The following is a 47,439-nucleotide window of genomic DNA, read 5'->3' as shown; positions in this document are numbered from 1 at the left end:
GCCGAAGCTGCATTCCGGCCGGGGGCAGAGCGCTGTCGTGACGCCGACCGGGCCGGGCTCAGAAGCCTCGGGTCCGCTTCGCCGCGCTGCGGGCGGAGACGGCACCCGGGGCCCGCATGAAGAGGCGGGCCAGCTCGCCTCCCAGGTTCACCCCGATCGCGATCGCCAGGGCCAGGGCCGCCGCCTTCGCCAGCGAGGCGAAGCCCTGGTCCAGGTTGTTCTGGGCGATCGCCAGCACCCCGAAGTACGTCGCCGAACCGGGCAGCAGCGGCCCGATCGCCGCCGTCACGTACGGCAGCGAGGACGTGTGGTGGTAGCGGGCCATCAGCTGCCCGAAGAGACCCACCAGCCCGGCCGCGACGGCCGTCGCCATCACCGTCGACCCCTCCGCGGTCACCGCGATCGACGCGTAGACCACCCATGCCACCCCGCCGTTCAGCGTCGCGAAGAGCACCGTCGCTCGCGACTGCTGAAGGAGGATGGCGAAGGTCGCGCACAGCACCATCGACGACAGGATCTGCGTCACCGGCTGCTCGACCGGGCTCAGCGCCCCCTCGGGATTGAGCTGGGCGTCGAACTGCACCGCCACGTACAGCACCGACAGCACGCCCACCACGATCGCCACGAAGAAGTAGGCGACCTCCAGGAGCCGTGCCGAGGCCGTGATGTAGAAGCCGGTCAGGCCGTCCTGCACCGCCGCCACCAGCGCCCGCCCCGGGATCAGCGCGAACAGGCCACCCGTGATCACCGCCGAGGGCCGCAGATCCGCGTGGAGCAGCGTCAGCAGCACCCCCATCGCGGCCGGCGGCATCGCCGCCACCAGGAACTGGTAGAACTCCGGCAGCCCGCGCCCCGCGCACAGCCACGCCAGCCGGTCGCCCAGCACCGCGCCCAGCGCCGCCACGAAGAAGACCCACGGCCCGCCGCCCAGCAGCGTCGAGGCCGCGCCCGCGAGCACGCCCGCCGCCGCCGTCAGCACCCAGCCCGGGTACGGATGCCGGTTGCGCCGTATCTCCGCGAGACGCCGGTACGCCTCCTCGGGCGACACCTCGTGCGCCGGCGCGTTGATGTCCGCCAGAAGCTGGTAGACCGCCGCCAGCCGGGTGTAGTCGGTGCCCCGGCGGCGTACCGTCCGGTTCGCCGTCACCGGGTCGTCCACCAGCGACGGCTGGTACGTGATCGACAGCAGCGTGAAGGTCACCGTCGGCTCGCAGCGGTCCAGGCCGTACGACCGGCAGATCGCGAACATCGCCGCCTCGACGTCCTCCGCGCCCTCCCCGCCCGCGAGCAGCAGCTCGCCGATGCGGAGGGTCAGGTCGAGCACGCGCGGCACCGAGGGCCCCGTCTCGTCCTTCGCCGCGGGCTTCTCCGGCACCGGCCGGTCACCCACCGGCAGCCGCAGCATCGTCCGCATCCGGTCCTGCCAGGGAGCGTTGTGCGGCAGCCGCGCCAGGGGGACCCCGTACGCCGGCGTGAAGGCCGGCGGCGAGTCCTTCGACGAGTACGTCGAGGGCGTCGCGAACGCCGAGCCCTCGGGCTCGGCGTTCGACGGCTCGGCGGCCAGCCCCTCCGGCACCACGAACGCCGAGCCCTCCGGCTCCGGCGGTGGCTCCGGCAGCAGCCCCTCCGGCAGCGCGAACTCCGAGGTCGCCTCGTCCGACAGGGGCTTCCGGTCCTCCGGAGCCTCCTCGGGGCCCGCCGGCTCCGCCACCACGCTCTCTCCGCTCACACCCAGGGAATCTTGGATTCCAGTATGGGCGTCAAACGGACGTGCGAAACGTGGATGCGCGAAAGGCGGTACACCCCGAAGGGTGCACCGCCTTCCACGAGGTCCACGGGACCGGGCGTCAGTGAGCGCCCTGCTCCTTGGCGCGCGCGATCGACTTCTCGATCTCGGCCTCGGCCTCCTCGCGGCCGACCCAGTCGGCGCCCTCGACCGACTTGCCCGGCTCCAGGTCCTTGTAGACCTCGAAGAAGTGCTGGATCTCCAGGCGGTCGAACTCCGGCACGTGGTGGATGTCGCGCAGGTGCTCCATGCGCGGGTCCGTCGCCGGGACGCAGAGCAGCTTGTCGTCGCCGCCCGCCTCGTCCGTCATGCGGAACATGCCGATGGCACGGCACTTGATCACACAGCCCGGGAAGGTGGGCTCGTCGAGGATGACCAGCGCGTCCAGCGGGTCGCCGTCCTCGCCGAGGGTGTTCTCCACGTAGCCGTAGTCGGTCGGGTAGGCCGTCGACGTGAAGAGGCGACGGTCCAGACGGATGCGACCGGTCTCGTGGTCGACCTCGTACTTGTTCCGCGATCCCTTGGGGATCTCGATGAGAACGTCGAACTCCACGGGTGGCTCCTCCTGAATCAACACAAGTGAATGCTCGCGACGACGCGCGGTGATTAAGTGTCTCTCACGCAGGTACGTGATCGCGAAAGGGGCTGGTCAGCAATGCCGGAGCCGAGGGTGTGGCAGCTCACGGCGGGCTCCGCCGTGCTCGGTCTGGCTCTCGCCGCCGCGGCGGCGACCGCGGCCGGCCCATGGGACGGAGGCCAGCGTACGGCCGAGCGGGCCCGCGCCGCCGCCCCCGCGAGGGGTGGCGAGCATCACCCCGCCCCGGCCGCCGCCCCCGCCGCCCCGCGGGTCACCGAACCGGCTCCCGCGCCCAGCGCCCCCGGCGTCCTCACCGCCGTGTCCGGACCGGCCGCCCCCGGAGCCCGCCCCGCCGACCTCGCCCGCACCCTCGTCCCCCTCCTGGGCGACCCCGGCCTCGGCACCGCGCGCACCGCCTCCGTCGTCGACACCGCCACCGGACGGCAGCTGTACGGAGAAGGCGCCGGCACCCCCATGACGCCCGCCTCCACCGTCAAGATCGCCACCGCGGCCGCGGCCCTCTCCGCCCTCGGCCCCGATCACCGGATCACCACCACCGTCACCGCCGCCCCCGACGGCAGGACCGTCACCCTCACCGGCGGCGGCGACCCCACCCTCGACGAGGCCCGCCTCAAGGCCCTGGCCGGCGACACCGCCCGCGCCCTGGAGAAGCGCGGCCGCACCGCCGTACGCCTCGCCTACGACACCGGCCTGTACAAGGGGCCCGCCCTCCACCCCATCGGCCCCAACGAGAACCTCGCCCCCGTCACCGCCCTCATGACCCGCGCGGGCCGCCTCGACGGCAGCGCCCACGGACCCGCGCCCCGCTCCGGCGACCCCGCCCGCGACACCGCCACCGCCTTCGCCGCCCTCCTCGCCGACGCCGGCGTCAAGGTCACCGGCGCCCCCGCCCCCGGCCGCACCCCCCAGGGCGCCCCCCTCGCCCGTACGGACTCCGCCCCCCTCGCCGAACTCGTCGAGCGCACCCTCACCCACAGCGACAACGACCTCGCCGAGGCCCTCGCCCGCCAGACCGCCCTCGCCCACGGGCAGCCCGCCTCCTTCCGCGGCGCCGAGAAGGCCGTACGCGACGAACTCGCCCGCCTCGCCCTCCCCCTCAACGGCGCCCGCTTCGCCGACGGCAGCGGCCTCGACCGGAGCGACCGCGTCTCCGCCCTCCTCCTCACCACCCTCCTCACCCGCGCCGCCGACGCCGCCCACCCCGAACTGCGCCCCCTCCTCACCGGCCTCCCCGTCGGCGGCTTCACCGGCACCCTCGCCGGCCGCTACGGGCAGGCCCCCGCGGGCGCCGGCCTCGTCCGCGCCAAGACCGGCACCCTCACCGGCGTCAACACCCTCGCCGGCACCGTCGTCACCTCCGACGGACGCCTCCTCGCCTTCGCCTTCCTCGCCGGCAAGACCCCCTCCCCGGACCTGGCCCAGCCCGCCCTCGACCGCCTCTCCGCCGCCCTCACCGGCCAGAACTAGCCCCCGCCCCACCCGCAGGACCGGACCCGAAAGGGCCCCGAACCCGTACCGTTGACGCATGACGAGCATCGGTGGTGCAGGCACGTCCGGAATGGTCGACTGGAACCTCGCGGTCGCGACCGCGACCAGGCTGGTCCGCCCCGGCCCCGACGTCGGCCGCGACGAGGCCCGCGCCGTCGTCGCCGAACTCCGCCGCCACGCCAAGGCCGCCGAGGAACACGTCCGCGCCTACACCCGGATGCTCCCCGACGGCACGGACCCCCGGACCATCGCCGACACGCCCGTCCTCGTCGTCGACCGCACCGGCTGGATCAAGGCCAACGTCGCCGGCTTCCGCGAACTCCTCTCCCCGCTCCTCGGCAAGATGCAGGAGCGCCGCACCGCCGCCCCCGGCAGCGCCGTCCTCGGCGCCGTCGGCGGCAAGGTCACCGGCGTCGAGCTCGGCATGCTGCTCTCCTTCCTGGCCTCCCGCATCCTCGGCCAGTACGAGACCTTCGCCCCCGCCACCCGCGACCTCCCCGGCGCCCCCGAAGGCGGCGGACGCCTCCTCCTCGTCGCCCCCAACATCGTCCACGTCGAACGGGAACTCGGCGTCTCCCCGCACGACTTCCGCCTCTGGGTCTGCCTCCACGAGGAGACCCACCGCACCCAGTTCACCGCCGTCCCCTGGCTCCGCGACCACCTCCGGGGCGAGATCCAGTCATTCCTCGCCGCCACCGAGGTCGACCCCGGCACCTTCGTCGAACGCCTCCGCGAAGCCGCCCAGACCCTCGCCGGCGGCCGCCCCGAGGCCGAGGAGGGCGACCCCTCCCCCTCCCTCGTCGAACTCGTCCAGACCCCCGAGCAGCGCGAGATCCTCGGCCGCCTCACCGCCGTGATGTCCCTCCTCGAAGGCCACGCCGACTACGTCATGGACGGCGTCGGCCCCCAGGTCGTCCCCTCCGTCGCCGAGATCCGCGAGAAGTTCCAGGCCCGCCGCGCCCGCGGCGCCTCCCGCCTCGACCTCGCCCTCCGCAAGCTCCTGGGCCTCGACGCCAAGCTCCGCCAGTACCGCGACGGCGAGCGCTTCGTCCGCGCCGTCGTCGACCAGGTCGGCATGGACGGCTTCAACCGCGTCTGGACCTCCCCCAACACGCTCCCCACCAAGAGCGAGATCGCCGCCCCCGCCGACTGGATCGCGAGGGTGCACCGCAAGGCGGACTCCTGAGGCGGATGCGGCGGACGGCACCGGAACGCGACGGAACAACACGCCAATCACCCATCCGAGGGACCCTGGCCGTGGGGTGAGGCGTGCAATGCTCGGGTAAGGGCCACGTTTCTGTCACCATCGACGCACTCTGAGTGACCGAACACCCCATTCCGACCGTTAAGACTCCGACCGAGGCACCCCACCCCATTCACGAAGGGCACCGAACCATGGGTCCCCATCCTGCGGTCGCGGCGATACGCCTGGCGGTCCGCCGCGTACTCCACGACGTCCTCACCGAGCACCCCACCGACCCCGCCACCCCCCGCGACAGCCACCCCCTCGTGCTCGTCGCCTGCTCCGGCGGAGCCGACTCCATGGCGCTCGCCTCCGCCCTCGCCTTCGAGGCGCGCAAACTCCCCGTCCGCGCCGGCGGCATCACCGTCGACCACGGCCTCCAGGACGGCTCCTCCGGCCGCGCCGACGAAGTCGCCGACCGCATGACCGCCCTCGGCCTCGGCCCCGTCGAAGCCGTCGCCGTCACCGTCGGACGCGAAGGAGGACCCGAAGCCGCCGCCCGCGACGCCCGCTACGCGGCCCTCGACGCCGCCGCCGAGCGCCACGGAGCCGCCACGGTCCTCCTCGGACACACCCGCGACGACCAGGCCGAGACCGTCCTCCTCGGCCTCGCCCGGGGCTCCGGCATCCGCTCCCTCTCCGGCATGGCCGCCGTCTCCGGCGCCCGCGGACGCTACCGCCGCCCCTTCCTCCAGCTCGACCGCCAGACCGTCCGCAAGGCCTGCATCGCCCAGGAACTCGCCGTCTGGGACGACCCCCACAACAGCGATCCCGCCTACACCCGCTCCCGCCTCCGCCACGAAGGCCTCCCGGCCCTGGAGAAGGCCCTCGGCAAGGGCGTCGTCGAAGCCCTCGCCCGAACGGCCCAGCTCTCCCGCGACGACGCCGACGCCCTCGACACCTGGGCCGCCGACGCCGAGACCGCCGTACGCGACGAGGCGGGCGCCCTCGAATGCGCCAAGCTCTTCGGGCTGCCCCCCGCCGTACGCCGCCGCGTCCTGCGCCGCGCCGTCATCGCCGAGGGCGCCCCCGCCGGCTCCCTCTTCGCCCGCCACATCGAAGAACTCGACCGGCTCATCACCGGCTGGCGCGGTCAGGGCGCCATCAACCTGCCCGGCCGCGTCGAAGCCCGCCGTCAGGGTGGCAGACTGGTCATCCGGCAAGGCTGACGCACGCTGCAACGAAAGTGACCCGGGTGAACGAGAAGGACATGGGCACCGACCTCCAGTCGGTGCTCATCACCAAGCAAGAGATCGACGCCAAGCTGGCCGAGCTGGCCGCGAAGATCGACGCGGAATACGCGGGCAAGGACCTGCTCATCGTCGGAGTCCTCAAGGGCGCCGTGATGGTGATGGCGGACCTGGCACGCGCCCTGTCCACCCCCGTCACCATGGACTGGATGGCCGTCTCCTCCTACGGCGCCGGCACCCAGTCCTCGGGCGTCGTCCGCATCCTCAAGGACCTCGACACCGACATCAAGGGCAAGCACGTCCTGATCGTCGAGGACATCATCGACTCCGGCCTGACGCTGTCCTGGCTCCTGTCGAACCTCGGCTCGCGCGAGCCGGCCTCCCTGGAGGTCTGCACCCTGCTGCGCAAGCCGGAGGCCGCCAAGGTCGCCATCGACGTCAAGTGGATCGGCTTCGACATCCCCAACGAGTTCGTCGTCGGCTACGGCCTCGACTACGCCGAGAAGTACCGGAACCTCCCGTTCGTCGGCACGCTCGCCCCGCACGTCTACGGCGGCTGAGCGCGACCTCCTCGTACGGGGAACCCGCACCGCCTTCCCCCCGTTGAACCACGGGAAGGCGGTCGCGGGCGACGATGCTGAGGTACCGTCCGAAGAACAGCTTTTCCCACACCGTGTTTCTCGCACAGCTTTTCTCACACAGAGGCATTTACCTACGGGCAGGAGGGACGGGGCGAATCTCGCTCCGTATGGATGGACGTGAAGCGATACTTCCGTGGGCCGGTCATGTGGATCGTGCTGGCCGTCCTCGCCGTGGTCGTGCTGATGCAGGTCGTCGGCTCGTCCGAGGGCTACAAGACGGTGGACACCGGCAAGGTCGTCCAGGCGATCGACAAGAACCAGGTCAAGCAGGCAAAGATCACCACCGGCGACGAGCAGATCGTCAAGATCGAACTCGCCGGTGACGTCAAGATCGACGGCAGCAACAAGGTCCAGGCCAGCTACATCGGCACCCAGGGCGCCGACCTCGCCGACAAGCTGCAGGAGAAGTTCGAGGCCGGGCAGATCGAGAAGGGCTACACCGTCTCCCCGACGAAGCAGTCGCCCTTCGTCTCGATCCTGCTCTCGCTCCTCCCCTTCGTCCTCATCGTTGTCGTCTTCCTGTTCCTGATGAACCAGATGCAGGGCGGCGGCTCCCGCGTCATGCAGTTCGGCAAGTCCAAGGCGAAGCTCATCACCAAGGACACGCCGAAGACCACCTTCGCCGACGTCGCCGGCTCGGACGAGGCCGTCGAGGAGCTCCACGAGATCAAGGAGTTCCTCCAGGAGCCCGCGAAGTTCCAGGCCGTCGGCGCCAAGATCCCCAAGGGCGTCCTGCTCTACGGCCCGCCCGGAACCGGCAAGACGCTCCTCGCGCGCGCCGTCGCCGGCGAGGCCGGGGTGCCCTTCTACTCGATCTCCGGCTCCGACTTCGTCGAGATGTTCGTCGGCGTCGGCGCCAGCCGCGTCCGCGACCTCTTCGAGCAGGCCAAGGCGAACGCCCCGGCCATCGTCTTCGTCGACGAGATCGACGCGGTCGGCCGCCACCGCGGCGCCGGCCTCGGCGGCGGACACGACGAGCGCGAGCAGACGCTCAACCAGCTCCTCGTCGAGATGGACGGCTTCGACGTGAAGGGCGGCGTCATCCTGATCGCCGCCACCAACCGGCCCGACATCCTCGACCCCGCCCTCCTGCGCCCGGGCCGCTTCGACCGGCAGATCGCCGTCGACCGCCCCGACATGCTGGGCCGTCTGGAGATCCTCAAGGTCCACCAGAAGGGCAAGCCGGTCGCGCCGGACGTCGACCTCGGCGCCGTCGCCCGCCGCACCCCCGGTTTCACCGGTGCCGATCTCTCCAACGTCCTCAACGAGGCGGCGCTCCTCACCGCCCGTTCGGACCAGAAGCTGATCGACAACAAGGCGCTCGACGAGGCGATCGACCGCGTGGTCGCGGGCCCGCAGAAGCGGACCCGGATCATGTCGGACAAGGAGAAGAAGATCACCGCGTACCACGAGGGCGGCCACGCCCTGGTCGCGGCGGCCTCCCCGAACGCCGACCCCGTCCACAAGATCACCATCCTGTCCCGCGGCCGCGCCCTGGGCTACACGATGGTCCTCCCGGACGAGGACAAGTACTCCACCACGCGCAACGAGATGCTCGACCAGCTCGCGTACATGCTGGGCGGCCGCGCCGCGGAGGAGCTCGTCTTCCACGACCCGACCACCGGCGCCGCGAACGACATCGAGAAGGCCACGGCCACCGCCCGCGCGATGGTCACGCAGTACGGCATGACCGAGCGGCTCGGCGCCATCAAGTTCGGCGGCGACAACACCGAGCCCTTCCTCGGCCGCGAGATGTCCCACCAGCGCGACTACTCGGAAGAGGTCGCCGCGCTGGTCGACGAAGAGGTCAAGAAGCTCATCGAGACCGCGCACAACGAGGCGTGGGAGATCCTGGTCGAGAACCGCGACGTCCTCGACAACCTGGTCCTGGCCCTCCTGGAGAAGGAGACCCTGGGCAAGGAGGAGATCGCCGAGATCTTCGCCCCCATCGTCAAGCGGCCGGCCCGTCCGGCCTGGACCGGCTCGTCCCGCCGCACCCCGTCCACGCGTCCGCCGGTCCTCTCCCCCAAGGAGCTGGCCCTGACGAACAGCGCGAACGGCACGGCCTCGGTGGACACCACCAAGGGCATCGACATCGCCCCCGAGGACACCCCGGAGCCCTGAGCCCCGGACCCCCGGAATGGAAGCCGCGCCCCCACAGGTTCTAGCCTGTGGGGGCGCGGCTTTTTTCGCGCCCAGTCAGACCAGACGGAACGAGGCACAGATGACCGACCCGGTGACGCTGGACGGCGAAGGCACGATCGGCGAGTTCGACGAGAAGCGCGCCGAGAACGCCGTACGAGAGCTCCTCATCGCGGTCGGCGAGGACCCGGACCGCGAGGGTCTGCGGGAGACTCCGGCGCGCGTGGCACGGGCGTACAAGGAGATATTCGCCGGGCTGCGGCAGCAGCCCGAGGACGTGCTGACGACCACGTTCGACCTGGGCCACGACGAAATGGTGCTGGTCAAGGACATCGAGGTCTACTCGACCTGTGAGCACCACCTCGTCCCGTTCCACGGGGTGGCCCACGTGGGGTACATCCCGTCGACGACGGGCAAGATCACGGGTCTTTCGAAGCTGGCCCGGCTGGTCGACGTCTACGCCCGCCGCCCCCAGGTGCAGGAACGTCTCACCACGCAGGTAGCGGACTCGCTGATGGAGATCCTGGAGCCGCGCGGCGTCATCGTGGTCGTCGAGTGCGAGCACATGTGCATGTCGATGCGCGGCATCCGCAAGCCGGGAGCCAAGACCATCACCTCGGCGGTCCGGGGCCAGCTGCGCGACCCCGCGACCCGCGCCGAGGCGATGAGCCTCATCATGGCGCGCTGACGCGCTCCGACGGTGGTTTCAGGCCCGGGCTCCGCCCGGGCCTTCGTCGTCTTCCGGGAGTTTGCAGACGCGCTCCAGGAAGAGGGCGGCGGCGATGACGCCGAGGCCGGCGACGACCGCGGCGGCGGCGTAGAGGGCCTGGTCGCGGCGGGCGGGGACGTCGAGGGAGCCGAGGAGGAAGACGCCCACGCCGCCGTAGAGGCCGGCGACGAGGGCGGCGACCAGGGCGCTGGCCTGGCCGAAGACGACCGCGCGGGCGGCCATCAGGGGTTCGACGCCCTTGGCGCCGGGGCGGCGCTCGCGCTGGGCCTTGAGGCGGACCCGGATCGAGAGGGCGGTGGCGGTGAGGACCACCGCGATCACGGCCAGGACGATGGGCGCGGCGAGCGGCACGCTGGGGAGCGTGCCGACCGAGTCCCAGAGGCGGGCGCCGCCCCAGGAGAGGATGCCGGCGACCAGGAAGAGTCCGGCGAGCACCTTGAGCCGCAGTTGTTTCACCGGGTGTCCTTCACGTGGTCGCGGGTGGTCTGCCACGTAGCGTAACGACTACTCGGGGAGACGGAGTTCCAGATCGGTGCGGGGCGTCAGGCCGGCGCGGTCGACGGCGGCCAGGAGGGCGCCCACGGGGCCGTGGCCGGGGAGCTGGGCCTCCGGGTCCACATCGTGCCAGGGGGCCAGCACGAAGGCGCGCTGGTGGGCGCGGGGGTGGGGGAGGGTGAGCACGGGGTCGTCGGAGACCACGTCGGCGTACGTGATGATGTCGACGTCCAGCGTGCGGGCGCCCCAGCGCTCGTCCCGGACGCGGAGGAAGGCCTCCTCGACGGCCTGGGCGCGCTCCAGGAGGGAGGAGGGCGGGAGGGTCGTCTTCACGAGGGCGACGGCGTTGAGGTACGAGGGCTGGCTGCCCGGCTCGACGCCCCAGGGCTCGGTCTCGTAGACGGGGGAGACGGCCTTGACGCGGAGGCCGGGGGTGTCGCCGAGGGCGTCGACGGCTCCCTGGAGGTTCTCCAGGCGGTTGCCGAGGTTGGCGCCGAGGGCGAGGACCGCCCAGCGGGGGTTGGAGAGGGTGGTGTCGGCGGCGTCGACGGCGGCGACGACGGCGGCCGGTACGGGCTGGACGGTGGGGTCGCTCTGGGTCGGCTTCATCGTCGGCTCCGGGTGATCGTGATGGTGACGTCGTCGAAGGGGACGGTGATGGGGGCGTCCGGCTTGTGGACGACCACCTCGACCTCCTGTACGCCCGCGTGGCTGAGGCACTGCTGGGCGATGCGCTCGGCGAGCGTCTCGATCAGGTCCACGGGCTCGCCCTGGACGACGTCGACGACCTCCTCGGCGACGACGCCGTAGTGGACGGTCTTGGTGAGGTCGTCGTCGGCGGCCGCCGGGCGGGTGTCCAGGCCGAGGACCAGGTCCACGATGAAGGTCTGGCCCTCCTCGCGCTCCTTGGGGAAGACGCCGTGGTGACCTCGGGCCTTGAGGCCGCGCAGCGCGACACGATCCACGCGAATCACTCCTGCTGTCGTAGTTGCGGGGGAACGCAGCCGGGTGCGGACGGCCGGGTGTCCTGCATCGAATCTACCTGCGGGCACCGACAGCGCTTGCTGTCGGGGCCGTCAGGCGGAGTTTTCGGGGTGGTCGTCGGGGGCCCCGGGGGGTGTGTCGTCCTCGGGTCCGGCGATGACGGGGGAGGCGTGGTGCGACCAGATCCGCCAGCCTTCGGGGGTCCGGCGGAAGGCGTTGGTGGCCACGACGAGCTGTCCGACGAGGGGGCCGAGTTCGGCGCCGTCCTCGGCGGGGCCGCCGCTGAGGATGTTCTCGGTGCAGGTGACGAGGGCGGTGTCGCCCGCGAGGGAGATCCGTACGTCGGTGAGGAAGAACTGGATGTAGTCGGTGTGCGCCATGATCAGCGCGTACGAGCGGAGCACCTCGCCGCGGCCGGTGAGGACGGGCCAGCCGGGGTGGACGCAGGAGATGTCGGTGGCGCCGTCGTCGAGCCAGAGGTTTTCGAGGCGGTCGAAGTCGCCTTCCTCCATCGCGGTGTAGAAGGCGGTGTTGGCGGCCTCGACGGCGGTGCGGTCGGGGGCGCGTCCGGCTTCGTGGCCGCCGGTCACCGGGCTCCTTCGACGGCGCGGGCGACGCGTACGGCGTCGGCGGTGGCGCGGACCTCGTGGACGCGGACGGCCCAGGCGCCCTCGTGGGCGGCGAGGGCGGAGACGGCGGCGGTGGCGGCGTCGCGTTCGCGGGCGGGCGGTGGGGTGGCGCCGGGTTCGCGGGTGAGGACGTGGCCGAGGAAGCGCTTGCGCGAGGCGGCGACGAGGAGGGGGCGGCCCAGCGCGCGCAGCTCGGGGAGGTGGGCGACGAGGGCGAGGTCGTGGGGGGCGAGTTTGGCGAAGCCGAGGCCGGGGTCGATGACGATCCGCTCGGGGGCGACGCCGCCGTCGATGACGGCCTCCATCCGGGTGCGGAGTTCGGTGACGACCTCGGTGACGACGTCCTCGTAGACGGCGAGGCTGTTCATGTGGTCGCTGAAGCCGCGCCAGTGCATGACGACGAAGGGGACCTCGGCGGCGGCGACGGCGGGGATCATGCCGGGGTCGGCGAGGCCGCCGCTGACGTCGTTGACGAGGGTGGCGCCGGCCTGGACGGCGGCCGTGGCGACGGAGGCGCGCATGGTGTCGACGGAGACGGTGACGCCTTCGGCGGCGAGGCCGCGGACGACGGGGACGACCCGGCGGAGCTCCTCCTCCTCGTCGACGCGGGTGGCGCCGGGGCGGGTGGACTCGCCGCCGACGTCGACGAGGTCGGCGCCCTGGGCGACGAGGTCGAGGCCGTGCTTGACGGCGGCCGTGGTGTCGAACCAGCGGCCGCCGTCGGAGAAGGAGTCCGGGGTCACGTTGACCACGCCCATGACCGCGCAGCGGTCCCACTCGGGAAGGCCGAGGGGAGCGCCCCGGTCGATCGTCGTACTCATACGACCAGCGTAGGGCCCGGCGGGGCCGGGGGCGGTTTCAGGCCGCACTGGCCTCGTGTTCCCGGCTGGTGCGCGGGGGGACGACGTGGGGGCAGGGGCGGGGGGCCCGGAGGGGGCGGCGGCGGGCGAAGGGGCGGGGCAGGGAGAGGGTGAGGAAGCCTTCGGCCTGCATGGCGGCGAGTCCGATGCGGGGGAGGTCGCGGCCGGTGCGGTAGACGACGAAGCGGGGTTCCCAGCGGGGCTGGAACTTGGCGTTGAACTTGTAGAGGGACTCGATCTGGAACCAGCGGGAGAGGAAGAGGAGGAGGCCGCGCCAGAGGCGGAGGACGGGGCCGGCGCCGATGCGTTCGCCGCGGGCGAGGGTGGAGCGGAACATGGCGAAGTTGAGGGAGACGCGGCGGATGGCGAGGTCGGGGGCGGCCTGGAGGGCGGCGACGATGAGGAGTTCGTTCATGCCGGGGTCGGCGGAGCGGTCGCGGCGCATGAGCTCCAGGGACATGCCGTCGGCGCCCCAGGGCACGAAGTGGATCATGGCTTTGAGGTCGCCGTAGGGCCCGTCCGGGTGGTCGGGGTCGGCGAGGTGGGCGGTCGCTATGACGGCGTCGCCGTCGCCGGGGGCGCCGATGCGGCCGAGGGCCATGGAGAAGCCGCGTTCGGTGTCGGTGCCGCGCCAGTCGGCGGCGGCCTTGCGGACGAGGTCGAGTTCCTCGTCGGAGAGGTCGCGGACCCGGCGTACGCGGGTGGTATAGCCGCCGCGCTCGATGCGTTTGACCATCTGGCGGACGTTGCGCATGGCGCGGCCGGCGAGGGAGAAGGCGTCGACGTCGATGACGGCCTCGTCGCCGAGTTCGAGGGCGTCGAGGCCGGTCTCGCGGGTCCAGACCTGGCCGCCGGTCTCGGAGCAGCCCATGACGGCGGGGGTCCAGGAGTGGGCGCGGGCCTCGTCCATGAAGCGTTCGATGGCGCCGGGCCAGGCTTCGACGTCGCCGATGGGGTCGCCGCTGGCGAGCATGACGCCGGAGACGACGCGGTAGCAGACGGCGGCCTTGCCGCTGGGGGAGAAGACGACGCCCTTGTCGTGGCGGAGGGCGAAGTGGCCGAGGGAGTCGCGGCCGCCGTGGCGGTCGAGGAGGGCGCGGAGCCGGGTCTCGTCCTCGTCGGTGAGGCGGGCGGCGGGGTGTTCGGGGCGGAGGGCGAGGTAGAGGGTGGTCAGCGCGGTGAGGGTGCCGAGGGCGCCGAGGGAGTAGCCGACGGTCCAGTCGACGCCGTGGGTGTAGGCGACCGGGCCCTCGACGCCGAAGAGTCCGAGGAGGACGTGTTCGAGGCGGTCGGTGAGGCTGGGGTCGCCGACGACGCGGCGGGGGTGGGCGCTGACGACGACGAGGCCGAGGACGAGGGAGCCGGCGCCCATGACGACGAAGTTGGCGAGCGCGCGCCAGCGGCTGCGGGGGTCGGGGAGGGCGGCGAACTGGTCGCGGTGGCGCAGCAGCAGGGCGAGCAGGCCGAGGGAGAGCAGGGAGCCGATGACCGAGTGGCGCCAGACGAACTGGGCGGCGGCGCCGAGCGGCAGGAGGAGGACGACGGCCCGCCAGGCGCGGCGCTTGTGGCGCTTGAGGCCGTGGGCGACGACGAGCAGGAGGACGCCGGCGCAGAGGGACACGGCGGCGGAGAGGGGGCCGAGGGCGCCGGGGAGGACTTCGGCGAGGGCGTGGACGCGGCTGGCGCGGAACCGGGGGAAGACCCCGGCGGCGATGTCGAGGAGGCCGACGAGTGTGCAGGCCGTGCCGATGAGGGCGGGGACCCGTTCCGGGTGGGGGCCGCGGAGAACTCGGCGGACCCGAACCGGAACCGATGATGTTTTGTCCCCATCTACCGTGACAGACATCGCTTCCCGCGCTTCCCGTGCTTCCGTGGTCGTTTTCGGCCCTGTTCGGGGCGCTCCTTAGGACGGGGCTGCGCGGGGGCGGGTTCATTCGGGCACAGGAAATTCTCAGGAAGTCGTCGGGGCGTCCGGGAACTCGTACTCAGGAAGGTGCGGACGTCTGATGGGTCTCACGAGTGGCGCGGCGCTCGTCACGGCGGTGGCGGTGGCCGTCGCGCTGTTCTCGGTCACGGTGCTGCTGTGGCCGCGGCTGGCCCGTCGGGGCTGGCGGCCGGTGCTGGGCAGGGTGGGGCTGCTGTTCGCGACGCAGCTGGCGCTGTTCGCGGCGGTGGGGCTCGCGGCGAACCGTTCCTTCCTCTTCTACGGCTCCTGGGCGGATCTGTTCGGCCAGGAGCAGGAGATGGGGGTGGTCGTCGACCACGGCGCCGCCGCGAAGGACGTACGCGTGGTGGGGAAGCGGGCCGTGGACGTGCCGGGCGGGGCGCGGCCGTCGGTGGGCGGGCAGATCCAGGAGGTGGTGGTGAGGGGGGACCGGTCGGGGATCACCTCGCCCGCCTTCGTCTACTTGCCGCCGGAGTACTTCCAGGAGCGGTACGCGAAGCGGTCGTTCCCGGCGGCGGTGGTGCTGACGGGGTACCCGGGCACGGCGGAGAACCTGATCAAGGGGCTGAAGTACCCGAGGACGGCGTACCTCCAGGCGAAGGAGGGGCGGATGCAGCCGATGGTCCTGGTGATGCTGCGGCCGACGGTGGCGCCGCCGAGGGACACCGAGTGCGTGGACGTGCCGGGCGGCCCGAAGGCCGAGACCTTCTTCGCCGAGGACCTGCCGCGGGCGGTCTCGGAGACGTACCGGGTGGGGACGAAGCCGCGGAACTGGGGGTTCATGGGGAACTCGACGGGCGGCTACTGCGCGCTGAAGATCGCCCTGCACCATCCGGACCGGTTCACGGCCGGGGCGGGCTTCTCGGCGTACTACCGGGCGGCGGAGGACGTGACGACCGGTGACCTCTTCCACGGGGACCGGGGGCTGCGGCAGCGGGCCGACCTGCTGTGGAGTCTGGACCACCGGCCGCAGCCGGCGTCGTCGTTCCTGGTCACGACCTCGAAGTCCGGCGAGGGGAACCTGAAGGGGACCCGGGAGTTCATCCGGAAGGTGAAGAGCCCGGCGCGGGTCTCGTCGATCACGCTGGAGAGCGGTGGGCACAACTTCACCACCTGGAACCGGGAGATCCCGCCCGGTCTGGTGTGGATGAGCGGGAAGCTCCGGGCGGACTGACGTCCGGGCCGTCTCCCCCGGATCCCGCCGGGCGCCCGGCGGGACCCGGAGGAGACGGCCTAGTCGGTGGCGCGGCGCAGGGCGCGGTGGACCCCGGTGGGGGTGAGGGTGCCGAGCGGTCGGCCGTCCGTGTCGGTGACGGTCAGGTGCCCGGAGTCGTCCTGGAGGAGCAGGGCGAGGGCGTCCTTGAGGGTGCCGCCGAGGGGGACGGAGCGGGGTACGGGGACGGGGGCGCCGTCCGCACGCGCGCGCGTGGCGGGTGTCTTCGCGGGGCCGTCCGGCAGCGGGTCGAGGTCCTCGGCCGTGACGGGGGTGACGGCGAGCCGCTTGAGGGCGCGGTCGCCGCCGACGAAGTCGGCGACGTACGGCGTGGCGGGGGAGGCGAGGACGGTGGCCGGCGTGTCGAACTGCTCGATGCGGCCCTGTCCGTAGACGGCCATGCGGTCGCCCATCCGGACGGCCTCCTCGATGTCGTGGGTGACGAGGAGGACGGTCTTGCGGACGGTGGCCTGGAGGGCGAGGAACTCGTTCTGGAGCCGTTCGCGGACGACCGGGTCGACGGCGCCGAAGGGCTCGTCCATGAGGAGGACCGGCGGGTCGGCGGCGAGGGCGCGGGCCACGCCGACGCGCTGGCGCTGTCCGCCGGAGAGCTGGGCGGGGTAGCGGGGGCCGTGGACGGCGGGGTCGAGGCCGACGAGTTCGAGGAGTTCGGCGGCGCGCGCGCGTGCGGCGGCCTTCTTCCAGCCGAGCAGGGCGGGGACGGTCGCGGTGTTGTCGAGGACCGTGCGGTGGGGGAAGAGGCCGACCTGCTGGATGACGTAGCCGATCTTGCGGCGCAGGGCGACCGGGTCCACCCCGGAGACGTCCCGGCCGTCGACGAGGACGCGGCCGGCGGTCGGTTCGACCAGTCGGTTCACCATCATCATCGTGGTCGTCTTGCCGCAGCCCGAGGGGCCCACGAGCGTGACGAGCTCACCTTCGGCGACCTCGAAGGAGAGGTCGTCGACCGCGGTGGTGCCGTCCGGATAGCGTTTGGTCACCTGTTCGAACCGGATCATGGCCCCATTCTGTCCCCTCGTCATCCGGCCCGTGTGAAGGCGGTGTTGCGGCGACGTGGCGGAACGGCGGCGCGGGGTCGCGGACCGGCCGCGTTGTCGGTGGCGCGGGTTAGGGTCGCCAGACACACGTTCTAACGGCGGCGGCCTGGGGGAGGTCCGGATGAGCGCGCCGAACTGCCTGGTCGCCAACGACTGGATCTGCGGGGAGTACCTGCGCACCCGCCGGGAGGAGCTGACCGACGCGCTGGTCCAGCACATCGGCCTCACCACCGCCTCCGTGGCGATCGCGCTGCTCGTCGCCGTGCCGCTGGCCCTCCTCGTCAGGGCCCGGCCGCGCCTGGCCGCCCCGGTCCTCGGGCTGACCACCCTGCTCTACACGGTGCCGTCGCTCGCCATGTTCTCGCTGCTGCTGCCCGTCTTCGGGCTCTCCTCGGCGCTCGTCGTCACCGGCCTGGTGCTGTACGCGCTCACGATCCTGGTGCGGAACACGCTGGCAGGCCTCGAAGCCGTCCCCGCCGAGACCCGGGAGGCCGCCCGCGGCCTCGGCTTCGGCCCCTGGCGGCTGCTCTGCCGGGTCGAGCTGCCCCTCGCGCTGCCGGTCCTGATGGCCGGCGTCCGGATGGCCACCGTCTCCACCATCGCGCTCACCACCATCGGCTCGGTCGTCGGCCGCGGCGGCCTCGGCAACCTCATCGAGGACGCCCTGCCCACCTTCTTCAAGGCGCAGGTGCTCGCCGCCTCGGTGCTCTGCGTGCTGCTCGCCGTCGTCGCCGACCTGCTGCTCCTGGGGCTCCAGCGGCTGCTCACGCCCTGGGCCCGGGCCCAGGGCGCGCCGGGGGGTGGGTGAGGTGGGGGTCGTGACGGACGCGTGGACCTGGCTTACCACCGGTGCGCACTGGACCGGCGGGGAGGGCATAGGCGCGCGCCTCGCCGAGCACGCGTACGTGAGCGCGCTGGCGCTGCTGATCGCCGGCGCGGTCGCGCTGCCGCTCGGGCTGTGGCTCGGCCACCTCGGGCGCGGCGGCGCGCTGGCGGTCAACGTGTCGAACGTGGGGCGGGCGGTCCCGGTCTTCGCGGTCCTCGCCCTCTTCATGGTCTCCCCGCTGCGGAACGCGGGCTACGTGCCGACCGTGACCGCCCTGGTCCTCTTCGCGGTGCCGCCGCTGCTGACCAACGCGTACGTGGGGGTGCGCGAGGTCGACCGGGCGGCCGTCCGGGCGGCCCGGGGCATGGGGATGACGGGCGGCCAGGTCTTCCGGCGGGTCGAACTGCCGCTGGCGGCCCCCGTGGTGATGACCGGGATCCGCTCCGCCGCCGTCCAGGTGGTCGCCACCGCGACCATCGCCGCCATGGTCGGCCAGGGCGGCCTCGGCCGGATCATCACCGCCGGCTTCGCGCTCTACGACACCGCGCAGGTGGTCGCGGGCGCCGTCCTGGTGGCGCTGCTGGCGCTCGCGGTGGAGGGCCTGCTGGTCGGTCTGGACCGGCTCCTCGTGCCCAGGCCGCCCCGGCCGCCCAGGACTTGACGTATCTGCACACCGAGAGCGAAGGACTGATTCCGTGAAGAGGATCTCGCGCGCCACCGGCGCGCTGCTGGGTGCCGCCGCGCTGGCCGTCTCGCTCACCGCGTGCGGCGGCGACAGCCTGGAGCAGGGCAAGGAGAAGAGCTCCGGGGGCTCCGGCGGCGACAAGGGCTCGCTGGTGGTGGGCGCCGCCGCCTTCACCGAGTCGAAGGTGCTCGCCGAGCTGTACGCGCAGCTGCTGCGCGACGCGGGCTACTCGGTCTCGGTCACCACCGTGAAGAACCGGGAGCTGTACGAGCCCGCCCTGGAGAAGGGCGAGATCGACGTCGTACCGGAATACGCGGCGACGCTCGCGGAATTCCTCAACGCGAAGGTGAACGGCCCGAAGGCGCCCGAGGAGAAGCCGGTCGCCTCCGGTGACGCGAAGGCCACCGTGGAGGCGCTGCGGAAGCTCGCGGAGCCGCGCGGACTGAAGGTCCTGGAAGTCGGCGAGGCGGTCGACCAGAACGCCTTCGCGGTGTCCAGGGAATTCGCCGCGAAGAACAAGCTGAAGACCCTTTCGGATCTCGGCGCGGCGAAGCTCGGGGTGAAGATCGCGGCGGGTGACGAATGCGCGGTCCGCCCCTTCTGCGCCCCCGGTCTGAAGAAGACCTACGGGATCGACGTGACGGGCGTCGACCCCAAGGGCGTGGGCACCCCGCAGGCCAAGCAGGCCGTCAAGGACGGGGTGGACCAGCTGGTCCTGACGACCACCACGGACGCCACGGTGGACGCCTTCGGCCTGGTCTTCCTGGAGGACGACAAGCACCTGCAGAACGCCGACAACGTGCTGCCGGTGGTGAACGAGAAGGAGGCCGGGGCGCCCGAGGTCGCCACCGCGCTCGACAAGATCACCAAGGTGCTGACCACCGCGGATCTCGCCGAACTCAACCGCAAGGTCGACGCCGAGCGGGCGAAGCCGGAGGACGTCGCCGCCGCCTATCTGAAGGAGAAGGGGCTGGTCGGCAAGTAGTCGCCGGAGAGGGGAAGTCGGCCCGAAGCGGAAGCGGAACGAGGTCTCTCCGATTCCGTTGTCGAGAAGTGGCCAAATGATTGCCGGGCCGACCCCCCACGCCGTGCCTACGCACGGTAAATTTCAGGCCATGCCACGTGGACGCCACCGTCATTCCCCGCCTCTGCACAAGCTGATGCCGCCCTCCGCGGTCGCCGGCGCCGCGGTCGTCTGCGCCGCGGCGGCCTGGATCCCCGGGGAACTCGTGGTCGTGCGGCTGCTCGCCGCCGCGGCGGCGGCCGCCGCCGTCACCGGTGCCGTCCTCATGCGCGGCTGGGACCGCAGCGCCGGCCGGCAGGTCGCCGAGCTGACCCGCGCCCGCACCGCCGACCAGTGGAAGGCCGAGGAGCGCCTCGCGGAACTGGAAGCGGACCTGGAGGAGTCCCGCGCCCTGCGCATCCGCCTGGACGCCAAGCTCCGCGCCAAGCGCGTCGAACTGGCCGGGCTGCGCGGCGAGCACGCCGACCTGCTGCGCCGCTACGCCACCGCCGAGACCGAGCGCGCCAGCGCCCTGGAAGGCCGCCGCGTCCTGGCCCAGGCGAACGCCGAGGCCCCCAAGGAGCTGCCCGCCGCCGGGTCGACGCCCACCCCGGAGGCGTACCGCCGCGCCGCCAAGGCCCTGCGCGACCTGCCCCGCAACGCCGCCGCCCAGAAGGCCCGCCGCACCGCCGAGGCGGCCCGCGCCCGCGACCTCGCGGAGCGCGCCGCCGAGACGGAGGAGCCGCGCGGCCGCCACGCCGCCGAGCAGCACGCCCGCCCGGCGGGCCGGGAAGCCGCGGCGGACGAGGACGCTCCGGCCGGTCCCGCGGCGCTCGGGCCGGGCGCGGCCCCCGCGAAGGCCCTGGCCCCGGCGGCCGTTCCGGCGCAGGACCGGACCCCGGCGGTCCCGGCGGCCAGCGCGATCGTCCCGTACGCGGCCCGCCGCCCGGTCCAGCGCACCGAGGGCGGCTTCGACTTCTTCGGCACGCAGAACGGCACGCAGAACGCTCCGCAGGGCGGTCCGCAGAACGGCACGCAGAAGGCGGCCATCGAGGCCGTCCAGGACACCGACCTCGCCGACGTGGTGGGCGAGGAGGTCCTGGAGGAGGCCCGCACGGCCGCCGCCCGGCTCGCGGCCCCCGCTCTGACCACCGTCCCGGCCTCGGCCGCCACCACCGCCTCGGCCACCGCGGCCTCCGCCACCGGCCCGGCGCCCGTGCGGGGCACCGACGAGGCGGCGGACGAGCCCGTGGTGGTCCGGCCCTCCGCCGCCGGTCCGATCGGCCAGGTCATCGACCTGACCGCGCACGACGAGACCGAGCAGCTCGACCTCGCCGAGCTGCGCGGCGCCGTCAACCAGTGACCCGTACCGTCGGCCTCCTCCTCCCGGAGGAGGCGCGGGCCCGTCGCGACGAGCTGATCGCCCTGTGCGCCCAGGCCTTCGGCGGCGCCCCCTGGCACGAGCCGCCGCTCGGCGCCGTACGGACCGTGGACCGGCTGCTCGACTCCGCCGCCCGGCGTCCCGACTTCCGCGCCGAGGCCGCCCTCGGCCCCGACGGCGCGCTCCTCGGCCTCGCCGCCGGCTGGACCGACACCGTCCTCTCCGGCGAGGACCCCGCCTTCGAGCTCGCCGAACTCGTCGTCGCCCCCGCCCACCAGGGCCGAGGCCTCGGCCGCGCCCTCCACGACGCCCTCCTCGCGCGCGCCGGCGCCGGGACCGCGCTCCTGATGACCCTCGACGCTCCGGAGCTGACGGACCGGTACGCCCGCTGGGGGTGGACGGTCGCCGACCGCCGCCGCCCCGCCCGGGAGACCCGGGACTACGTGGTGATGCACCGCCCCTGAGCGGGGCTCACTTGTCGATGTCGCCGACGACGAAGAAGAACGACCCCAGGATCGCGACCATGTCCGCGACCAGCGTCCCCGGCAGCAGCTCCACCAGCGCCTGGATGTTGTTGTACGAGGCCGAGCGCAGCTTCAGCCGGTACGGGGTCTTCTCGCCCTTCGACACCAGGTAGTAGCCGTTCAGCCCGAGCGGGTTCTCCGTCCAGGCGTACGTGTGTCCCTCCGGCGCCTTCAGGACCTTCGGCAGCCGCTGGTTGACCGGCCCCTGAGGCAGCTCGGCGATCCGGTCGAGGCAGGCGTCGGCCAGCTCCAGGGCGTTGTGCGTCTGGTCGAGGAGGCACTCGAAGCGGGCCAGGCAGTCGCCCTCCTGGCGGACCACGACCCGCAGGGTGTCCTGGAGCTCCCCGTAGGCGAGGTAGGGCTCGTCGCGCCGCAGGTCGAAGTCGACGCCGGAGGCGCGGGCGATCGGACCGGAGACCCCGAAGGCGTGCACCGTCTCGGGGGCCAGGACGCCGACCCCGCGCGTGCGGGCCCGGAAGATCTCGTTGCCGAGGACCAGCCGGTCGTACACGTCCATCCGCGACCGCACGTCGGCGACCGCCTGCCGGGCCCGGCCGAGCCAGCCCGCCGGCAGGTCCTCCTTGAGGCCGCCGACCCGGTTGAACATGTAGTGCATCCGGCCGCCGGAGACCTCCTCCATCACCGTCTGGAGCTCCTCGCGCTCCCGGAAGGCGTGGAAGACGGGCGTGATCCCGCCCAGCTCCAGCGGGTAGGACCCCAGGAACATCAGATGGTTGAGGACCCGGTTCAGCTCCGCGAGCAGCGTCCGCAGCCAGACGGCCCGCTCCGGCACCTCCATGCCGAGCATCCGCTCGACGCCCATCACCACGCCGAGCTCGTTGGAGAAGGCGGAGAGCCAGTCGTGGCGGTTGGCCAGCATGACGATCTGGCGGTAGTCGCGCGCCTCGAAGAGCTTCTCGGCGCCCCGGTGCATGTAGCCGACGACCGGCTCGGCGTGCCGGATCACCTCGCCGTCGAGCACGAGCCGCAGCCGGAGCACGCCGTGCGTGGAGGGGTGCTGCGGGCCGATGTTCAGCACCATGTCGGTGCTCTCCGCCGCGCCGCCGATGCCCACCGTGGTCTCCGTCATGCCGGACAGTATCCCCCGCCGCGCGGCCCGCCGACGGGCGAGCCCCCAGCCTGTGGACGACCACCCGCCACGGACCCTGTGGACGGACTACCGCCCGCCCGGCCTCCGGCCCTGTGGACGGACAACCGCCCACCCCGCCCCGTGCCCGTGGACGGGAAACACCGCCTGCCCGGCCCCGGGCCTGTGGACGGGCGACCACCCGTCCCGCCCCGTGCCTGTGGACGGAACACCGCCCACCCTGCGCCGTGCCTGTGGACGGGCAACCACCCGCCCGACCCCCGGGCCTGTGAACGGACTACAGCACGCCCGGCCCCCGGGCCTGTGGACAGACAACCGCACGCCCGGCCCCCGGCCCCGTGGACGGAACACCGCCCAACCGGCCCCCGTGCCCGTGGACGGAACACCGCACGCCCGGCCCCGGCCCCGTGGACGGACGACCGCCCCCGGAGCCCCGAGAAGCCCCGTCAGACCCGCTGGCTCAGCCACAGGAAGTCGCCCAGACCTCCGCGCGCCGTCAGTTCGGCCGCCTCCCCGGCGCCGGCGAGCGCCCGCACGTACGCCGCCGGATCGGTCGAGGCGAGCGCGAGCGGCGGTCGGCCGCCGGAGACCCCGAGCCGGCGCAGCGCCTCCCGCTGGGTCGTCAGCTCCGCCGGCACGCGCGCGTGGACCGCCGCCGCGCAGGCGTCCAGGGCCACATGGGACGTGAGGTCGCCGGTGCCGTCCGGGACCGGCGCGACCTCGCGGCCCGCCCGGAAGCCGGTCAGCGTGCCGAAGGGCGGCCGGGAGCCCCGTACGTGCCCGTAGTCCACGGCCACCGCCGTCCCCGCCGCCAGCGAGCCGACCGCCGCCGCCCACGCCTCGTCCCGGGGCCGGCCGATCTCCGCCCGCTCGCCCGGTTCCGCCGGCGGCCACCAGCGGGCCAGCCACTCCGCGTCCGGGCCCGTGACCGGGGCGCCGAGCCGCTCCGCTCCGTCGGCGCGTACCTCCACGTACCGGACCGTGCCGTCCTCGCCCACCTCGGCGACGTCCACCGGCACGTTGTCCAGCCACTCGTTCGCGAAGAGCAGGCCGCGCGCGCCCTCCGGGGGCCGGCCGGTCCACTCCACGCGCGGGTCGAGCCCGTCCGGCCGGGCGGCCCGCTCGACCGCGTACGCCCGCACCCGCAGCCCCGCCGGGACCACCGCGAGCACCCCGGTCACCAGCTCGCCCCGGCCCGCGCCCACGTCCACGAGAGCGACCTCGTCGGTGCCCAGCTCCTCCGCCGTCGCGACCAGCAGCCGGGCCACCGCCGCCGCGAAGAGCGGCGAGGCGTGCACCGAGGTGCGGAAGTGGCCCGCGGGGCCCTCGGGGCGCAGGAAGAACCCCCCGGGGCCGTACAGCGCCCGCTCGGTGGCCTCCCGCCAGCCCGTCCACTCCCGCACGCCCTCCGGCGGCCGTCCCGTCCCGTCCGTCACGTCATCCGTCACGCGCCCCAGTCTCCACCCCGGGGTGTACGGGTCCCGCCGCAAGGATCGACCGCTCGGTTGATCCCCCGCCCCTGTGCCTTCCCTACTCTGGGTTACGTGCAGCGCCTCTACGACTTCATCCGCAGCCACCCGACGGGCGTCGACGTCTTCTGGGCCGTCGTCCTCCTCGGGATGTCCCTGCTGTGGATCGGGGCGATCACCCCGGCCCTCGACAACCCCGTCGGCTACGGGGCGATCGCCGTGCTGTACTCCCTGGTCGTCGCCCTGCGGCGGCGGGCGCCGGAGAAGATGCTGGTCCTGACCGTCGCCCTCGGCGTCGTCCAGCTGGTCCTCGACATCGAGCCGTTCATGGCGGACTTCGCCATGCTCGTCATCGTCTTCACCGTCGCCGCGCACGACGGCCCCCGCTGGGCCTCCCGGCTCGCCCTCGCCGCCGGGCTGTGCGCCGCCCCGCTCTCCCATCTGAGATGGCCCCTGGAGGGCAACCTCTCGGTCCCCGCCCAGGTCTTCTTCGCGGTGATCATGGCCGTGCCGTTCGCCCTCGCCTGGGTCCTCGGCGACTCGCTGCGCACCCGCCGCGCCTACTTCGCCCAGCTGGAGGAGAAGGCCGCCCGGCTGGAGCGCGAGCGGGAGGCGCAGGCCAAGGTCGCGGTGGCCGCCGAGCGGGCCCGGATCGCCCGCGAGCTCCACGACGTCGTCGCGCACAACGTGTCGGTCATGGTGGTGCAGGCCGACGGCGCCGCCTACGTCATGGACTCCTCACCGGAGACCGCCAAGCAGGCCCTGGAGACCATCTCCACCACCGGCCGGCAGGCCCTCGCCGAGATGCGCCGGCTGCTCGGCATCCTGCGCACCGGCGAGCACCAGGAGGCGGGGGAGTACGTGCCGCAGCCCGACGTGGAGCAGATCGAGGAGCTCGTCGAGCAGGTCAGGGGCGCCGGGCTCACCGTCGACCTCGCCGTCGAGGGCACCCCGCGCGAGCTGCCCACCGGTGTCGGGCTGACCGCCTACCGGATCGTCCAGGAAGCCCTCACCAACACCCGCAAGCACGGCGGCCCCGACGCCGGCGCCAGCGTCCGGCTCGTCTACTTCGACGACGGCCTCGGCCTGCTCGTCGAGGACGACGGCCGGGGCGCGCCCCAGGAGATGTACGAGGACGGCGGCGCCGACGGGCGCGGCCACGGCCTCATCGGCATGCGGGAGCGGGTCGGCATGGTGGGCGGCACCCTGGACGCGGGGCCGCGCCCCGGCGGCGGTTTCCGGATCAGCGTCCTGCTGCCGCTCAAGCCCGCACACTGAGAGCCCGAGCCCGAGCCCGGCCGAGTCCGTGCCCCGTCCCCCTCACCGAAGGAACCCCATGTCCATCCGCGTGATGCTCGTCGACGACCAGGTGCTGCTCCGTACCGGTTTCCGCATGGTGCTCGCCGCCCAGCCGGACATGGAGGTCGTGGCGGAGGCGGGCGACGGGGCGGAGGCCCTGGAGGTGCTGCGCTCCACCGAGGTGGACGTGGTCCTCATGGACGTCCGGATGCCGCGCCTCGACGGGGTGGAGGCCACCCGCCGGATCTGCGCGGCGCCCGACGCCCCGAAGGTGCTCATCCTGACCACCTTCGACCTCGACGAGTACGCCTTCTCCGGTCTGAAGGCGGGCGCGAGCGGCTTCATGCTGAAGGACGTGCCGCCGGCCGAGCTGCTGGGCGCGATCCGCTCGGTGCACAGCGGCGACGCCGTGGTCGCCCCCTCGACCACCCGCCGCCTCCTCGACCGCTTCTCCCCGATGCTGCCGTCCTCCGGCCGGGAGCCCGAGCACCGCGAGGTGGAGAAGCTGACCGAGCGCGAGCGCGAGGTCATGCTCCTCGTCGCCCAGGGCCTCTCCAACGGCGAGATCGCCGCCCGTCTCGTCCTGTCGGAGGCGACGGTCAAGACCCACGTGGGCCGCATCCTCACCAAGCTGGGCCTGCGCGACCGCGTCCAGGTCGTCGTCCTCGCCTACGAGACGGGCCTGGTCCGCGCGGGCGGCGCCAAGGGCTGAGCGCCGCGGCTGCGCTCAGCGCGGCAGCGACTTCCCGGAGTCGGCGCTCAGCGCAGCAGCGACTTCCCGGAGCCGGTGCTCAGCGCAGCACCGACTCCAGGAAGTCGCTGCCCAGGCGGGCGACGACGGAGAAGTCGAGCTGGTGCAGGACGTAGCGGCCCCGGCGGCGGGTGGTCAGCAGCCCGGCCTTGCGCAGGACGGCCAGGTGGCGGGAGACCTCGGGGGCGGTGATGCCGCACGTCTCGGCCAGCTCGCTCGTCGAGTACGGGCCGCGCGCCAGGCTCCGGCACATCCGCATCCGCACCGGGTGGGCGAGCGCCTCCAGGCGGAGCCCCACGGTGCCGACGGACTCCAGGCCGCCGACCTCGCGGCTGGCCGCCGGGTACATGATCACCGGCTGCCAGCCGGGCGAGTAGAGGGCGATGAGGTGCGGGCGGCCGAAGGCGCTGGGCACCAGGGTCAGGGCGCCGGCCCCGGCGTCCGTCCGGGCCTCCACCAGCTTGTCGATCACGATCCGGGTGCCCTCGTGGTCCTCCTCCAGGCTCAGCGCCCCCGAGGCGTCCGCGAGGGCGTCGGCCAGCCCCTTGTGGCGCATCAGCTCCGTCTTGTGACGGGCGTCGGCGGCGAGCTGCACCCGGATCCGCCGCCAGGTGTCGGCGAAGAACGCCTCGTCGCAGTCCTCCAGGAGCCGCCGGAGCCACGCGCGCGTGGCGGTGGGGGCGGTGATCATCCGCTCGGCGAACGCGGCCTGGCGCGGGCCGCGCGCGGCGGCCAGGTCCAGGGCGCGGCGCCGGGACCCCGCGTCGACCAGCGGGGACGGGACGCCGCCCAGGGCGTAGCGCGGGCTGCACGAGATCTCCAGGGCGGCGCCGACGAAGGTCTCGTCGTCGATGAGGTCGAGGTCGTCGAGCTCCTCGGCCAGGGTCTCGCGGGGCCGTGCGGGCAGCAGGAAGTCCGAGCGGGTGGACCGCCACATGAAGTCGGCTTCCAGGAGCCGGTCGGCGAGGCCGGGTTCGAGCGAGGCGTTGGTCGCCGTCGCCCACGCGTGCTGGCCGGGGTGGTGCCCCGGCTCGGCGAGGACGTGCACGGCGTTGCCGAGTTCGGCCAGCGGCGAGGGGCTGAAGACGATCCGCTCGGGCGGCACTCCGGTGATGTCGATGGTCACGCTCACGCCCCCATGGTGCGGGATGCCCCGGGGCGGTCGTCGCTTCGATTGACGAGGGCCGTCAAACGAAGGGCGGGGCGGGCCGGTACGGACCCAGGGTGAACCCATGGACGCGATGCAGCAGCACCTCTTCGACAGCTACCGGGCCGCGCGGCGGGGCGAGCCCCCGCCGCCCGCGCCCGGCACCCACGACGTGGCCGTCCTGCGGGAGCTCCGCGACCACCGCCGCTTCGAGCGGGTGGTGGCCGGCCGCCCCGCGACCGGCCGCCTCGGCACGGCCCTGTCCCGCCTGCTGTCCCGCCTCGGCCTCCGGCGGCCGCGGGGAGGCCCCGTACGACCGTCCTGACCGGGCCGCGTCCGTCCTGACCGGGCCTCGGCCGTCTTGACCGGGCCTCGGCCGTCTTGACCGGGCCTCGGCCGTCCGGAACGGGCTCCGGCCGTCCGGAACGGGCTCCGGCCGCTCTGACCGGACCGCGACCGGCGGGTCGGTGGACCGGTGGACAGGCGGGGTGGTGGACCGGTGGGGCGGTGGGCAGGCGCCCGCGGGCAGGCTCCGTGCCGTACGGCCGCCCCGTGCCGTACGGCCCTCCCGGCCGGGCCTCGCCGCCACCTGGGCGCGTAGGGGCGCGTAGGGCCGGTTCCCGGTCTGCCGCTCAGCCGTCGACGAGCGCCAGGAAGTCCCGTACGGCCGTCCTGACGTCCTCGGCGGTCCACTCCAGGCCCGCCTCCGCCACCGTCAGCTCGGTCACGGCGACACCCGGCGGGCCGCCCGCGCCCGGGGCGAACCAGCGGCGGAAGAGACAGGTCCCGGTCCGCTCGGTCTGGGCGAGCGCGGCGGCCGTGAGGACGTCGGGCTCGTACGGGAGCCACACCTGGAACTGGTGGGTGTGCGGCACCTCCGGATGCACCCGGAACCAGCCGGGGCCGCCCGTGCCGCCGCCCGCCTCCGCGAGCGCCCCGCGCACCGCCTCGGCCAGCACGCGCGCGTGGGCCACGTACGAGGGCAGCCGGGGCAGTTCGGTGTCCAGGCCGCGCAGGGCCGCGAGGGCGACCGGGTACTGCTGGAAGACCTGGCCCCCGTACCGGTGCAGCCAGACCCGCGCCTCCGCGACCAGGTCCTCCGGTCCGGCGAGCGCCGCCCCGGAGATCCCGTCGAGGGACTTGTAGAAGGAGACGTACACGCTGTCGGCGAGCCCGGCGATCTCCGCGAGCGGGCGGCCGAGACGCGTCGGGCACTCCCACAGGCGGGCGCCGTCGAAGTGGACCACCGCGTCCCGTTCCCGGGCCGCCTCGACCGTCTCCGTCAGCTCCTCCCAGGTCGGCAGCACGAAGCCCGCGTCCCGCAGCGGCAGCTCCAGCATCAGCGTCCCGAAGGGCTCCGGGTGGTCCCGCACCTCCTCGGCCGTCGGCAGCCGGGGCGCGTCCGTCGGGTGGACCGTCCGCAGCCCCGACACGGCCCCGAGGGCGCCGCCCTCGTGGACCTCGGGGTGGGCCAGCGGATGGAGGGCGACGACCGGGCTGCCGGTGCGCTCCGCCCAGCAGCGCAGCGCCACCTGCTGGGCCATGGTGCCGGTGGGGAAGAAGACGGCGGCGGGCATGCCGAGCTCGGCGGCGACCCGCTGCTCCAGGACCTCCACCAGACCGTCGCCGTACACGTCGAGCGCCGCCTCCGCGAGGCCCGCGCCCTCGGCCCAGTCGGCGAGCGCGCGCAGCCGCACGCCGACCGTGCCCTCCGCGGACGGGCGCCACAGCGTCCGCGCGGCCCCGCCCCACACCTGGGCCCGGTACCGCCGCGCGGCGCCCGCGTCGGCGGTCTCCGCCGGAGCCTCGCCGGGCGTCGTCCCGGTCGCCTCACCGGATGCCTCCGGTGGCAGTTCATCCACAACCATGGACAGATCATCACACCGTGACCCGCACCACCGCTCGCGGCCTGTGGACAGCCGGAAGGAGCGCGAAACGCTGGCGTAGCATGACGAGAAATCGTCCGGTACCCGCCGAGGACTGGAACGGAAGGCCCGTAACCACCGTGAACGCACCAGCAGCGCCAGAACCCAGGGCCGAGGACCGGCCCGCCCGGCTCACCGTCGGGGTCGTCGGCGCCGGCCGCGTCGGCCCCGCCCTCGCCGCCTCCCTCCGGCTGGCCGGACACCGACCCGTCGCCGTCTCCGCGGTCTCCGACGCCTCCCGGCGCCGGGCCGCCGCGCTGCTGCCCGACGTGCCGGTGGTGGAGCCCGCGCGCGTGCTCGCGCTCGCCGACCTCGTCCTGCTCACCGTCCCGGACGACGCCCTGCCGGGCCTCGTCGAGGGACTCGCCGGGACCGGGGCCGTCCGGCCGGGGCAGCTGATCGTCCACACCTCGGGGCGGTACGGCGCCCGGGTCCTGGACCCGGCCCGGCGCGCGGGCGCGCTCCCGCTGGCCCTGCACCCGGCGATGACCTTCACCGGCACCGCCGTCGACGTGCAGCGGCTGGCCGGCTGCTCCTTCGGGGTGACCGCGCCCGAGGAGCTGCGGCTCGCGGCCGAGGCGCTGGTCATCGAGATGGGCGGCGAGCCCGAGTGGATCGCCGAGGAGGCCAGGCCGCTCTACCACGCGGCCCTCGCCCTCGGCGCGAACCACCTGGTCACCCTGGTGGCCCAGTCGATGGAGCTGCTCCGCACGGCCGGAGTGGCCGCCCCCGACCGGATGCTCGGCCCGCTCCTGGGCGCCGCCCTCGACAACGCGCTGCGGTCCGGCGACGCGGCCCTGACCGGTCCCGTCGCGCGCGGTGACGCCGGCACGGTCGCCGCCCACGTCGCCGAGCTCCGCAAGCACGCGCCCGGCACCGTCGCCGGCTATCTGGCGATGGCCCGTACGACCGCCGACCGGGCGCTGGCGCACGGCCTGCTCAAGCCCGAGCTGGCCCAGGACCTGCTGGGCGTCCTCGCCGCCGACCCCGCCGCCGACACGACCGGCCCCGCCGACGGGCCGCGAGGAGACGACCGATGACCCTGTCCGACCGGAAGAGCCCCGGGCGCCACGCGCCGGCGGAGCTGGTCTCCACGGTCGCGGAACTGGCACGCGCGCGTGCCGGCTTCGGCGGACCGCCGGGGCACAACGCCGTCGTCATGACCATGGGCGCGCTGCACGAGGGGCACGCCACCCTGATCCGGGCCGCCCGCGAGCGGGTCGGCACGGACGGCTTCGTCGTCGTCACCGTCTTCGTGAACCCGCTCCAGTTCGGCGCCGGCGAGGACCTCGACCGCTATCCGCGCACCCTCGACGCCGATCTGGAGCTGGCCTTCGCCGCCGGCGCCAGCGCCGTCTTCGCGCCCTCCGTCGACGAGGTCTACCCCGGCGGGCAGCCCCAGGTCCGGATCGCCGCGGGGCCCATGGGCGACCGCCTGGAGGGCGCCTCCCGGCCCGGGCACTTCGACGGCGTCCTCACCGTCGTCGCGAAGCTGCTCCACCTCACCGGGCCCGACCTGGCCTTCTTCGGCCAGAAGGACGCCCAGCAGCTGGCCGTCATCCGGCGCATGGCGCGGGACCTGAACTTCCCGGTCGAGATCGTCGGCGTCCCGACGGTCCGCGAGACCGACGGCCTCGCCCTGTCGAGCCGCAACCGCTACCTCTCGGACCCCGAGCGGCACACCGCCCTCGCCCTGTCCAGGGCCCTGTTCGCCGCCCGGGACCGGCTCGCCGCGCAGGAGGCGCTGCACGCGCGCGCCGTCGCCCTGCCCGGCGCCCAGGGCCGGGCGGGGAACCGCGCCGAGGGGCTGTCCCGGCTCGGCGAGGCCCGGGCCGCCGCCGACGCGCACGCGGTCGCGCAGGCCGCCGAGGGCGGCGGCGCCGAGGCCGTCCGGGCCGCGGCGCGCGGAGTCCTCGACGAGGCCGCGAAGGCCGAGCCGCCGCTGGTCCTCGACTACGTGGCGCTGATCGACCCGGCCGACTTCACCGAGGTCGACGACACCCACCGGGGCGAGGCGGTACTCGCGCTCGCCGCCCGCGTGGGCACCACCCGGCTGATCGACAACATCCCGCTGTTCTTCGGACCCACCCAGGGAGCCGCCACGTGACCGGAATACGACTGCACGCCCCCGAGCCCGGCTGGGACATCGACGCCGACGTGGTCGTGGTCGGCTCGGGCGTCGCCGGACTGACGGCCGCCCTGCGCTGCACCGCGGCCGGGCTCCGCACGGTCGTCGTCACCAAGGCCAACCTGGACGACGGCTCCACCCGCTGGGCCCAGGGCGGCATCGCCGCCGCGCTCGGCGAGGGCGACACCCCGGGCCAGCACCTCGACGACACCCTCGTCGCCGGCGCCGGGCTCTGCGACGAGCCGGCCGTCCGCCTCCTCGTCACCGAGGGCCCGGACGCCGTCCGCCGGCTGATGGCCACCGGCGCCGACTTCGACCGCACCGACGACGGCGAGATCGCCCTCACCCGCGAGGGCGGCCACCACCGCCGCCGGATCGCCCACGCGGGCGGCGACGCCACCGGCGCGGAGATCTCCCGCGCGCTGGTCGAGGCGATCCGCGAGCGGGGCGTCCGCACCATCGAGAACGCGCTCGTCCTGGACCTCCTGAGGGACGACGAAGGCCGCACCGCCGGTGTGACCCTGCACGTCATGGGCGAGGGCCAGCACGACGGCGTCGGCGCCGTCCGCGCCCCCGCCGTGGTCCTCGCCACCGGCGGCATGGGCCAGGTCTTCTCGGCCACCACCAACCCGTCGGTCTCCACCGGCGACGGCGTCGCCCTCGCGCTGCGCGCCGGCGCCGAGGTCTCCGACCTGGAGTTCGTCCAGTTCCACCCGACGGTGCTCTTCCTCGGTTCCGGTGCCGAGGGCCAGCAGCCGCTGGTCTCCGAGGCGGTGCGCGGCGAGGGCGCCCACCTGGTCGACGCGGACGGCGTCCGCTTCATGCTCGGGCAGCACGAGCTGGCCGAGCTGGCGCCCCGGGACATCGTCGCCAAGGCGATCACCCGCCGCATGCAGGAGCGGGGCACCGAGCACATGTACCTCGACGCCCGGCACTTCGGCGCCGAGATGTGGGAGCACCGCTTCCCGACGATCCTGGCCGCCTGCCGGGCGCACGGCATCGACCCGGTCACCGAGCCGATCCCGGTCGCCCCGGCCGCGCACTACGCCTCCGGCGGCATCCGCACCGACCTCGACGGCCGCACCACCGTCCCCGGCCTGTACGCCTGCGGCGAGGTCGCCTGTACGGGTGTGCACGGCGCCAACCGGCTGGCCTCGAACTCGCTCCTGGAGGGCCTGGTCTTCGCCGAGCGGATCGCCGCCGACATCGCCGAGAACGGCCCGCACCGCGAGGGCGTGCCGCGCACCGAGAGCGGGGAGGTGCTGACCCTGCTCGCGCCCGAGGTCCGCCGGGAGATCCAGCGGATCATGACCAGGGACGCGGGCGTGCTCCGCTCGGCCGCCTCCCTGACGTCGGCCTGCGACGCCCTGGAGGCGCTGCGGCAGGACACCGAGGAGGAGCGCAAGGCAGCCGAGCCGGGCGTCGACTCCTGGGAGACCACCAACCTGCTGTGCGTCGCCCGGGTCCTCGCCGCGGCCGCCCTGGCCCGCGAGGAGACCCGCGGCTGCCACTGGCGCGAGGACCGCCCGGACCGGGACGACGAGAAGTGGCGCCGCCACCTGGTCGTCCGCCTCGCGCCCGACCGTCGGCCGGTGGTGCACGTCACCGAGACCGCGGACTTTCCCCCCGTAACCCCCGAAGCCCCCAGGGAGCAGCAGCCGTGAGCACGCCCGAGGAAGCCCGTCCCGAGCCCGTGGACGTCCCTCTCATCCAGATCAGCTCGTACGAGGAGTCCGGCGGCTGCGGCGACGGCTGCGGCTGCGGCGACGCCGAGGAGTACGAGTGCGGGCTCGACCCCGCGCTCGCCCAGCTGCTCGCCGACGCCGGCCTCGACCCCGTACAGGTCGAGGACATCGCCCACCTGGCGATCGCCGAGGACCTCGACGGCGGCGTCGACGTGACGACCGTGGCGACCGTCCCCGAGGACGCCGTCGCGACCGCCGACTTCGTGGCCCGGGAGCCCGGTGTGGTCGCCGGCCTGCGGGTGGCGGAGGCGGTCCTGTCGATCGTCTGCACCGAGGAGTTCGAGGTCGAGCGGCACCGTGAGGACGGCGAGCGCGTCGAGCCCGGCGACCTGCTGCTCAGCGTCACCGCCCGCACCCGTGACCTGCTCACCGGCGAGCGCAGCGCGCTGAACCTGCTGTGCCGCCTCTCCGGCATCGCCACCGCCACGCGCGCGTGGGCGGACGCCGTGGAGGGCACGAAGGCCAAGGTCCGCGACACCCGCAAGACGACGCCGGGCCTGCGGGCCCTGGAGAAGTACGCGGTCCGTTGCGGCGGTGGCGTCAACCACCGGATGTCGCTGTCGGACGCGGCCCTGGTGAAGGACAACCACGTGGTCGCGGCCGGCGGTGTCGCCGAGGCCTTCAAGGCCGTCCGCGAGGCCTTCCCGGAGCTGGAGATCGAGGTCGAGGTCGACACCATGCACCAGGTCCGCGAGGTCCTGGACGCGGGCGCCGACCTGATCCTGCTCGACAACTTCACCCCGGGCGAGACCGAGGAGGCCGTGGCCCTGGTCGGCGGCCGCGCGGCGCTGGAGTCCTCCGGCCGGCTGACGCTGGAGAACGCGGCGGCCTACGCGGCGACCGGTGTGGACTACCTGGCGGTCGGCGGCCTCACGCACTCCTCCCCGATCCTCGACATCGGCCTGGACCTGCGCGAGGTGCGCGACTGATGCTCCTCACCATCGACGTCGGCAACACGCACACGGTCCTCGGGCTCTTCGACGGCGAGGAGATCGTCGAGCACTGGCGGATCTCCACGGATCCCAGCAGGACCGCCGACGAGATGGCGGTCCTGCTCCAGGGCCTGATGGGTATGCACCCGCTGCTCGGCGCCGAGCTGAGCGACGGGATCGAGGGGATCGCGATCTGCGCCACGGTCCCCTCGGTCCTGCACGAGCTGCGCGAGGTGACCCGCCGCTACTACGGGGACGTGCCGGCGGTCCTCGTGGAGCCCGGTGTGAAGACGGGCGTGCCGATCCTCACCGACAACCCGAAGGAGGTCGGCGCGGACCGCATCATCAACGCGGTCGCGGCGGTCGAGCTCTACGGCGGCCCGGCGATCGTGGTCGACTTCGGCACGGCGACCACGTACGACGCGATCACCCCGCGCGGGGAGTACGCGGGCGGCGCGATCGCCCCCGGCATCGAGATCTCGGTCGAGGCGCTGGGCGTGAAGGGCGCGATGCTCCGCAAGATCGAGCTGGTCAGGCCGCGCGGGGTGATCGGGAAGAACACCGTCGAGGCGATGCAGTCCGGCATCGTCTTCGGCTACGCGGGCCAGGTCGACGGGGTCGTGGCCCGGATGAAGCGCGAGCTGGTCGGCCCGAAGGGCGACCCCTCGGACGTCACGGTGATCGCCACCGGCGGCCTGGCGCCGATGGTCCTGCGGGACTCGGCGGAGATCGACCGGCACGAGCCCTGGCTGACGCTGATCGGCCTGCGCCTGGTCTACGAGCGGAACGTCTCCCGCATGTGACCCGGCGCGTGCGGCCCGGACGGGGTGCGACCCGGACGGGGCGTTGCGCGGCACGGAAGGCGGCGTACGCGCCCCGGACGCGGAGTACGCGGAGTACGCGGAGTACGCGGTCTGGGCGGTGCGGCCGGGCCCCGGCCGCGCGGGTCGTCGCAACCGCGACGGGGTCCACGCGCGCGGGGGAGGGAATCCGCAGGTGGAAGGGGTCCGACGCCGACGCGCCGGATGATCGCTAAGCGAAATTTGTCCGATTAGCGCGTATCGTCGGCCCATGCCCACGCCATACGGATCCCGCGGCGGCATGGCGTTCAGCGCGGACGAGCTGCGTGTGCTCCGACGCGCCCTCGCCAACGCCCTCCACCCCGCCCCCCTCCCGGACCAGGACGTCCGCGACGCCCTCCGTCTGTCCGACTCCGTGGACGAGGCCGCGCGCGAGGCGGACCGGCTGCGTGCCTTCCTCCTCGCCGACCTGGTCCGCTACCGCGAGAGCCTGCCCGGCTCGCTCGCCGGCTATCTGGGGCTCCTGGAGGAGGCCCTGGCCGGCGGGTACGACCCCGGGGCCGACGACCTCGCCGCGCTGCGCGCCCTGCGCGGCAACCCGGCCGCCGCCCGACTGCTCGACCGCTGCCGGCTCCTCGCCGAGCGCTCCGTGCGGGCCCGCCTCGCCCGGGTCTCCCAGGCCACCGCGAGCGCCTCCGCCACCGCCTCCCGGGGCCGGCTGCTCGCCCTGCCCGGCGGCCGCGCGGCGCAGGAGCCCCGGCCCAAGCCGTCGGCGCCGGACCCGTCCGAGCGTCCGGTGCCCAAGCCCTCGGAGGTCTTCCCGCCACGCCGACGCCCGGTACCCCCGCCCCCGCCCGAGGAGAGGGTCGCGGGCTAGCTACCCTGGTCGGCATGGACTACGTTTCCGCGCTCCTGCCCCCCGTCGTGATGGCCGCGTTCTTCATCGCCCTCATCGTGGTGATCGTCAAGTCCCAGGGTGGCCCGAACAAGGCCAAGGAGGACGCGGCGGTCGACGCGGCCCTGGCCCGCGCGGAGGCCGCCCGCCAGCCGGAAGGCCCCGACGCCTAGTACCCGCGAGACCCCGAGGGGCGCGCGACCGTCAACGGTCGTCGCCCCTTTTGTCGTGCTACGGCCGCGCTTCCACCATCAATAACCGCTATTACCGTTACCTCCCACTAGGGTGAGCCTGTGCCGCGCCCCCTGGGAGAACTCGAAGACGCCGTCATGACGCGCATCTGGCAATGGAACCGCCCGGTGACCGTCCGGGAAGTCCTGGAAGACCTCCAGCAGGAACGCTCCATCGCCTACACCACCGTCATGACCGTCTTGGACAATCTCCATCAGAAGGGCTGGGTGCGCCGGGAAGTCGAAGGCCGCGCCTATCGATATACGGCGGTCTCCACCCGCGCCGCCTACTCGGCCGCACTGATGAACGACGCCTGGGCGCAGAGCGACAACCCCGCGGCCGCCCTGGTCGCCTTCTTCGGGATGATGTCCCCGGAACAGCGCGAGTCCCTGAACGACGCCATCCGGATCGTCCAGCGCGACAGCCCGCTCCCCGCCGCGCCCGAGGAGGGCGGAGGGGAACCGGCGGCCTCCTAGCGGTACCGTCCCCCCATGTCGAAAGCCGTCACCGTACGCCGTGCCCGCACCTCCGACGTCGCCGCCGTACGACGCCTGGTCGACCCCTACGCGCGCCGCGGCATCCTCCTCGACAAGGCGACGGTGACGTTTTACGAGGCCATCCAGGAGTTCTGGGTCGCGGAACGCGACGAGGACGGCGAGGTCGTCGGAGTCGGCGCCCTGCACGTCATGTGGGAAGACCTCGCGGAAGTCCGCACGCTCGCCGTCGATCCCGAGTTCAAGGGCGCCGGCGTGGGGCATCAGCTGCTCACCAAGTTGTTGCAGACCGCGCGCTGGCTCGGTGTGCGCCGGGTTTTCTGTCTCACCTTCGAAGTCGAGTTCTTCGCGAAGCACGGCTTCGTCGAGATCGGCGAGACGCCGGTCGACGGAGATGTCTACGCGGAGCTCCTCCGTTCCTATGACGAGGGTGTCGCCGAGTTCCTCGGTCTCGAACGAGTGAAGCCGAACACCTTGGGCAACAGCCGGATGCTTCTGCACCTGTGACCGTATCCCCCGGCGAACCCCGGCGGAACCCTATGTCCGAATCGCGCACGTTTCCCGCGTTGCCGGGGATCTGAACCTCTCCCAGGGGTTTGTGTTTTTCCGGGAAAAGCGGTTTCCTTTCCGCGTACTGCATTTTCGATGAAAGGAAATCCGGTGGCACAGAAGGTTCAGGTCCTTCTTGTCGACGACCTCGACGGCGTCGAGGCGGACGAGACCGTGACGTTCGCGCTGGACGGCAAGACCTACGAGATCGACCTCACCACCGCCAACGCGGAAAAGCTCCGTGGCCTGCTCGAGCCGTACACCACGAGCGGGCGCCGCACCGGTGGCCGCACCACCGCGGGCCGCGGCAAGGGCCGTGTGGCCACCTCCGGCAGCCAGGACACGGCGAAGATCCGCGCCTGGGCCAAGGAGAACGGCATGGAGGTCAACGACCGGGGCCGCGTCCCCGCCCACGTCAAGGCGGCCTACGAGGACGCGAACCGCTGAGGCGTCCCCCACTGAGCCGCCGGCCCGCCGGCCCGGGCGCTCAGCAGCCGCAGCCGGTGGCACTCCACGGCGGCCGCGGCCACCAGGCGCGTCAGGCACGGGGCCTCCGCACGGCCCCAGGGCCCGGACCGCGGAGCCGGCAGCGAGGACTCCACCTCGCGCCCCGGCTCGGGGGCCCGCAGCCACACGGCGGCGCCCGGCGCGCCGGATCCGCCCCGCCCCGGAGGCGGGGGAGCGGTCATCCGGCCGTCGGCGCCCAGCGCCACGAGGTCCAGTGAGATGCCGCCCCACTCCAGCCACTCCAGCAGGCCGGGCAGCTCCTCCGCACTCCCCGCGGCCACCAGCAGTCGCATCCGGCGCCCCATCAGGGCCACCGGACCCGTCGCCGCGCCGACCCGGCGCAGCACCCCACGGCCGGCCGCGGCGGGAAGTTCGAGGACGTCGAAGCGGAGCCCCGTCACCAGCTGCACCGGCGGACCGGGCACCGTCGTCCACCCGAGCTCCCGCTCGTACCAGAGCGCGAGCGCCCGGTCGCCGTCGAGCGGCGAGCGGGGAAACGGGACGGTGAGGGCCATGTCCGGGGAACTCCCGGGGGGCCGGGGAGGTTACGGCCCGGTGCCCCGCCCGTGACGTAACGTTCCGGTCCGGGGACCCAAGGTGTCCGGTAATGGGGCGTACGAGCGCATTCGACGGCGCAACTCTGTTCGCTGGTAGCGGAGGGGCCCCGGGTGCGCCGCATGGAGTGTCGGACCCTACGGGTAAGACATTCCTAGTGGAGAGGGGTGACTCGTACGGCCGGTCCGTCTCACGTTCGCCATCGGCGTACTCAAGGCGGGGGTAACTACTTGGCCTGCGGGAACATCGTCTCGCACCATCGAGTTGGAGCATTTGTCGGCTGTTCGGCAGCGGGCCACCCCACGGACAAGGGGGTGATCCGGACGGATGTCGGCAGTTGGAATGAGCGGTCCCCGCTTGCGGGACTAAGCTGCGGAAGGACAGGGAGGGGATCGACCCCTAACTGACTGACCGCTCTGAGGAGCGATTAACGATGTTCGAGAGGTTCACCGACCGCGCGCGGCGGGTTGTCGTCCTGGCTCAGGAAGAAGCCCGGATGCTCAACCACAACTACATCGGCACCGAGCACATCCTTCTGGGCCTTATCCACGAGGGTGAGGGTGTCGCCGCTAAGGCCCTGGAGAGCCTCGGGATTTCGCTCGAGGCGGTCCGCCAGCAGGTGGAGGAGATCATCGGCCAGGGCCAGCAGGCCCCGTCCGGCCACATCCCCTTCACCCCTCGCGCCAAGAAGGTCCTGGAGCTCTCGCTCCGCGAGGCCCTCCAGCTCGGCCACAACTACATCGGCACCGAGCACATCCTGCTCGGCCTGATCCGCGAGGGCGAGGGCGTCGCCGCCCAGGTCCTCGTGAAGCTGGGCGCCGATCTCAACCGGGTCCGGCAGCAGGTCATCCAGCTGCTCTCCGGATACCAGGGCAAGGAAGCCGCCACCGCCGGCGGCCCTGCCGAGGGCACGCCCTCGACGTCCCTGGTCCTCGACCAGTTCGGTCGCAACCTCACGCAGGCCGCTCGCGAGTCCAAGCTCGACCCGGTCATCGGGCGCGAGAAGGAGATCGAGCGGGTCATGCAGGTGCTGTCCCGCCGCACCAAGAACAACCCGGTCCTCATCGGCGAGCCCGGCGTCGGCAAGACCGCCGTCGTCGAGGGCCTGGCGCAGGCCATCGTCAAGGGCGAGGTGCCCGAGACCCTCAAGGACAAGCACCTCTACACCCTGGACCTCGGCGCGCTGGTCGCCGGCTCCCGCTACCGCGGTGACTTCGAGGAGCGCCTGAAGAAGGTCCTCAAGGAGATCCGCACCCGCGGCGACATCATCCTGTTCATCGACGAGCTCCACACCCTCGTGGGTGCGGGCGCCGCCGAGGGCGCGATCGACGCCGCCAGCATCCTCAAGCCGATGCTGGCCCGCGGCGAGCTCCAGACCATCGGTGCCACCACCCTCGACGAGTACCGCAAGTACCTGGAGAAGGACGCCGCGCTCGAGCGCCGCTTCCAGCCCATCCAGGTCGCCGAGCCGTCGCTGCCGCACACCATCGAGATCCTCAAGGGTCTGCGCGACCGGTACGAGGCGCACCACCGCGTCTCCATCACCGACGAGGCCCTCGTCCAGGCCGCGACCCTGGCCGACCGGTACATCTCGGACCGCTTCCTCCCGGACAAGGCGATCGACCTGATCGACGAGGCCGGCTCCCGGATGCGCATCCGCCGGATGACCGCGCCGCCGGACCTCCGCGAGTTCGACGAGAAGATCGCCGGCGTCCGCCGCGACAAGGAGTCCGCGATCGACTCGCAGGACTTCGAGAAGGCCGCGTCCCTGCGCGACAAGGAGAAGCAGCTCCTCGCCGCCAAGACCAAGCGGGAGAAGGAGTGGAAGGCCGGCGACATGGACGTCGTCGCCGAGGTCGACGGCGAGCTGATCGCCGAGGTCCTCGCGACCGCCACCGGCATCCCGGTCTTCAAGCTGACCGAGGAGGAGTCCTCGCGTCTGCTCCGCATGGAGGACGAGCTCCACAAGCGCGTCATCGGCCAGAAGGACGCCGTCATCGGCCTCTCGCGTGCCATCCGCCGCACGCGCGCCGGCCTGAAGGACCCGAAGCGTCCCGGTGGCTCGTTCATCTTCGCCGGTCCGTCCGGTGTCGGTAAGACCGAGCTTTCGAAGGCCCTCGCCGAATTCCTCTTCGGCGACGAGGACGCGATGATCTCCCTCGACATGTCGGAGTTCAGCGAGAAGCACACGGTTTCGCGCCTCTTCGGTTCGCCGCCCGGATACGTCGGCTACGAAGAGGGCGGCCAGCTCACCGAGAAGGTGCGCCGCAAGCCGTTCTCCGTCGTCCTCTTCGACGAGGTCGAGAAGGCCCACCCCGATATCTTCAATTCCCTGCTCCAGATCCTGGAGGACGGTCGCCTGACCGACTCCCAGGGCCGGGTCGTGGACTTCAAGAACACGGTCATCATCATGACGACCAACCTCGGGACCAGGGACATCTCGAAGGGCTTCAACCTGGGCTTCGCCGCCCAGGGCGACACGAAGTCCAACTACGAGCGGATGAAGGCGAAGGTCAGCGAGGAGCTGAAGCAGCACTTCCGCCCCGAGTTCCTCAACCGTGTGGACGACGTCATCGTCTTCCCGCAGCTGACCCAGGACGACATCCTCCAGATCGTCGACCTCATGATCGGCCGCGTGGACGAGCGCCTCAAGGACCGGGACATGGGCATCGAGCTCTCCCAGTCCGCGAAGGAGCTCCTCGCCAGGAAGGGCTACGACCCGGTCATGGGCGCCCGGCCGCTGCGCCGGACGATCCAGCGCGAGGTCGAGGACTCGCTCTCCGAGAAGATCCTCTTCGGCGAGCTGCGCCCCGGTCACATCGTGGTCGTGGACACCGAGGGCGAGGGCGACGAGCAGAAGTTCACCTTCCGCGGCGAGGAGAAGTCGGCCCTCCCCGACGCCCCGCCGGTCACGGCGGGCGACACGGGCCCGAACCTGTCGAAGGACGCGTGACGCACGCGCCGAGCGTGTAGCGGTACGAAGGGGCGGCCCCGGAACCAGCACGGTTCCGGGGCCGCCCCTTTCGCGTCCGGTCAGCCGACGCGGACGTGGGACGGGAGGTGTTCGGTGCCGGTCAGCCGGGTCCGCGGGGCCATGATCCTCCGCAGGTCGACCAGCTCGCCGGCGCGGGTGACGTCGAACGTCCCGGCGCCGAGGTAGAGGCGCCGGAGGCGGGGGAACACCCGGACGACCGCTTCCAGCGAGGGCGCGGGGTGGAGCCCCGTCGCACACCCCAGGAGGGTCACCTGGGGCAGCACGATGTCCTCGGGGCAGTCCTCGATGTCCTGGAGGGCGAGGGACAGCTGCGTGAGCTGCGGGAGGGCCGCCAGGTCACGCCAGAGGGCGGGGGTCAGGGCGGTCAGGGCCGGCAGGCTGCGCAGGCCGGGGTGGCGAGCGAGCCCCGAGAGTCCGTCCAGGGGCAAGGTGCGGAAGGACAGCCTCTGCAGCGGCACGTCGGCCGGGAGATCGGTGACCCGCCATACCGCGTTGTCCGGGAGGGCGAGGCGCTCCAGCCTGCCGAGCGCGCCGAGCGGCGCGAGGTCGAGCCCTGTTCCGTCTCCGAGCAGCGCCAGGTCGCGTGGATCGCACCGTGCCAGCAGTTCGGCCGTGTGGGCGGCCGAGACCGAGCCGTCGATCTCCAGGAGCTCCGGCCTGAGGCCGAGCCGGAGCAGTTCCGCCGCCCGCTCGTCGTCGTGGACCTGGTAGCGCAGTTCGGTGGGGTCGAGACGCGCGATGACGTCGTCCGCGTACTGGCGGGCCTCGAAGCGCTGCCAGGCCCACATGAGCTGCCCCCTCACGTGGAGCGAGGAGTGGCCGGCGAAACCGGCCAGGAAGGGGATGGCCGCGTCGGAGAGGATGTGGGTCGCCGTGATGGTGACCAGGTAGGCGTCGATCACCGCGAGCCCCTCCGCGCCCGGCAGCAGGTCGAGGACCATCTGCCCCACCCTCGCCAGCTCCCGCGCCTCGCCGGGGGTGTGCGGTGGGATCACCTCCGAGGTGCGGCGCGTGATCTCCGCGCGTACCTCCTGGGGCACCTCCGTCGCGTGCCCGAGGGCCGTCGCCGCCAGCAGGGTCAGGCGCAGCTGTGTGCGGCGGTCCTCCGCCTCGTCCGCCGCCTTCAGCAGCTCGCGCAGGATCTCGGAGGCCTCGCGGGGGCGGGCGTGGCCGACGGCCATGCGGATGACGTCCTCCCAGCGGTCGTCCGTCGCGTGGCGGACGAGGACGCCGATGTCCCAGTGGTCGACCAGGGCCTTGGCCGCCAGGTAGTCCTGGAAGGTGCGGTGGACGAAGTCGACGGTGTCGGCGGTGGGCTCGTGGAGGAGGCCGCTGCGGTGGAGGAGGTGGGTGAAGACCCGGTCGGGCGGGGCGTCGCCGAAGCCCATCGCCGGGAGGGCCTCGGCGACCAGGGACTCGGCGTGGGCCCGGTCCATCTGGAAGCGGTCGTTGAGCGTCAGCCAGTACGCCAGGCGCTGGATCAGCTGGATCTGGGGGGCCTCGTCGAGCACGACGCCGTAGGGGGCGCCCATGCCGCGTTCGCGGTCGCGGCGCGCGAGGAGCATGGAGAGGGCCGCGTCGTAGAGGGGCTTGCGGCCCCGGGGGAGGTAGCCGCGGCGGTCGCGGTGGAGGGCGCAGATCAGGCCGCACATGAGGGGGTTGGTGGCGAGCCGGGCCACGTGTTCCGTCGTACGGAGGGAGTCGAGGAGCTGCTGCTCGTAGGGCGCGGCCGACGGCCCCGCCGCGCGGTGCCAGCGGCGCACGAAGGTGGCGACCTCGGTGGGGGCCATGGGGGAGAGGGTCAGCTCGGTGAAGCCGTCGCGGGCCAGCCAGTCGTCGCGTACGGCGGTGGGGCGGGAGGTCACGAGCCAGCGGTTGCCGGCCCCGTACGCGGCGAGCAGGCCGCGCAGCCAGTCGCGGGCGCGGCCGCGCTCGGTCTCGGGGATCTCGTCGATGCCGTCGACGAGGACGAGGCCCCGGCCGGCGGCGAGGACCCGGTCGGCCCAGCCGTCGGGCGGGGTCAGGGGGCATTCGGCGGAGGAGAGGAAGCGCGCGGCGTCGGGGAGCCGTTCGCCGTGGCGGGTGAGGGTGCGCAGGGGGAGGACGAAGGGGACGCGGCCGTACAGGTAGGCCATCGCGTCCGAGGGGTCCGCCGCGCACGCCGAGACCGTCAGCCACTGGGCGAGGGTCGTCTTGCCGGAGCCCGCCTGGCCCCGGAGCAGCACCCGGTCGTGGGCGGCGAGGGCGAGGTCGGCGCGGAGGGAGACGTACTCCTGGTGGTCGGGGTGGGTGCCGGGGGCCCCTCCCGCCGCCTCCAGGGACAGATAGGCCACGTCGAGCGGCCACTCCTCCTCCGTGTCGCGCAGGTCGATGCCGTAGATCGTCAGGTGGCCGTGCTTCTTCGCCAGGTGCGCGAGGTAGCGCCGCTCGAAGGCGGCGTCCTCGGCGAGGGGGCCGGGGTTGGCCGCCGCCACGGAGTCGAGCCTCGCGGCGAGGGCGGCCTGGCCGCGGGTCTGTTCGACCAGGGTGCGGGCGACGAAGGAGGGGCGGCGGGTGAAGAACTCCAGGATGTGGCGGCAGGCCCATGCGGTGGCGGTCTCCAGGTAGTGGACGGAGTCCGCGGAGAGGCCGTCGGGGTCGGGGGCGGCGGCGCGCAGGCGCCGGGCGAGGGCCTGGTGGCCGAGGTGGACGGCCTGGACGTCGTCCATGTCGAGGTCGCCGAGGGCCAGCAGGTTCGCGGCGAGCGCGTCGGTGACGGCCTCGGTCTCGTCGGCGGGGAACGGCCGCTCGCCGGGTCCCTCGCAGGTGCGGGTCACCAGGGTCGCGGCCAGTCTCCTGACGTCCTTCTCGGTGAGGGTGCGCTTCTCGCCGCGGAAGGAGAGGAGGGAGGCGAGCCGGACGGGGCGGTCCGTGCCGGTGAGTCCCGCCCCGGGGCCGTCGCCGGCCAGCAGTTTCCTCAGCAGTGGGCCGAGTGCGGCCGAAGCGAGTCTGGTGCCGATGAGTGCCGGTTCCATGTCTGTCCCCCTGTACGTCCCCGGATGCCGTCAGCGTAGTGCGGGGCGGTCTCCGGGAGGCTCCGGTCGCGTGACCCAGGTCGCAATGGCGGGGCCCGCGCGGTGACAAGCGGCACAGGGGTGGAGAGGGGTACTAGACGGGATCGTAGTGCTGATAGCGGGAGAAACGGGACGTTTAGACGTCAACCGTCAGGACCTGGGCCCTGAGAGGGCCGAATCGGGCGCGGCGCCGCCTTTCGGGCCTTTCCGGGCCGGGGCGACATGCGGTTAAACCCGGAATCTTGGGTTGTTATGTCCGATTTCGGGGGCGGCTCTCCGGGGTGTCAAGGGTCGTATTCCTGGGGAGATCGCTACGACCTTGTGTCGTAGATGGGGTGTTTTGGGATGACCTGGGTGGCGGGTTACCAAGGAACGGCCAGCCCGGCGCAACGCACCGATCGCGTCGGGTCCCGTTCTGCCCGGAGGTCTTCCCCCGTATGTCGAAGCGCGTCATGAACCCCGCCGCCCGCACCACCGCCGTCGTCCTCGCCACCGCTGGTCTGGGAGCGACGCTGGTGGCCGGAGCCGGGTCCGCCTTCGCCGCCGAGAGCAAGGCCGCCCCGGTCGCCGGTACCGCGGCCGCAGCCGTCGCGGCGCAGGCCGAGACCCAGGCCAAGGCCGCCGCCCAGGTGAAGGCCACCCAGGCCAAGGCCGCCAAGGCCGCCCAGGTGAAGGCCGCGGCCAAGAAGGCCGCCGCCAAGCCCGTCGCCGCGAAGAAGGCCAAGGGCTGGGTCAAGCCGGTCGCCGCGTACGCCCTCAGCGCCAGCTTCAACCAGGGCGGCGCCATGTGGGCCCACAAGCACTCCGGCCAGGACTTCGCCGTGCCGGTCGGCACCGTGGTCAAGGCGGCCGGTGCCGGCACCGTCGTGAAGGCCGGCCCGAACGGCGGCGGCGACGGCCCCGCGTACGGCAACGCCATCGTGGTGAAGCACGCCAACGGCACGTACTCGCAGTACGCCCACCTGTCGAAGATCAAGGTCCACATCGGCCAGAAGGTCGCCGCCGGCCAGCAGATCGCCCTCTCGGGCAACACCGGCAACTCCTCCGGCCCGCACCTGCACTTCGAGATCCGTACGACCCCGAACTACGGCTCCGCCATCAACCCGGCCGCGTTCCTGCGGACCCACGGCGTCTCCATCTGACGCCCGGCGGTCTACCGGCCCGCGTGGGCCTGACCGATCAGGTCGAGGGCGACCTCGAGGACGGCTTCCTGCTTCTCCTCGGGGTCGCCCTCGACGTTCTGCATGAAGAAGGTCCCGGCGTGCAGCGCGAAGATCGCGCTCACGGCGCGGACCTTGTCCTTCATCGGGTCGTCCGGCTCCTGGATGAACTCGTTGAGCGCGATGAAGCGCTCCTTGAAGGTCAGGCCGATGCTCAGGTCGCGCACGGTCGCCTGGTTCTCGTGCATGAAGCGGAACAGCGGGGCCGCGGCGAGCAGGGCCCTCTGGTAGCGGCGCAGGATCTCCCGCTTGGTCTCCAGGGTGCGCGGCTGCTCGGCCGCCCAGGCCACCAGGTCGTCGATCGGCCGGGCCAGGTCCTGGAAGATCCCGATGATGATGTCTTCCTTGGTCTTGAAGTGGTAGTAGAGCGCCGCCTTCGTGACGTCGAGGTGTTCGGCGATCTCCCGCAGCGAGGTCTTCTCGTAGCCCTGCTCGGCGAAGAGTGCGAGAGCCACGTCCTGGATGCGCTGGCGGGTGTTGCCTCGGGCCATGGCTGTTCACTCCCACTTTCCACAAAACTTACTTGACGACCGGCAAGTGACACGCCTACCTTCCCCAGTGTAGTAACTAGCCGGGCGGCAAGTAAGGGGACGGGCATGACGGACACCGCACCATCGCAACAGGCGGAGGAGGAGCGGTCGCCGCAGCGCAGCGTGCGCGTCGTCCTGCTCGCCCTCATGATCGCGATGCTCCTCGCGATGCTGGACAACATGATCATCGGCACCGCGATGCCGACGATCGTCGGCGAGCTCGGCGGTCTGGAGCACCTCTCCTGGGTCGTCACGGCCTACACCCTGGCCACCGCCGCCTCCACCCCCATCTGGGGCAAGCTCGGCGACATGTACGGCCGCAAGGGCGTCTTCCTCACCTCGATCGTGATCTTCCTGATCGGCTCGGCGCTCAGCGGCATGGCCCAGGACATGGGCCAGCTCATCGGCTTCCGCACCGTCCAGGGCCTCGGCGCCGGCGGTCTCATGGTCGGCGTCATGGCGATCATCGGCGACCTGATCCCGCCCCGGGACCGGGGCAAGTACCAGGGCATGATGGCCGGCGTGATGGCGCTCGCCATGATCGGCGGCCCGCTGGTCGGCGGCACCATCACCGACCACTGGGGCTGGCGCTGGTCCTTCTACATCAACCTGCCGCTGGGCGTCGTCGCGCTCGCCATGGTCACCGCCGTCCTCCACCTGCCGAAGAAGCGGCGGGCGGCGGGCACCCGGATCGACTTCCTCGGCGCCGGGCTGCTGACCGTCGGCATCACCGCGATCGTCCTCGTCACCACCTGGGGCGGCACCGAGTACGCCTGGGGCTCGGCCACCATCGTCGGCCTCGCGGTCGGCGGCGCGCTCTCCCTCGCGGCCTTCCTGTACGTGGAGACCCGCGCGAGCGACCCGATCATGCCGCTGCACATCTTCCGCAGCCGCAACTTCACCCTCATGTCGCTGATCGGCTTCATCACCGGCTTCGTCATGTTCGGCGCGGTCCTCTACCTGCCGATCTTCCAGCAGTCCGTGCAGGGCGCCTCGGCCACCAACTCCGGCCTGCTGCTCCTGCCGATGCTGCTGTCGATGATGGTCGTCTCGCTGGTCGTCGGCCGCTTCACCACCAGCACCGGCAAGTACAAGGTCTTCCCCATCGCGGGCGGCGCCCTGATGATCGTCGGCCTGTTCCTGCTCTCCACGATGGACACCGGCACGACCCGTCTGGTCTCCGGGGTCCACATGGCCCTGCTCGGTGCCGGCATGGGCTTCCTCATGCAGATCACCATGCTCGTCGCGCAGAACAGCGTCGAGATGAAGGACATGGGCGTGGCCTCCAGCTCCACCACCCTCTTCCGGACCCTCGGCTCCTCCTTCGGCGTCGCCATCATGGGCGCCCTCTTCACCAGCCGGGTCCAGGACGAGATGTCCGCCCGCGGCGGCTCCGCCCTCACCGAGCGGACCGCCCAGCTCGACGCCGCCAGCCTGGCCAAGCTGCCGGAGGCGCTGCGCGAGGCCTACCAGCACGCCGTCGCCGCCGGCACCCACTCCGCCTTCCTCCTCGGCTCGGCGGTCGCGGTCATCGGCTTCGTCCTCGCCTTCTTCGTCAAGGAGGTGGCGCTCCGCGGCGCCGGCCCCGCGACGGCGGAGAAGCCCGCCGACGAAGGCACCGCCAAGGTCGCCGAGACGGTCTAGGACACGAGGCCGTCCAGGCGGTCGCACACGCGCGTGGGGCC

General features: G+C 73.0%; 44 protein-coding genes. 28 read left to right on the top strand and 16 right to left on the bottom strand.

Annotated elements, in window-relative coordinates; all coding sequences use genetic code 11:
• Positions 1-58: 58 nt before the first annotated feature.
• The gene (locus ACFQ8C_RS17900; RefSeq protein WP_383458140.1) at positions 59-1,714 is read right to left on the bottom strand and encodes a threonine/serine exporter ThrE family protein; all 1,656 of its coding nucleotides are present in this window, start codon (positions 1,712-1,714) and stop codon (positions 59-61) included.
• Between the two features lie 133 nt (positions 1,715-1,847).
• A complete protein-coding gene (locus ACFQ8C_RS17895; RefSeq protein ID WP_376602461.1) occupies positions 1,848-2,339 on the bottom strand; it encodes an inorganic diphosphatase in 492 nt (163 codons plus the stop codon).
• Between the two features lie 102 nt (positions 2,340-2,441).
• Here ACFQ8C_RS17895 and dacB point away from each other — a divergent pair, with 102 nt between their 5' ends.
• From dacB to folE, 6 genes are all read left to right on the top strand, one after another.
• Positions 2,442-3,851 carry a D-alanyl-D-alanine carboxypeptidase/D-alanyl-D-alanine-endopeptidase gene (gene dacB / locus ACFQ8C_RS17890; RefSeq protein WP_383458132.1) on the top strand — a complete coding sequence of 470 codons (1,410 nt, stop codon included), beginning with the start codon at positions 2,442-2,444 and terminating at the stop codon, positions 3,849-3,851.
• A gap of 58 nt (positions 3,852-3,909) precedes the next feature.
• A complete protein-coding gene (locus ACFQ8C_RS17885) occupies positions 3,910-5,058 on the top strand; it encodes a zinc-dependent metalloprotease (RefSeq protein ID WP_383458129.1) in 1,149 nt (382 codons plus the stop codon).
• Positions 5,059-5,267: 209 nt separating this feature from the next.
• Positions 5,268-6,284, top strand: coding sequence for a tRNA lysidine(34) synthetase TilS (gene tilS, locus ACFQ8C_RS17880; protein WP_383458127.1), 1,017 nt, complete (start codon positions 5,268-5,270; stop codon positions 6,282-6,284).
• Positions 6,285-6,325: 41 nt separating this feature from the next.
• Entirely contained in the window at positions 6,326-6,865 is a 540-nt protein-coding gene (gene hpt, locus ACFQ8C_RS17875) for a hypoxanthine phosphoribosyltransferase (RefSeq protein ID WP_043226634.1), read from the top strand.
• A gap of 192 nt (positions 6,866-7,057) precedes the next feature.
• Complete coding sequence (gene ftsH / locus ACFQ8C_RS17870; RefSeq protein WP_383458124.1) at positions 7,058-9,070, top strand: ATP-dependent zinc metalloprotease FtsH; 2,013 nt, start codon at positions 7,058-7,060, stop codon at positions 9,068-9,070.
• Positions 9,071-9,170: 100 nt separating this feature from the next.
• Complete coding sequence (gene folE, locus ACFQ8C_RS17865; RefSeq protein WP_383458121.1) at positions 9,171-9,776, top strand: GTP cyclohydrolase I FolE; 606 nt, start codon at positions 9,171-9,173, stop codon at positions 9,774-9,776.
• Positions 9,777-9,794: 18 nt separating this feature from the next.
• Here folE and ACFQ8C_RS17860 read toward each other — a convergent pair whose 3' ends face one another.
• The 6 genes from ACFQ8C_RS17860 to ACFQ8C_RS17835 all read right to left on the bottom strand — a co-directional run bounded on the left by ACFQ8C_RS17860 (position 9,795) and on the right by ACFQ8C_RS17835 (position 14,632).
• Positions 9,795-10,274 carry a DUF3180 domain-containing protein gene (locus tag ACFQ8C_RS17860; protein WP_351110565.1) on the bottom strand — a complete coding sequence of 160 codons (480 nt, stop codon included), beginning with the start codon at positions 10,272-10,274 and terminating at the stop codon, positions 9,795-9,797.
• A gap of 48 nt (positions 10,275-10,322) precedes the next feature.
• A complete protein-coding gene (gene folK / locus ACFQ8C_RS17855; RefSeq protein WP_383458119.1) occupies positions 10,323-10,922 on the bottom strand; it encodes a 2-amino-4-hydroxy-6-hydroxymethyldihydropteridine diphosphokinase in 600 nt (199 codons plus the stop codon).
• The gene (folB, locus tag ACFQ8C_RS17850; protein ID WP_015034453.1) at positions 10,919-11,278 is read right to left on the bottom strand and encodes a dihydroneopterin aldolase; all 360 of its coding nucleotides are present in this window, start codon (positions 11,276-11,278) and stop codon (positions 10,919-10,921) included. Before folB ends, folK begins: the two co-directional genes overlap by 4 nt.
• Positions 11,279-11,389: 111 nt before the next feature.
• The gene (locus ACFQ8C_RS17845; protein WP_383458138.1) at positions 11,390-11,809 is read right to left on the bottom strand and encodes a nuclear transport factor 2 family protein; all 420 of its coding nucleotides are present in this window, start codon (positions 11,807-11,809) and stop codon (positions 11,390-11,392) included.
• A 74-nt stretch (positions 11,810-11,883) separates the two neighbouring features.
• Positions 11,884-12,747: a dihydropteroate synthase gene (gene folP, locus ACFQ8C_RS17840; RefSeq protein WP_383458116.1), complete on the bottom strand. Its 864-nt coding sequence runs from the start codon at positions 12,745-12,747 to the stop codon at positions 11,884-11,886.
• A 37-nt stretch (positions 12,748-12,784) separates the two neighbouring features.
• Positions 12,785-14,632 carry a phosphatidylglycerol lysyltransferase domain-containing protein gene (locus ACFQ8C_RS17835; protein ID WP_383458113.1) on the bottom strand — a complete coding sequence of 616 codons (1,848 nt, stop codon included), beginning with the start codon at positions 14,630-14,632 and terminating at the stop codon, positions 12,785-12,787.
• A 160-nt stretch (positions 14,633-14,792) separates the two neighbouring features.
• Between ACFQ8C_RS17835 and ACFQ8C_RS17830 the strand changes: the two genes are divergently transcribed.
• A complete protein-coding gene (locus ACFQ8C_RS17830) occupies positions 14,793-15,905 on the top strand; it encodes an alpha/beta hydrolase (RefSeq protein WP_383458111.1) in 1,113 nt (370 codons plus the stop codon).
• 59 nt (positions 15,906-15,964) lie between these two features.
• Here the strand turns inward: ACFQ8C_RS17830 and ACFQ8C_RS17825 are convergent, their stop codons facing one another.
• Positions 15,965-16,963: an ABC transporter ATP-binding protein gene (locus tag ACFQ8C_RS17825; RefSeq protein ID WP_383458108.1), complete on the bottom strand. Its 999-nt coding sequence runs from the start codon at positions 16,961-16,963 to the stop codon at positions 15,965-15,967.
• A gap of 160 nt (positions 16,964-17,123) precedes the next feature.
• Here ACFQ8C_RS17825 and ACFQ8C_RS17820 point away from each other — a divergent pair, with 160 nt between their 5' ends.
• The 5 genes from ACFQ8C_RS17820 (at position 17,124) to ACFQ8C_RS17800 (ending at position 21,361) form a co-directional block, all read left to right on the top strand.
• Positions 17,124-17,810, top strand: a complete 687-nt coding sequence (locus ACFQ8C_RS17820) for an ABC transporter permease (protein ID WP_383458105.1) — start codon at positions 17,124-17,126, stop codon at positions 17,808-17,810.
• 1 nt (position 17,811) lies between these two features.
• Positions 17,812-18,489, top strand: coding sequence for an ABC transporter permease (locus ACFQ8C_RS17815; protein ID WP_383458103.1), 678 nt, complete (start codon positions 17,812-17,814; stop codon positions 18,487-18,489).
• 34 nt (positions 18,490-18,523) lie between these two features.
• Positions 18,524-19,498, top strand: a complete 975-nt coding sequence (locus ACFQ8C_RS17810; RefSeq protein WP_383458100.1) for an ABC transporter substrate-binding protein — start codon at positions 18,524-18,526, stop codon at positions 19,496-19,498.
• 130 nt (positions 19,499-19,628) lie between these two features.
• Entirely contained in the window at positions 19,629-20,879 is a 1,251-nt protein-coding gene (locus ACFQ8C_RS17805; protein WP_383458099.1) for a hypothetical protein, read from the top strand.
• Positions 20,876-21,361: a GNAT family N-acetyltransferase gene (locus ACFQ8C_RS17800; protein ID WP_383458098.1), complete on the top strand. Its 486-nt coding sequence runs from the start codon at positions 20,876-20,878 to the stop codon at positions 21,359-21,361. The genes ACFQ8C_RS17805 and ACFQ8C_RS17800 overlap by 4 nt, the downstream gene beginning before the upstream one ends.
• A gap of 7 nt (positions 21,362-21,368) precedes the next feature.
• On the opposite strand, the gene ACFQ8C_RS17795 is transcribed toward ACFQ8C_RS17800, so the two are convergent.
• Both ACFQ8C_RS17795 and ACFQ8C_RS17790 read right to left on the bottom strand, forming a co-directional pair.
• Positions 21,369-22,511: an NADH-quinone oxidoreductase subunit D gene (locus ACFQ8C_RS17795; protein ID WP_383458096.1), complete on the bottom strand. Its 1,143-nt coding sequence runs from the start codon at positions 22,509-22,511 to the stop codon at positions 21,369-21,371.
• A 464-nt stretch (positions 22,512-22,975) separates the two neighbouring features.
• Positions 22,976-23,977, bottom strand: coding sequence for an SAM-dependent methyltransferase (locus tag ACFQ8C_RS17790; RefSeq protein WP_383458093.1), 1,002 nt, complete (start codon positions 23,975-23,977; stop codon positions 22,976-22,978).
• A 96-nt stretch (positions 23,978-24,073) separates the two neighbouring features.
• On the opposite strand from ACFQ8C_RS17790, the gene ACFQ8C_RS17785 reads away from it, so the two are divergent.
• Both ACFQ8C_RS17785 and ACFQ8C_RS17780 read left to right on the top strand, forming a co-directional pair.
• Positions 24,074-25,276: a sensor histidine kinase gene (locus ACFQ8C_RS17785; RefSeq protein ID WP_383458090.1), complete on the top strand. Its 1,203-nt coding sequence runs from the start codon at positions 24,074-24,076 to the stop codon at positions 25,274-25,276.
• Positions 25,277-25,334: 58 nt separating this feature from the next.
• On the top strand, positions 25,335-26,009 hold the full coding sequence (locus ACFQ8C_RS17780) for a response regulator (protein ID WP_383458087.1): 675 nt from the start codon (positions 25,335-25,337) through the stop codon (positions 26,007-26,009).
• Between the two features lie 79 nt (positions 26,010-26,088).
• On the opposite strand, the gene ACFQ8C_RS17775 is transcribed toward ACFQ8C_RS17780, so the two are convergent.
• Positions 26,089-27,180, bottom strand: coding sequence for a DUF5937 family protein (locus tag ACFQ8C_RS17775; RefSeq protein WP_383458084.1), 1,092 nt, complete (start codon positions 27,178-27,180; stop codon positions 26,089-26,091).
• Between the two features lie 100 nt (positions 27,181-27,280).
• Here ACFQ8C_RS17775 and ACFQ8C_RS17770 point away from each other — a divergent pair, with 100 nt between their 5' ends.
• Positions 27,281-27,520, top strand: coding sequence for a hypothetical protein (locus ACFQ8C_RS17770; protein WP_383458081.1), 240 nt, complete (start codon positions 27,281-27,283; stop codon positions 27,518-27,520).
• A gap of 307 nt (positions 27,521-27,827) precedes the next feature.
• On the opposite strand, the gene ACFQ8C_RS17765 is transcribed toward ACFQ8C_RS17770, so the two are convergent.
• The gene (locus tag ACFQ8C_RS17765) at positions 27,828-29,063 is read right to left on the bottom strand and encodes a threonine aldolase family protein (RefSeq protein WP_383458079.1); all 1,236 of its coding nucleotides are present in this window, start codon (positions 29,061-29,063) and stop codon (positions 27,828-27,830) included.
• Between the two features lie 137 nt (positions 29,064-29,200).
• Here ACFQ8C_RS17765 and ACFQ8C_RS17760 point away from each other — a divergent pair, with 137 nt between their 5' ends.
• From ACFQ8C_RS17760 to ACFQ8C_RS17715, 10 genes are all read left to right on the top strand, one after another.
• The gene (locus tag ACFQ8C_RS17760; RefSeq protein WP_043226588.1) at positions 29,201-30,160 is read left to right on the top strand and encodes a Rossmann-like and DUF2520 domain-containing protein; all 960 of its coding nucleotides are present in this window, start codon (positions 29,201-29,203) and stop codon (positions 30,158-30,160) included.
• Positions 30,157-31,227 carry a pantoate--beta-alanine ligase gene (gene panC, locus ACFQ8C_RS17755; protein WP_383458077.1) on the top strand — a complete coding sequence of 357 codons (1,071 nt, stop codon included), beginning with the start codon at positions 30,157-30,159 and terminating at the stop codon, positions 31,225-31,227. Before ACFQ8C_RS17760 ends, panC begins: the two co-directional genes overlap by 4 nt.
• Complete coding sequence (locus ACFQ8C_RS17750) at positions 31,224-32,912, top strand: L-aspartate oxidase (protein WP_383458074.1); 1,689 nt, start codon at positions 31,224-31,226, stop codon at positions 32,910-32,912. Before panC ends, ACFQ8C_RS17750 begins: the two co-directional genes overlap by 4 nt.
• Complete coding sequence (nadC, locus tag ACFQ8C_RS17745) at positions 32,909-33,922, top strand: carboxylating nicotinate-nucleotide diphosphorylase (RefSeq protein WP_383458072.1); 1,014 nt, start codon at positions 32,909-32,911, stop codon at positions 33,920-33,922. Before ACFQ8C_RS17750 ends, nadC begins: the two co-directional genes overlap by 4 nt.
• The gene (locus tag ACFQ8C_RS17740) at positions 33,922-34,728 is read left to right on the top strand and encodes a type III pantothenate kinase (RefSeq protein ID WP_383458070.1); all 807 of its coding nucleotides are present in this window, start codon (positions 33,922-33,924) and stop codon (positions 34,726-34,728) included. The genes nadC and ACFQ8C_RS17740 overlap by 1 nt, the downstream gene beginning before the upstream one ends.
• A gap of 298 nt (positions 34,729-35,026) precedes the next feature.
• The gene (locus ACFQ8C_RS17735) at positions 35,027-35,602 is read left to right on the top strand and encodes a hypothetical protein (protein ID WP_383458135.1); all 576 of its coding nucleotides are present in this window, start codon (positions 35,027-35,029) and stop codon (positions 35,600-35,602) included.
• Positions 35,603-35,616: 14 nt separating this feature from the next.
• A complete protein-coding gene (locus ACFQ8C_RS17730) occupies positions 35,617-35,793 on the top strand; it encodes a hypothetical protein (RefSeq protein WP_383458069.1) in 177 nt (58 codons plus the stop codon).
• A gap of 120 nt (positions 35,794-35,913) precedes the next feature.
• Positions 35,914-36,327 (top strand): BlaI/MecI/CopY family transcriptional regulator, encoded by a 414-nt coding sequence (locus ACFQ8C_RS17725; protein WP_383458068.1) that lies wholly within the window; start codon positions 35,914-35,916, stop codon positions 36,325-36,327.
• A 15-nt stretch (positions 36,328-36,342) separates the two neighbouring features.
• Entirely contained in the window at positions 36,343-36,852 is a 510-nt protein-coding gene (locus ACFQ8C_RS17720) for an amino-acid N-acetyltransferase (RefSeq protein ID WP_383458065.1), read from the top strand.
• Between the two features lie 153 nt (positions 36,853-37,005).
• Positions 37,006-37,341 carry an Lsr2 family protein gene (locus ACFQ8C_RS17715; protein WP_383458062.1) on the top strand — a complete coding sequence of 112 codons (336 nt, stop codon included), beginning with the start codon at positions 37,006-37,008 and terminating at the stop codon, positions 37,339-37,341.
• Here ACFQ8C_RS17715 and ACFQ8C_RS17710 read toward each other — a convergent pair.
• On the bottom strand, positions 37,320-37,916 hold the full coding sequence (locus ACFQ8C_RS17710) for an SCO3374 family protein (RefSeq protein ID WP_383458060.1): 597 nt from the start codon (positions 37,914-37,916) through the stop codon (positions 37,320-37,322). The two genes, ACFQ8C_RS17715 and ACFQ8C_RS17710, sit on opposite strands and share 22 nt — an antisense overlap.
• A 473-nt stretch (positions 37,917-38,389) precedes the next feature.
• On the opposite strand from ACFQ8C_RS17710, the gene ACFQ8C_RS17705 reads away from it, so the two are divergent.
• Positions 38,390-40,909, top strand: a complete 2,520-nt coding sequence (locus ACFQ8C_RS17705; protein ID WP_383458057.1) for an ATP-dependent Clp protease ATP-binding subunit — start codon at positions 38,390-38,392, stop codon at positions 40,907-40,909.
• A gap of 80 nt (positions 40,910-40,989) precedes the next feature.
• Here ACFQ8C_RS17705 and ACFQ8C_RS17700 read toward each other — a convergent pair whose 3' ends face one another.
• The gene (locus ACFQ8C_RS17700) at positions 40,990-43,965 is read right to left on the bottom strand and encodes an NACHT domain-containing protein (RefSeq protein ID WP_383458054.1); all 2,976 of its coding nucleotides are present in this window, start codon (positions 43,963-43,965) and stop codon (positions 40,990-40,992) included.
• Positions 43,966-44,441: 476 nt separating this feature from the next.
• Here ACFQ8C_RS17700 and ACFQ8C_RS17695 point away from each other — a divergent pair, with 476 nt between their 5' ends.
• Positions 44,442-45,146, top strand: coding sequence for a M23 family metallopeptidase (locus ACFQ8C_RS17695; RefSeq protein ID WP_383458052.1), 705 nt, complete (start codon positions 44,442-44,444; stop codon positions 45,144-45,146).
• Positions 45,147-45,157: 11 nt separating this feature from the next.
• Here the strand turns inward: ACFQ8C_RS17695 and ACFQ8C_RS17690 are convergent, their stop codons facing one another.
• A complete protein-coding gene (locus ACFQ8C_RS17690; protein ID WP_383458049.1) occupies positions 45,158-45,715 on the bottom strand; it encodes a TetR/AcrR family transcriptional regulator in 558 nt (185 codons plus the stop codon).
• Between the two features lie 105 nt (positions 45,716-45,820).
• Between ACFQ8C_RS17690 and ACFQ8C_RS17685 the strand changes: the two genes are divergently transcribed.
• On the top strand, positions 45,821-47,398 hold the full coding sequence (locus tag ACFQ8C_RS17685; RefSeq protein ID WP_383458047.1) for an MDR family MFS transporter: 1,578 nt from the start codon (positions 45,821-45,823) through the stop codon (positions 47,396-47,398).
• Positions 47,399-47,439: the final 41 nt, after the last annotated feature.

This window comes from Streptomyces sp. NPDC056503 (assembly GCF_042794995.1).
Lineage (GTDB): Bacteria > Actinomycetota > Actinomycetes > Streptomycetales > Streptomycetaceae > Streptomyces.
The sequence above is the reverse complement of the archived record's forward strand: the minus strand, read 5'-3'. Positions and strand labels throughout refer to the sequence as shown.

Excerpts from the sequence above, each read along its gene's own strand:
- dacB (WP_383458132.1), top strand. The coding sequence starts at position 2,442 with ATGCCGGAGCCGAGGGTGTGGCAGCTCACGGCGGGCTCCGCCGTGCTC.
- ACFQ8C_RS17885 (WP_383458129.1), top strand. The coding sequence starts at position 3,910 with ATGACGAGCATCGGTGGTGCAGGCACGTCCGGAATGGTCGACTGGAAC.
- tilS (WP_383458127.1), top strand. The coding sequence starts at position 5,268 with ATGGGTCCCCATCCTGCGGTCGCGGCGATACGCCTGGCGGTCCGCCGC.
- hpt (WP_043226634.1), top strand. The coding sequence starts at position 6,326 with ATGGGCACCGACCTCCAGTCGGTGCTCATCACCAAGCAAGAGATCGAC.
- ftsH (WP_383458124.1), top strand. The coding sequence starts at position 7,058 with ATGGACGTGAAGCGATACTTCCGTGGGCCGGTCATGTGGATCGTGCTG.
- folE (WP_383458121.1), top strand. The coding sequence starts at position 9,171 with ATGACCGACCCGGTGACGCTGGACGGCGAAGGCACGATCGGCGAGTTC.
- folK (WP_383458119.1), bottom strand. The coding sequence starts at position 10,922 with ATGAAGCCGACCCAGAGCGACCCCACCGTCCAGCCCGTACCGGCCGCC.
- ACFQ8C_RS17845 (WP_383458138.1), bottom strand. The coding sequence starts at position 11,809 with ATGGAGGAAGGCGACTTCGACCGCCTCGAAAACCTCTGGCTCGACGAC.
- folP (WP_383458116.1), bottom strand. The coding sequence starts at position 12,747 with ATGAGTACGACGATCGACCGGGGCGCTCCCCTCGGCCTTCCCGAGTGG.
- ACFQ8C_RS17835 (WP_383458113.1), bottom strand. The coding sequence starts at position 14,632 with ATGTCTGTCACGGTAGATGGGGACAAAACATCATCGGTTCCGGTTCGG.
- ACFQ8C_RS17830 (WP_383458111.1), top strand. The coding sequence starts at position 14,793 with ATGGGTCTCACGAGTGGCGCGGCGCTCGTCACGGCGGTGGCGGTGGCC.
- ACFQ8C_RS17825 (WP_383458108.1), bottom strand. The coding sequence starts at position 16,963 with ATGATCCGGTTCGAACAGGTGACCAAACGCTATCCGGACGGCACCACC.
- ACFQ8C_RS17820 (WP_383458105.1), top strand. The coding sequence starts at position 17,124 with ATGAGCGCGCCGAACTGCCTGGTCGCCAACGACTGGATCTGCGGGGAG.
- ACFQ8C_RS17805 (WP_383458099.1), top strand. The coding sequence starts at position 19,629 with ATGCCACGTGGACGCCACCGTCATTCCCCGCCTCTGCACAAGCTGATG.
- ACFQ8C_RS17795 (WP_383458096.1), bottom strand. The coding sequence starts at position 22,511 with ATGACGGAGACCACGGTGGGCATCGGCGGCGCGGCGGAGAGCACCGAC.
- ACFQ8C_RS17780 (WP_383458087.1), top strand. The coding sequence starts at position 25,335 with ATGTCCATCCGCGTGATGCTCGTCGACGACCAGGTGCTGCTCCGTACC.
- ACFQ8C_RS17770 (WP_383458081.1), top strand. The coding sequence starts at position 27,281 with ATGGACGCGATGCAGCAGCACCTCTTCGACAGCTACCGGGCCGCGCGG.
- ACFQ8C_RS17765 (WP_383458079.1), bottom strand. The coding sequence starts at position 29,063 with ATGGTTGTGGATGAACTGCCACCGGAGGCATCCGGTGAGGCGACCGGG.
- panC (WP_383458077.1), top strand. The coding sequence starts at position 30,157 with ATGACCCTGTCCGACCGGAAGAGCCCCGGGCGCCACGCGCCGGCGGAG.
- ACFQ8C_RS17740 (WP_383458070.1), top strand. The coding sequence starts at position 33,922 with ATGCTCCTCACCATCGACGTCGGCAACACGCACACGGTCCTCGGGCTC.
- ACFQ8C_RS17735 (WP_383458135.1), top strand. The coding sequence starts at position 35,027 with ATGGCGTTCAGCGCGGACGAGCTGCGTGTGCTCCGACGCGCCCTCGCC.
- ACFQ8C_RS17730 (WP_383458069.1), top strand. The coding sequence starts at position 35,617 with ATGGACTACGTTTCCGCGCTCCTGCCCCCCGTCGTGATGGCCGCGTTC.
- ACFQ8C_RS17720 (WP_383458065.1), top strand. The coding sequence starts at position 36,343 with ATGTCGAAAGCCGTCACCGTACGCCGTGCCCGCACCTCCGACGTCGCC.
- ACFQ8C_RS17710 (WP_383458060.1), bottom strand. The coding sequence starts at position 37,916 with ATGGCCCTCACCGTCCCGTTTCCCCGCTCGCCGCTCGACGGCGACCGG.
- ACFQ8C_RS17705 (WP_383458057.1), top strand. The coding sequence starts at position 38,390 with ATGTTCGAGAGGTTCACCGACCGCGCGCGGCGGGTTGTCGTCCTGGCT.
- ACFQ8C_RS17700 (WP_383458054.1), bottom strand. The coding sequence starts at position 43,965 with ATGGAACCGGCACTCATCGGCACCAGACTCGCTTCGGCCGCACTCGGC.
- ACFQ8C_RS17695 (WP_383458052.1), top strand. The coding sequence starts at position 44,442 with ATGTCGAAGCGCGTCATGAACCCCGCCGCCCGCACCACCGCCGTCGTC.
- ACFQ8C_RS17690 (WP_383458049.1), bottom strand. The coding sequence starts at position 45,715 with ATGGCCCGAGGCAACACCCGCCAGCGCATCCAGGACGTGGCTCTCGCA.
- ACFQ8C_RS17685 (WP_383458047.1), top strand. The coding sequence starts at position 45,821 with ATGACGGACACCGCACCATCGCAACAGGCGGAGGAGGAGCGGTCGCCG.